The following is a 57,671-nucleotide window of genomic DNA, read 5'->3' as shown; positions in this document are numbered from 1 at the left end:
GTCGGGAGCTACGGCCATAACTGCTGCCAGAACCGTATCTGGATGCACCACCGTAACTTCCACCCTCATAGGCATTGATGTGCTTCCGAGACTGTTCCAGTCGTTGTTGCAAGGCTTCCATGTCCTTCTGCCGCTGCGCATTGATAGCATTCTGCCGGTCTATTTCATCCAGCTCATGCTCTTGATAACTGTTGCTGAGTGAGTCCTGCTGTGGCTGGTCCTCACCGATGCCGTTCACTGCCGATGCCGCTTCTTCCTCGTTATAGCGTTTGTTCATCTCCGCCATCTTGTCCCCCATTTCATCATTGGCTGCTGTGGGCAGCGAAGCGTTGATACTGTCGGTGGCAACGCCCTTCTTGGCATCGTCCTGACCTCCGAACACACCTATCAGCTCATAGCCTAAGAACAAGATGGGCAGGAGGATGGCCAATGGAAAGATATACTTGGGCTGCTTTAAATCGATGCGCCACCAACTCTTGCCCTGTGACAAGGGCTTCACCACTGGAGGCTCTTTCGGACTTGTCTTTTCCCTTTCGTCGGACTCTTCCTTATTTTCGCCCTGCGCTTCTGCATTAGCCTCCGTCCGTGCAGCGTCCGACGGATCATCCTCCTTTCTCAGTCCAGCTTTAAGCAAGAATTTCTTAATCAGTTCTTTCATATCATTAATGTTTTAAGTTTGTCACTATCATTTCGAGCTGCCTATATTTATAGATGATAAGTGTGGAATCCTGATGCGTCTTGATAGGAATACGCACCAAGGAATCCAGTTCCCATTTCAGCCGCTGTCCTCGCAGAGCCAGTTGTCCGACCTCTCGAACCTGTACGTTCTTGCCGTTCTGTATGCTCTGCAGTCCGGCGAACATAGGCTGCACATTCTCTATCTCCCCCACAATATCCTTGCTGGGTTGCGGAGTATAGAGTGACACGACTATCCCCAGGCAGAGCGAACAGAGCAGTGCACCGATGGTCATGGCCGCCGTATGCTTCGGGTGTTTCACAGCCCATGCGTTGGCAGCATCTATCCGTTCCCGTATCTTCCATTGCAAAGAGAGCTTCCTTACAAAGGACTCCAGCTTCCCCTTGGTTTCCTGTTCCCATCTAGCTTTGGCTTCTTTCGCACGTTTCATTTTCTTCCTCATACCCTTAGTAGTCTAAATCCTTGTTCTCCAATGTTCTCCAGTTGGTAATAAGCAGACCGTGCGGATTGTTCCTTGTACGGGGCACATTCTCAATGCCGCCCACCGTAATAAGAGAGCGTTTCATGTCGCGTGAACGACGTTTAATAATCTGCGTACCGTAGTATTTGAACTTTCGAGTGTGTTCGTCCAGCTTGATGGAGTCACAGATGGTCATGCACACGGCCGAAGAAGAGACGATGTCCGAGTAAAAACCGTTTTCCTCCATCGCCTGTTTCTGTTTGAGAGCCGTACCGTCCGCCATATAAATGGCTTTGGACAGTGTCCATTTGATATAGTCGTCATCGGGCGGCAGATTGAAGAAATACTGATGGAAGAGCTGGATGTGTGCTTTTGCCTCCATGACAAAATTCGCCTCTTGCTTACTCCTTTCAGCGAGGAAAGGAATGTCGCCATCGAGGACATAAATCTGATTACGCTCTTCCGTTACCAACTTGGCACAGTAGAAGATGCAGCAGGCACAGACCACCGTACTGCCGATGATGGTCAGCAGTACAGTTGTCAGCGCGAGCCTTGTTTTCTGTTCCAAACTTTGTATTAACATATCCTGTCGTTTTTAGTTTATTTTCCTCTGTTATAAGAATCTCTCATGGAGTTGCCCATCTTCGATGCCGCCTTGCCAGCAGAGCTTTCTGTGAACATGTGTTTGGCCTCTTTCGCTATACCTGAGGCAGCGCCTCCCATGACTCCAGCCATAGTAGCCATTCCGCCATCGGAATAGCCACTTGCGCCGCTCACAGCTCCTGCCATACCAGCTGCGCCAAGATGCGCCGCACCAGAGACTGCCGCGCCCGCCATTGGTGTAGCCACTGAAGCGATACCCACTCCAGTAGAAGCGGCACTGCCCACAGCTCCGCCCACGGCTCCTGCCACGACACCTCCAGCTGCACTGCCAGCACTTGAACTCACACCCCCTGGAATTAGCCATGATGCCACTTCAGGGACGAAACGGATGATATAGGCACCCACCAGCATACCCATAGCATACATGCAGTTGGAGCCGATGCCCTGAATGCCCAAAGCGCCTATCTGTCCCCAAGAGTTCACCTGCCCCTGCAGAAGCCTGCCATAGGCATTGAGGTCCTCGCCGAGGTTATACATCAGGATGAAGTCGATATAGTACAGGCACATATAGGTGACAAATCCCCATAGCGACAAGGACAGATATTTGCTGATCCATTGCGACCATGCACTGCTCCATGGAGGTACTATCGAGAGGGCGAACATGATGGGGGCAAATGTGGCCAGTATAGCCATGAAAATACGCTGGGCTACCAAGATGCCATAATACGACATCTGGAATATCAGTTCACCGATGAAACGTATCACGTCGTTTATCCATTCCGACACCTTTGTCTCAGCGGCTACGGTGGCTCGCTGCGCATAGTTGTTGATGGTCGTGCCCAGGTTTTCCATGTTGTAGATGAGCTTATCCCACCAATGGGCATCCTCCCCGATGGTCTGTACCTGCTTCGCTGTCTCAATACTGTCCTGCACCTGGCGGAGTCGTTTGAGATAGTCCGACTGCTTCTGCGCGACTTTGAGTTCCAGCGCAGCCACTTCCTTGTTCTTGCTGCTCGCCATCTGTTTGGTGGTCGCCTCCAACGCTTTGCCCGGTCGGGCCAGTTCCTGACAGATCCAAGAACTGTAAGTGATGCAGATGGACAGTCCCACGATGCGGAGAAGTTTCATTACGTCCATCGCCCTACGTCCAAGCATCATCATCCAGCACTCGTAGGAACCCACACAAAGGGCGAGGCACAAGCCTATGACACGGGCGTAGCCCACGGTGTTGCCCAGCACCGCCGACTTCGGAAAAGTCTCCATCGCCACCAGCAACTTCTCAAGGCTTTGGTCAATAGAGGGCAGTCCCATGGTGAGTAGCTGACTTGCAATATTCATCAAAATATCTGTAACCATAATTTTATCGTTTGTAATAGTTTTGCGCCATACCTACAAGATGCGCCACGCGGCTGACAATTTCCTCCATCTGTTTCTTATATTGTTGGTAGGCTTTCTGCCGTTTGGCGTTTTCAAGTTCATATCCCACACCCGTCCGATGGATATAGACTATATCCTGGCAAATCATCTCGTTCTGCCGGGTCAGCTCATCGACCTGAAATTTCAGTTTGCCGCTGCTCCTCTGCATACAGAAGAGCAGTCCGTCGGAAATAGATTTCTGCATGCGTTCGAAGTCGGCTTTGAAGGAGGAATAAACCAGATCGACATTCCTGTCAGCGGCACGCGCCACTTCCTCCTTGTAGAGTTCTTCTATCTTCGCACGTTCCTGCTCGGTTTCCTTCATCTTCTGTCGTTGCGTCTCTTCGGCGGTGATACGAGTGGGCATGATGCGTTTCACGCTGGACTTACTTTCCTTAAACCTAACTCTCCAGCCAGATTTGAGAAATCTCCATTGCCAGTAAGCCTCACCGCCGCTATATTTCTTGTGTAATAAGTAATAATACCATGCAGGAGCAAAGTCCCATGGTCCGTTCTCCATTGACTTCCACTGCTTTTCCTTCTGGTCATCGTAGGTCGGATGCTGTGCAAATGTGGACAGGGAAAGATAAAGTAACCCAGCCGTGATGAATAGAAATTTTCTCAAATACTGTTCCATTTGTTAATTACTCCTTCTGCTATTTTGTCCGTCACCTCACTGTTGAGGATGTCCCAAATATAATCGTATCTGACCCCGCCGACGGTAATGATGCTACACCAGACGTTGGCACCATCGATGATACCTCTCATGTTCTCTATGGAAGTCTTCAACTCCATGATAAGGTGAAGTTTCTCGTCCATCGAGGCCTTCATTACATTGACACCGCTGGCGGCAAGCGATGCATAAAGGGCTTTGATGTTTTTGATTTCTCTTGCACAAGCCATATTTGCTTCTGTATAGTACCATGCCACCATCGGCTTCTTGGAGGTATATTGAAAAGTTGAGCGTGTAAACTGGGAGTACTCCTGTATCAAGCGATACATGCTGTTGACTGTCGAACCCAATGCGCTGGCTAAGATGACGTAGGAATAGCCATTATTCAATTTGCTGTCCAAGGTCGTTCTGACATCATTGAACTTGGTAGCACCCTTTGTGATGATGCTCTGTTCACCAAAACTCGTTGCCACCTTTGCCAAGGCCTTGTCCTCTTCACCCTTGATGAGTTTATGCAGACTGATAAGGGCTTCAATGGTTAGCGGATCCCTCGGCGTCGGTATAACATCGGCAAAGATGGGAGCTGTTACCATGAAGCACCATAACAACAGCCCATATCTTTTTATTTTCCATGCCTTTTTCATAAGCCAAACTTCTTTAGACATCCAAGCCGTTCCAATTATCAATCAATCCGTCAACGGAGTTTTGAGCCGTGATATAGGCAGCCCACGACTCCACGTCAATGGCCATGAGTACATCCCCCCAGGTGTTACCGAACTGGCACATCATCACCATAACCTCCAGCTTATAGTGGATTTCAAGCAGACGACTGTAAATCTTGTTGGCCATCGTCAGCCGTTCATAGCGGTTGAGCAGGTTATATCCGTCGTCCTTGCCGTCATCTTTGGCCGTGTCCAAAGGATTGCGTACCTTGTCGTTGTTTACAATATCCACAAAGTCGTGTACCAGTCCTTGCGTCTCGGACACGAGATTGGTCATCTCATTGAGGCATACCACATAGTTCTTGCCCGGTGACTTGCCGAGCTGTTTCAGCACGATGGGCACATCCTTGAAGATGCTGGCTGTGAGCGAGACGATTTCACCGTAGTATCTACTTTCTTCCCCAAAACCAGTGATGTTCTGCATGGAGAGTTGGTAAAGTTCCTTGATGCTTGCCATCGTAGCGGTATACTTCATCAGCTTCTCTTGCTTGGTATTGATGGAATCCAGACGCCCGTTGTGCCTGTCCTCTATGAGTTTCTGCGACGCAGCATTGGACATAACGGCGGCCGTGGTTTTCTTGTCTATCACCACACGCCAGCCAGCCCGAATGTTCAGCGAGGCAAGGAGCATCGCTAGAACGAAAATTAACCTTAACTTTTCCATAAGCTCATAATGTTTTGATGTTCGTTGACATGCCGCGCGAAATCGAGATATTTGCTTATTCCTGCCTTTCTGCGGTCTTTCTCTATCTCTGTGATGGCACGTTGGATGTTACCACCATAATGCTTCGTGTAAATTTTGAGGGCTTCCTTTTCCGCCCGTTCCGTGGTGTAGGCCCAGTAACATTCAGGCGGTTCTTCCACACCATACACATCCGATACCTGTCCACGGCATATCCATACCTCCTTGAAGTAATTCCGGCCCTCGTGGTTGTTAAGGCTGTTGATGGTGAAGATCTGCTGTCGTTGAACCGCTGTCAGTCCGAGGATAGCCGCAATGTCATCGTACCGATCCTTGAATTTGGCCTGGTCAAGCAGAATTTTCACGTCGCTGTTGTTGATGATAGCCTCCTTGACAATGGGAGAATCAATCACGTCGTTCAGTTCCTGTGTCACTACTCCGGCGATGCCGTGGAACTTACGCACCGTCTTGTAGAGATACTTGATATATTCTGCCATCGTAGGCGAGGCGATAGCTTTCCATGCCTCTTCGATGATGAGCGCCTTTCGGCCTTTCTTGATACGCATCTTCTGGAGAAATACATCCATGATGATGAGCACCACGATAGGGAACAGCACAGGGTCATCTTTGATTTTGTCAATCTCGAAGACGATGAACCGCTCATCAAAGAGCGACTGTTCCAGGTCGTTGTTCAGCGTACACTCCAGCTCGCCACCACGGTAGAACTGTTCGAGAATGGCGGCGAAGTTATCAATGTCGAAGGCTATCTTCTTTTCGGTCATCAGCTGCGGAATACGTTCCAGCGCATATTCATAGAAAGTGTTGAAGGACAGTTTCCTGACGGTCATCTTCCGTCTGCGCTGTTCCATCTTCTCTATCTTCTGTTCGATGCGCATGAGATAGCTGCCCTCGATCACCTCCGCCATGATACGCATGAGCTGACGATTAGCCGCCACTTTCTCACCCTCCGTCGCTGCCTTGTCATTGACCAGGGCGTGCAGCTTTTCCACCTGACGTTTTGCCTTGATTTGATGCTCAACCTCTGCTTCTGAAAAGATGTCGTCTTTTCCCTCAGAATTTACCTTTGTGGGTGCGTTCCCCTGTTGCTCATCAAAATCTTGATAGTAGCTATGCTCCACCTTCTCACCATACTTCTCATACTCACCGTTCTTTTTATCCTCCAGCAAGAGCCGGTGGCGCAACCTATCTTTTTCTTCTGCGGAAAAACCACGGAAGGGGTGGAAGAAAGCATCATAATACTCCACGATAACCTGATTGATGATGGCATCCTCAATCTTTGAAGGCAGCTCGCTGCCCTTGAAGATGAGGAAGATGAGTGATTTCAGGAAGTTCTTCTTCTCCCCGAAGTTCTGTCGGTATTCCGTCTTGGTAATCTTAAACGGATTCATGGAGATGGGATGTTCCTTGGAATAGGTGATATACGTGCCACCGAAGTAGCTGCATATACCCTCATAGCTATCTCCGGTATCTACCATCACCACATCCGTATTCTGCTCCAGAAGCTGGCGTACCACACTGTTCATGTGGAAGCTCTTACCGCTGCCACTGGGTCCGATACAGAAGAAATTAGCATTGTCAGTGTACTTGTGTACTCCCTCCTTGCCGGTAATGTCTATCGCCACAGGAAGTCCCTGCCTGTCTGTATAGTAGGTTTTGAGCGGCGTCTCCTCAGAGTGTTTCAGATGCTCCTTAAAGCATAGGCAGAGCGCTGCGTCCGACAGCGTAAGAAAAAGGTCGTAATCAGGATTGAAGGCATAGCCATTGCCAGGAAAGCTGCACGTGAAGAGCTCCAGCTGGTTATAAGCCGAGCGAGAGGGCATGATGGCACAGTCGTAGAGCTTTGTCTCGATGTACGATGTAACCGGTGTTATCTTGTCATGCGGACAACTGACGAGGATATTGAAATTGGTATAAACCATCAGTTTGCTATCCACAGCCAGCGTGTCCAACAGCCGTTCTATATCTTCTTTGGCGATGCGGTTGGATGGATCGGGCATGGATCCGTGGCGCTTCGCCTTGCTTTGCAGCTTGCGCATAAGTCTGCGCTGGGCAGGTATTTGTATGACCTGATTGTAGATGACGCAGTCAGTATAAGGTATCTCCGTTAGGAATGAAAAGAGGTCAGTGGCAATGTAGGTGCCGTTGATGTTGACCGAAAGGAACGGCCTCACGAAGTTGGGCATATTGATTTCATCTATATCCACCAAGGGAAAAGACTTTACCGTCCGGTCGCCTATCTTCAGGTTCTCGTCAGAACACTTGAAGTTGGTCATGGAGAATGGACCCTGCTTGAACTGGAATGCCATAAAGCGGTGAAGATACTCGTCTATTTCCGACTTGCTCAGCTTGCGGTGGGCGATACCTTTCTCTTGCAGAATGTCAGCTACCTTGGTTACTTTGACGTGGAAGTCCTCCCATCGTTTGGCGTCGTATTTCACAAAGGCATTGTGCGCACACTCCTGCGTAACGATGAGGAAGGTGCGTATGTCGGTATATTCCCGTCCCTCGAAGTAGTTGAAGTAGCTTTCGGTCAGGAACTCCTGTTCTCCCTCCGGCTCATGGTGATACTTCTGCTTGCAGAAGATGTCCTGTTTTTGTAGGGCATACCCCTCACCGAGTGTCTTTATAATGTTGGCCAGTACGTCTTGGAAGAGGCAATATAGGTCAGCATCGGTACAATATTGCTGCACGGGATTCTCAATCTCGAAGAGTACGGACGGATTTCCCTTCTTGGACCAGAGTACCGTATTGAGCACTTTCCCGTCCTTCTCCCTGATGTCCTGCAACTGGGCAAAGAGTTTATTGAATGGTCTTCTTTTCTGTGCCATAACCGTTAGTGTTTGAAAATCCCATGATAGATGTAAATACCCTTATTCCGATGCTTGGCGTGAAGCCCATTTCGCTGCCGTATGTAGATGGTGGCCAGTCCGACAAGGGCAAGGACAATCATGGCAATAAAGCCAGCCAGCTTGCCCAGGATGATGGAAAAAAGGATGAAACCGAGAAAGGATACACCGATGGCAATGGCGGCAAAGGTTAGGAAACGCCCTCTGATGCCCATGAACTCCAACGGTTTCTGTATGCCTTTGTATATAGGAAAGAAATCTTCCATAAAACTTTGAAATTTGGTAGGAGCCAGACGCTTGGTTGCAGGTCCGGCTCCCACCGATTGATTACTTGAAGAAGAGCGGAAGAGCTTCCGACATGGCGATGAAAGCCACACAGCCACCGATGGTGAGCATGATAGTCTTTTTCACGTCCTGGTCGCCGTTCTGCATCTTGAAATACACATTGAACGCTCCTACTAACACGATGACGGCTGCGATGGCCTTCATCAGGTTGGAAACAGGGGTCTGGTACGAAGAGATCTCCGTGGTAGCTTTGGAAAATCCGCCAGCACCCTTGCTGTTGGCCAGCATTGTTCCAGTACTCATGGCGAACATTCCCACGCTTACTGCTAATTTCAAAGACTGACACTTCGCAAAGCTCCAAGCACGTCCCACGCATTTTACTGTTTGTTTTCTCAATTGCGACATAATCGAATGGATTAAATTTGAAATTCAATTCCATGTTAAAGCCGAAAGTCAAACAAGTTAAAGTGCTAGGTCTAAATATTAAAGATAAAAAGTTGGTATGTTTTATGGAGAAAGGTCTCCTCTTTCTGGATCAAACTCCTTCCATTTGGCAAGCAAGCTGCCCAGTTCGCTGTTCTCACCGTCTTTCGACAGGTCTTCCACCTTGACCAGCAGGTTGTTTACTTCAATACCGCCGGTCATCAAGAGTTTTGCTGTTTGCTTTCGTTTCAGGGCAGCTGTCTTCTGTTTATTGATGATGGGGCGAGTGATAAGGATAGGCGTAAATTCCCTTACTTCATCGGAGATGTCAATGGCTTCCTCCTGTACCTTATCGTCTTCGCTGGCAGCAAGCTTTCTGCCTGCCAGCAGGTCGTAGGCCACCGTACCCAAGTAATAGCAGAGGTAGCAAGCCACAATAAAACCGAGGAATATTTGAAAACTCATACGCAATAGGCATTATGTGAACGATGGGCATTGAACCGGCATGGCAAGATAGACACTCATTGGCTGAAACTGCAATCCCAGCTTCAGCCCATTGCTCTCACGGATTGGTCTGCGCTTCAGCTGATCATCATAATATAAGGTGTTATGGCCAGGAATGACTAAATAGCCATACGATTTCAGGATGCTCTTCAAGACTACACGTTTCTTGTTGCCTACCACCTTGATGTTTGTTTTTTGTGGTAGTCCGAACAACACGCGGGCCTTCTCCCGTTTGATGATGCTCTTCCTGCTGCGCGACCGTATCTGTCGGGTTTCGTCTGCCGTTCTTTCAAGGTGGTACTTTTTAACGATTCGTGAAACCGACCTAGTAGATATACCTGTAAGCTTGGCTATCTCACTATAAGAGTGATTGTAATATAACTTCCTGACCGTATTTGCCTCCGCCATCGCCTTGGTGACAGGACGTTTACGCAAGCCCAACTCATGCAACTTCCGCCGTAGGCAGCTCAGAGAAATACCCAAATGTCCAGCTAAAGCGGTATTGTTCATCTCCTTGTGGTGGTCGATAAGGAAATCCACCATAGATGCGGTCCAGATAATATTTTGCCTATACATGATTTTGAAGGTTATTGACAATATAATCGTTACGGCGTAGAAACTCTTTGAGGTAGCCACTGTTGGTGCCGATAAAGGCACGGAGGGCGGCATTGATGATGTCGGTAACCGACATATTGTTGATATTGCAGAGCTTCAACAGCTCCACCACCTCGTTGTCTATCTCGTAGTTCTTGCGATCGTACTTCTTGACACGGTAGCCGTATTGTTTTGCATACTGCTGGAAGAGCTGCCAACTGTCATCAGACTTGTGGATGTTGGGCTGCACTGTCTTGGGCGCAGTTTGCGAAGGTTGTGGAACAGATGGTTCTTTCACCTCATTAAACACCCCGTCTATATCGGGTAGGTTAAGCAGGTCGTTGGTAGGCAGCGTCTGCGAATGGAGAATGTCTACTTTCATTTTGTCTGTTCTTTAGGTTTGAATATCTGTTGATACATAAAGTCGAAGGTAGGTGATACGATGTCCTTTTGTGGTCCCATCAGTTCGATGGTGTTGTATCGTTGCATGTCCGCCTTGACTTCTATGCGTGGCGTAACCAGACCGAAGTGGCGTAGCTTTTCCTCCGTTTTATCCCACAACTCCAGTTCCGCTTTCTTGCCATACCGTTTGTCCCATTTATTAACCACGAAGACGAACTGGCACTTCATGATGGGCAGCATACGTTGGAGCTTGGCGATGAAGCCGATGAAAGTAGCGGTGGAATTGATGGAAGTTGCCTCGAACTGATAGGGGCATACGATGTAATGACTGAGGGCAAAGATAGGCACTAGTCCCTGTTGCGACAGGTTGCCGGGTGTGTCCATCAGTACGATGCCTTTGTAACCCTCGCGCAGACTGGTAAGAAACTCCCTGACGTTATTGGTGTCTTTGATGTCGAAAGGCTGTACGGTATAAGGCAAACGTACCCCTCTATATTTCTCTACATCCTCCTTTCGTTTGGAGTAAATGGTCTGCTGTCGGTCAAAATCCACAACGAGTACGCTCTCTCCCTTTGCCGCCAGGTAATCGGCGAACATGGTGCAGAGCGTAGTCTTACCGACACCGCCCTTCTGATTGGCAAAGGTGATCATGATATTGTCTCTCATTGTCGAATTTGTTATTAGTTGTGTGATAATAACAAACTCCTTTTTGGTAGGCCGGTTATCAAATGGAGTTGGGCCCCAGTAGCATTATTTCGAGAAATAGGTATCTTGCGAATTAAGTAAATGAGGAAGATGCTAAATCGTGAAATCATTGGCAAAGATAAAAAATGGAAATGAAATTTGCAAGAGGTTATTAACTCGTCAGCAAGCACGATAATGCCGATATTCTGGTGATGGTTTCAAGCCATAATAATATTTATAGAAAGGTAGTGATAGTACGCACAACTTATTGGGAATATGGATTATAGGTTGCAATCCTTTTTCTTTAACGTAGTTTAACTACAGGAGATGAAAATATCCGTGAAGCCCTGCTATGATTCTAGTTGTTAACGATATCATGGGATAATACCAAAAACATTCTTCTTGTAGTTTATAAAAAGATGTAGAAAAGTTAAATATGTATATAGTGAACAATAACAGTATTAAAAAATTACCATATTTGGGAATTTTATCTTATCTTTGCAGCATAAAGGCTAAGATACATTTCACCGTATGAATATAATCTTCAAGGAAGAAGCCTTATCTGAGCTGTATGAAACAGGCAAAACCAAAGACAAGAAATACAAGCAGATATGTAAGAATAAACGTTTGGTAGATGGCTACATCCGGGCAGTAGGAATCATTTATGATGTAGAGTGTACAGACGAACTAAAGAATTTCAGCTTCTTACACTATGAGAAATTGAGATATCAGCAGAAAGAGCCTCTAAGTTCTGTTCGACTTGTAAACGGTTTGGTAGAACGCCTGTTGTTCAAGGAGATAAAGGATGGCATCGAAGTAGAACTAATTGAAATTGATAGTACACATTATGGCAACAAGAAGTAACAGATTGGTTCCTGTTAGGGCAATCCACCCAGGAGAAATCTTGCGTGAAGAGTTGCGGGAACGTGGTATCAAGCAAAAGGACTTTGCAAAGCAGATAGGTATGCAAGCTACCCATCTGAGTGAGTTTATTCGTGGCAAACGCAATCTGAACGACGATCTGGCCATGAAGCTGGAAAACCATTTAGGGATTCCCTATAAAACCTGGATGAGCTTGCACAATGGTTATATGTATGACAGCAAAGCTGTCAGTATGAAACAATCGGAAGAACAAAATGCACGTTCGTTTGAGGACGCATGTGCTCGTATGTTCAATCTTAAACTTCTTTATAAGAAATTGAATTTAGCTGTTCTTCCCCTCCTTGAACGGGTGAAAGAAATAAAATCGCTTTTCTCCTTTGACCTGCTGTCATCTGCAGAGATGAGTAAGCAAGTAGCTGGATTATATAAGCACAGCGACAAGGTTCAGATTGACGAAAAGAATATGCAGACTTGGCTTCTGCTGAGCTGGTTGGCAACTTCACGTGAAAAAGTAGAAAGGACTTATGTACATGGCAATGGAATAAAGGCCGCCGATGCAATCGCAAAATTGGCTAATGAGCGGAAACTTACAGCCAAGGCCATCAAGGATAGTCTTTATCAAAACGGTATAGGTTATGTTGTAGTGGAAAAGTTGGATAAAACCCCTGTTGATGCTTTCTCTACTTATGTAAACCAACATCCTATAGTGACGGTTACCTATCGGTATAATGATATTGATAAATTAGCATTTGATGTTCTTCATGAATTGTGTCATATCGAAAAGCATTTCTCAGAAGAGCACACATCGTTTATCTCTATCGAAGGAACTATCTACTCAAAAGATCCAAGGGAAAAAGAGGCTAACAACTTTGCTAAAGAGCATTTAATTCCATGTGAAGTTTGGAATAAAATACTTTCAGGTAAAAGCAGTAGCCTATCGCCGCACATTGTAGTGAAGGCTATTGCAAAAGAAGCTGAAAAGTATGGAATCAGTCCGACTATAGCAGTTTCAAGGTATAAACATGATACCAACTGGTATCAGACCTCGGCTTACAAGTCATCTAAAATTTATTGATAGAACATGAGTTGGACGACTTGACCGGCTCTTCTTGGTCTATGGGCTTACAAGTCTATCGTTTCAGGCTTCGTTCGTCATCAACCTCATAGCTATTTTTACTACCCACTTCCCATTCTGCATTTCTTTCGGAAGCCGATGTCTGGTATGAAAGAATATTTTTCAGGATGCTATTAGAAAGATGAGTGTCGTGGATAGGAATAGGTTGGAGCACTTGCAGAACTGGGAGCAAGGCTTTGAAGTTAATACCTTCTGAAGCCAAGTTAAAAATGCACTTGTGCGAGAAATCGACACAATAGTATTCGTCACCTTGTCTGAAAATGGCAAGATGATTTTCTTTTAATGCTGCCCACAAGTCTTGCTTCTCGGTTGATGCAGCCAGATTGTTCAGCACTTCTACGGCAAAGCCATTGTTGGGTTTGCTGTGAGGATCTATATAAATAAGGTAGGGATTTTCAATCTTCCAGATACGACAGAGTATATCACGCTCCACCTCGTTGGTGGGGCAAAAGGCCTGGACACAGTGCAACATAAAGTTGAATTTTAACACCTTTTGCACACTATCGCTCAGGGCGACCTCCCTGCCATTGAGCAGCCTGAAACGTCCTTTGGAAATGCGAGTACCATACTGTCGCCATAACATTCTGTTGAGTTCATAAGCAATCATCCGGGGATTATCCTCCAGCATGGCATCCACGTAGAGCTCTACCTTATTGATTCGTTCCTTTTCGCTCATGAAGTGTTGCAGTTGTTTGATAGAGAGCACGCTGCCTCCTTTATACACCGCTTGTTTGTAGTGATCCACAATCATGTAACCGTATGGTTTGTCCTTTGAACCAAAGAAGACGAGCGATACACCAAACTTCTTTTGCAAGATGTCTGACAGTTCACTGCGGCTGGCAACCATGTTGCGATACTTTTTCATAACAGCCCCCAGTTGCCTACGACGTTTGTAGGTTTTCTTTTCATCAATAACAGAGAATTTTGAGGTCAAATCTTCCATTTCGATTTTTGTTCGTACCCGTCCGCCACGTGCAATTTCGAGGTTGCCGTCACGCTCGAAACATTCATAGCCAGATGCTTCCATGATGGCTTTGAATTGTGTAAGCGAATTGAACTTGTAACTAAGGGCCTCCTTCAAAAACAAATCAGCACGCAATTCCTCATCTTCGCCAACAATTTTGTTGATGGCCTCCTGCGAGCGGATGTGCTCGTGGTTGTGGTCTATTTTCTGGCCATTGGGATTCACCCGGCTGGTGATGATGTGCAGGTGATTGTTGTCGGTGTCATTGTGCGCATAGATAAGAAGCGGCTGCCCCTCATCATCATAGTCCATTTCGTGAAGATACTGGTGAGCAATATCCAAAAGTTGCTCTTGAGAATATTCATGTCCCCGGCAGGAGATAGCCACATGGAACTGCGCCTTGCGGATATGCTCGTTTCTTGCCGAGTAGTCCATCAGGTACTGTTGCAGCTGTTCGGGCGTGTAGCCATTGACGACTCCCATATAACCGAAGTTCTGCATTTCAAGGAGCACGGCCTGACCTTTGGCCACTTTTCGCTCGTTGTACTCGACGGCATGGAATGTTGTGCTGGAGGGTAGTATGGTTGCTATCATATTGCTTTCTTGTGATTTTACGTTATCGTGAGACGATGGAAACGGTAAATCGGTATTTACCGATGACGGTTTTTCACTTTATCGTGTTAATCGTTTGACTATTTGATGCTGTTCCTGTTTTACCGCTGTTAAGAGCTTTTGCAGCTCCATGATTTGAGGGTAAAGCACTTTCTCAAAATAGGGTAGTGCCAGCTCATTGGCTATCGCCAGTTCGTTGGCACGCTTGACCACCTGATTGAAGTTGCCGCCCATCCATGCCAAGTCCTGCTGATACTTCTTGTAAAGGGCTGTCATCTCGTTGAGCGCAGCTATCTTCCGCTTTGTTCCCGTGTCGTCAAATTGTTTGATGGCATCCCATATCATACTGCTTACCGTCTTGTAGTTGGCCGCTTTCTGCTTAATCAGTTCGGCATCCTGTGCTGAAATCCTTATCCAGAGTCTTTTCGTTTTCCGTTCCATATTCTTCTGATTATATTCTGAGTTGCGAAGAATAATCCCCAACTTGACAGAGTTGGCAAGTCACTTTTGTCCGCACAAAAGTACAACTTGCTACCCAAACTCCGTAAGGGAAATGTAGTCCCGCCACTTGCTTGTCTGTAATAAAGTTAGCAAGAAATGATGAGTTGCAATGTCCCTCGCCCTTTTTTCAATAAAAGAGTTTTCGTGAAATTGGAATATCGAAATCCCGATTTGTTGATATTGGGATAAAACGAAGTCACGAGTCCGTTGCTTCGAGAAAAACCGAAGCCGTGAAATAGTGACATTACGAGAATAAATAACTATAAAAAAACTACTGATTATCAATGTTTTAGATGTCGTTTTTCTTGCTTTTCTCAGTTATTTTTTGTACCTTTAGTTGGACTAATAATGTTTTAAGATGCAAGTGTTTCTCTTAGTATATATCATGTTCAGGGCCATCTTCCAGCTGATAGGTTGGGTGATTAAAGGCTTTTTGTATGTCTTGTGGATGATTTTTGGTGGCATTGCCTACTTGGTGAATTATCTGATGGAGCGTAAAACATAAAGCCATACCTCGAAGTGGGAGATATGGCTCTATGCGGTGTGTCAATAAATCATCTGATTGCTCGCTGAAGATTCTCAGCGTGCCGTTCTATCGTGGTCTTTAGTACTTTAGCGTAGATTTGTGTAGTCCGGATGTTCTTGTGTCCGAGCATACGCGATACATTCTCGATAGGTATGTCATGTGCGAGAGCCAATGTTGCGAAAGAATGCCTGGCGACGTGAAAAGTCAACGGCTTGTTCAACTTCAGGGCAGTCTCGATGAGGTGAAGAAAGTCATTTGCCTTCTGATTTGAAATCTTAGGAAGGACAAACTTGTATTTCTTTAGCACTTCCATGGCTGGTCCCAGGATTGGGGTGAAAAACTTCGATGCAGTCTTGATACGGCTTCCATCTATGTAATACAATTTTCCCTGCTGTTCTGTCATTTTTTCAAAATCAAAGGCCTGCACATCACAAAAGGCCAGTCCAGTGTATGCAGAAAAGACGAACAGGTCTCGAACCTTATCTAATTTTTCGTCCAACTTAATCTTTCTCAACTTTTGTAGCTCAGCCTCTGTCAGAGGCTCTCTTTCCTTGCACTCTCCACGTTTGAATTTGACCTGGGTATATGGATCTACTTCAATCTTACCCTCAATATATAATAAGTGAGAATACTTTTTCAGATGTTTGTGATAGGTATGTATTCCGACATCTGATCGCGTACCGTCGTGTAGCCATTCATCAAAAGCCACCAGATTGTTGCTTGTCAGGTCTGTCAGTTTCTGAATCTTGCCAAATCTCTTCAATGCGTCCAGCGTGCATTGCTTGTGTTTTCGAGTACCCTCACTAATATCTTCAGCCTCGATATGCTCTTTCATGTATTCTATGAGGTTGATCGAAGGTTGAACTTTCACCTTGTACTTTGTGGGGGCTATCTTCTTAGGAGAGGAAATGAAGGTAGGCCGTTGTTCTGCACCATAATAATAAGCATCGAAAGTGGCAATTGTCATTTCATTGCCCAGTAGCTCCATAGCTCCGACAATCTGTTCACACTTTCTTCGCTCGGCTTTCACCTGTGGTGAGGAAGCAAATTTTTCCCACTTTTCAGCAGGGAAGTCACCTAAAGAAATGTACTTGCGTTCAGTTCTGCCAAGATAGATGCGTAATTCTACCTTGCCAGAGCCACGTTTCTCTACTTGTTTCTTTCGGTCAAAAATAACCGTTACATTCTCTTTTAGCATAATTTAACTAATTAAATCGGCTAAAGGAGTAATTTTGGGGTCATCATGTACAAGTGGTAACACATTTTTGGGGGGTGGTAACACATATTGGTAACACATTTTGTTCCCGATAGGGCTTTTTAATTCCCGTTACGTCCTGTTAGCCGCAGGTTCAACATTTAGCATAACTTCCTCTAAATGTGCTATTTAGCTAACAAGTGGCTTGTATAAACGGAAAAGAGGACTTCATAGCTGAAATCCTCTTTTTTAGTACTTTGTGACCCGCATGGGGCTCGAACCCATGACCCCAACATTAAAAGTGTTGTGCTCTACCAACTGAGCTAGCGAGTCTAACCATATAGCTTATTTTCTTTAAGCGAGTGCAAATGTACGAATAAATCTTGGAAGACTGTTGTACAAGTGCAACAAATATTGCTATTTTGTCTTTTTTTAACAATCATTGATCGGTTCTGCGCTGTGATGAAACGACAGTAAGTGGAGCCGTATTTCTTGTTTTAATTAGCAGTATCACGGAAGGAAAACACGTGCAATTGGACAGAATCCATATAAATAAGGATTGAATAAATGCTAAAATTAAGATAATTTTGCAACGTTTTATTGACAAAATTAAATCAAAGAATATGAGATTCTACACAAATTTTACAAGTATGTTATTTGCTATTTTAATAGCAATGCCGATGATGGCAGAAGAGAAAGATACCATTAAAGTTGGAGATGACTTAGGAGAGGTGTCTGTTATTGGGTTCAAACAAGAGAGAGCGGCTCTGTCGCCTGTGTCACAATCTTCTGTGGGCAATCTCTACATCCAAAACAATCAATTGGATGGACTACGAGAACTGAGTGGACGAATGGCGAATTTTTACATGCCCGACTATGGTTCACGCCAATATTCTCCCATTTACATTCGGGGTATAGGTTCTAAAACCAGCACGCCGTCGGTAGGTGTGTACGTCGACGGAATGCCATACTTTGACCGGTCTGTGTTAGATATGGACTTATTTGGAATTAGCAAGGTGGAGATTTTGCGTGGTCCTCAAGGTACACTCTTTGGCAGAAACTCTACTGCGGGTCTCATCAACATTTATACTCATTCGCCTTTGGAGTATCAAAACACCATGGCGAAAATAAGTTATGGCTCCTATAACGACATTCAAGCCATGGCGTCTACGTATCAGAAGCTCTCCAATTCTTTCGGTTTTTCAGTGGCAGGCAACTATCATCATAATGACGGTTACTTTATGAACACCTATTTAAATAAAAAAGCGGACCCTATGGATAATGGGACGATAAGAATAGGATTGGCTTGGAAACCTGCGCAGCGTTGGTTGATGCGATATTCTCTCAACTTAGATGTTATCGACCAAGGCGGCTTCCCTTATGCAATCTATGATGCCAAAAAAGATGCACTCAATGAGATTAGTTATGACGAGGCATCAGGTTATCATCGATTTGTGCTTTCAACAGGCATGAATTGGAGATACGAAGGAGATAAATTTAGTTTCAATAGTCAATCTTCCTTTCAGTACAGTAAAGACAAAGTGTCGATGGATCAAGACTTTACCAAGAACCATAGTCTCTTTGTGAGGATGCCGCAACATCAAAACATGTTCAGTCAGGAGTTTACTTTTCGCTCAAAGAACGACCATTGGTACCATTGGATGACGGGCGTTTTTGCCTTTACACAGACTAAAAACTTCGCGACAGCCATCAACTATTTTACGCCTAAACACGCCCTCCGTGCCAAAGGAACGAAAGATAATGAAAACGAAATCCCCGTTAGTGGACTTGCTGCCTATCATGTATCGAGCTTTGATTTATACAAAGGTTTATCGGCATCCTTAGGCATTCGCTATGATTATGAAACTTCTAAGGTTGATAATCAAACTTACTGGACTCCAGAAAACAATCCTTCAGGCAAATCAAAGTTATTGGTTCAGTACAATGAAAAGATGTATTCCAATCAAATTACACCACGATTTACGCTTAAACAACAATTTACACCCAATAGAATGGTTTATCTCACAGTTGCCCGAGGATACAAACCGGGAGGATTTAATGCAGCGAAAGAGAGTGAAGCTGATCGCTCGTATGCGGCTGAATACACTTGGAACTATGAAATTGGCACGAAACTCAATTTCTTAGAAAACCGCCTTTCCTTAGAAGCAAGTGCGTTTTACGTAGACTGGAAAGACCAACAACTCTCTGTCATTGTCCCTACAGTAGGGGCTGTGATACGCAACATAGGACACTCGGACAGCAAAGGATTTGAAGTTTCCCTGTCAGGTCAACCCTTAAAAAATCTCCTTCTTTATGCCAATTATGGATATACTTATGTTCGATTTCTTGCTGCCAATACAGGAAAGAAGCGAGATTACACGGGGAACATCTTGCCTATGGTGCCTCGACACACCGTTTCGCTCAATGCTAATTACTCCTTATACCAGCTTGGCATGTTAGACAGATTGATGTTCAACGCTAATCTCACAGGCATGGGAAAAATCTATTGGCATGAAAACAACGAGAAATATCAACCCTTCTACGCCCTCCTTAATTTGAAGGTAGCCGCCACCAAAGGACATTTTACATGGGAGTTGTGGACAAAAAACACGACTGCCACCAAACACATGGCATACTATTTCGTGTCTTCCCAAAAGATGGGACAGCCCGGAAAGCCTTTCTGTATCGGTACTTCATTGGTGTACACACTCAAATAAATGCAAGCAAAGGTGTTGAAATCAATTTAGAAACGAACAATTCTACGTGTCACCTTGTCTGACACTTTACATCCTGCATCACATTTATGTCAACTCAACACAAGTCACATCTATTAGGAACATTTTTTAGTTTATACATTGCCCAAGCCGTTCCCATGAGTTTTTTCTCAACGGCATTGCAGGTGTTGATGCGCGAACAGGCATTTTCATTGACAACCATCAGTTTGCTGCAGTTGATTAAGGTGCCATGGATTCTCAAATTCCTTTGGTCTCCTTTGGTAGATAGAAAATGTATGAGTGTAAAAGACTACAAGCGGTGGATTATTTCCTCCGAAGTTGTTTACGCTGTCCTGATACTTGGTGCAGGATTATTAAACTTAGAAACCAACATCCAACTGATTATCGTCTTGGTATTCCTTTCACTCATAGCCTCTGCCACACAAGACATTGCGACCGATGCACTGGCTATATTGTGTACGCACAAGGAACAAAAGAGCTTTGTGAACGGCATGCAATCCATGGGAAGCTTTGGCGGTAGTTTGTTGGGCAGTGGGGTGTTGTTAATCGTTTTGCATCATTATGGCTGGAACTTGGTCACCCAATGTCTCAGTGTCTTTGTGCTTTTGGCAATCCTTCCGTTAATCATGAACAAAAAGATTGCGCTTATTCGTCCTAAAGAGAAAAGCCAAAGAGCGAAATGGATTGATTTTATTTGGTTTTTCAACCAGCGTGAAGTTTATCCACAGATTATCTTTTTACTCCTTTATTATGCCAGCATCATGGGACTGCTGTCTGTGGTCCGACCGTATATGGTAGATCTTGGTTACAACATGAAAGAGATTGGTGTCCTCAATGGCATTGTCGGCATCTCGGCAGCCATGGTGGTATCTTATCCTGCCAGTATGCTCATCCGGCGTTTCGGCATCGAGCGCGTGAAGATTCTCTTTGCGGTATTCATCCTCATCGCTACGGTCTATTTCACGATGATTTCATTTTCTTCGCCCACGAAGCCATGGCTCATTGGTGGCATCATGTTCCTTTGGATGTGCTATGGCATGGGAACTGTAGTGGTGTACACTTCTTCCATGTTTATTGTTCGCCAAGGACGTGAAGGAACCGATTTTACCATCCAAATCGTTATTACTCATATCAGTGGTTTGTTAATGGCGCTTATCAGTGGCAATATTGCCGACCGCTTAGGATATCATGGTTTGTTCTGTGTAGAGGCGGTCATTGCTGCCGTGTCTCTGCTCTATGTGATTGTTTTGTTCAAACGTTCAAAAAGGAGTTCACTTCCTCTCAAAAATGAAGATACGCTATGAAACCAACCATTCTCATTACTGCCCCTCAACATTATTCTTCTCGCTTAGAGGCTTCGTTCAAGCGGTATCAAGACCAGGTGAGCGTCGTTCACATCCCGATGGTTCAATCAACTTTCGCTACGAACAACAGGCAGATGCAGGAGTTGTGCACTCATCTTCATGAGTATGATTTTGTGGTTTGCTTGAGTCGAAAAGCCATTGATGCCATGCATTATTATGGACACAATCACGATGACCTCACCCAAACTCAATTCTTGGCTATTGGAAAAGACAACGACTATCTTCAAGATAAATTAGGAGTCACTCCTCCTTTCATTGCCGAGGAGTCCAGTCCGCTCGGCATAGCCCAAGCGTTAGAGGCTCGTGGCTTCACTAAGGGATGCCGCATTGCCGCTCTCTCGCCTGCCTTCGTGGATTTGGAAGAACCTCAAACGGTTCCTGGCTTCATCAAACGACTCAAGGAGTTGAATATTGATGTGCAGCGCATCGATGCTTACGTCAATATGGCTTCCGAACTTTCGGAGCGTAAAAAAGCGTATGATTTGATCATCGACCAACAAATTTCCACCGTGGTATTTACCAGTGGTAGTGAGGTGGTGGCATTCAAAGAAGGTCTCGAAGAAGTGTATGGCACCGATGCCGATAGTGTTCTCGAGTTGATTGATGTTGCCTGCATGGGTCCTTATACTGCAGCGCAAGCAAGGCTGATAGGCTTGAAGGTGGATAAGATTCCCACCAAGTTTCATTCCTTTGACGATTTAACCGCCTATCTCATTGCCTCGAAACCTTAATGCGCAGGCTGCCTTCTCACTTGGTATAGGTGGTCACTAACTTTACACTCTCTTCATTTGTGCGCTTCTGAATCCATTCACGCATTTGATTATTTTGGTCGTTTGTCAGTGGTTTCTTCAATTTGAATTCAGCAATGGCTAAAATGTAAGGTTTGTTTGCTGTGCTATCCAAATTTGCTTCAACAACTGGCGTCAATACAAAAGACTGCACTCCGGGATATAACACCAACATCTCGTTAAACATTTCTGTGCTCAACTTTGAATAAGAGTTCACTTTCTCCAACCTTTGCTGTAAGTCTGTGATTTCAGCAGCTTGCTGTTGCAGTACCTTGATGCTTTGTTCCTGATTTTTCGAAATTGTTAAAAGAGAACCTTCTTCTGGAGCAAATTCGGAGGATTCTGTACCTTGTATGATGGCAAGCTTGAGATGTTTTAGCCGCGAATGTTCGTTCAGCTCCTTTTGTGCTTTCTTCTTTTGCTCAGGCGTAATCTCCTTCCCTAATGCCACTATTTGCAATACGCTGTCGCCATAGAGATGTTGTGAGACCACTTGCGTTCCCTTCCAGTTTAAGCTCTGTCGAACAAAGATATTCAACTGTCTATCAAACAAGCTCGATCGCATCATTCGAACAGTCATATAAGCTGCCGGAATCATTGTTAACACGGCAATGGCGATAATCATACGATGTACAAACTTACACCGTTGAGGGTCCACAAAGTGTTTGCGTCTGAAACGCAATAAGAAGACACCAAAGGTGGTTGCCACAGCAATGAAGACGGTATTGATGAAGTACAATAAAGAAGCGCCCGCAAAAAAGGCTAAGTTCCCCGTAGCAATACCATATCCTGCCGTACATAGCGGTGGCATCAATGCCGTAGCAATCGCCACACCGGGAATCACATTGCCCTTGTCTTTGACAGAGGCAGCCACAATGCCTGCTGCACCACCAAAGAAGGCGATGAGAACATCGTATATGGTAGGCTCCGTACGCGCCAACAACTCTGATTGTACACCTTGGTAAGGTGATAAGAAAAAGTAAATGGTTGCGGTGATAATACCAATAATGGTCGCCACCATATAGTTTTTTACGGCTCGTCTCAACAGCGGTAAGTCATCAATGCCTACCGCTAATCCCATACCCAAGATGGGTCCCATGAGTGGTGAAATGAGCATTGCTCCGATAATAACCGCTGTAGAATTGATATTGAGTCCTAAAGAAGCAATAAACACGGCACATATTAGAATCCAGAGGTTAGCTCCCTTAAAGGTTACTCCTGATGTTATATCTTTAACAACATCCTCTTCCTTCTCACGATTCTCCGACATATCGAAATACTGTCTCAAATATGCCTTCAACGAAACCTTTTCCATTTTGTATAATATCTCGCAGCTATTAGATGGTTCTATTTTGCAAAGATAACAAAATTCAACGAAACTCACCAACAAACTGTCTCATTAACTCCTCTTCTGTCCACCGTTCTTTTTATCGAAGAGTAATGCAATTAAAACAAAGGCTACTGGTTGTTTGTTGTTTTTTGCATCGGAGTTTCACGGATTCTCACGGACGTTGTCCGTGTCATTCCGTGTTCTTCCGTTGCTTTAATAATTTTATTTACTGTCCGTTGCATCGGAGTTTCACGGATATTCACGGACGTTGTCCGTGTCATTCTGTGTTAATCCGTTGCTCTCATCATTTTGTTTGCTGTCCGTTGCATCGGAGCATCACAGATTCTCACGGACGTTGTCCGTGTTGTTCCGTGTTCTTCCGTTGCTTTAATAATTTTATTTATTGTCCGTTGCATCGGAGTATCACGGATATTCACGGACGTTGTCCGTGCTGTTCCGTGTTAATCCGTTTCTCTAATAATTTTATTTGCTGTCCGTTGCAATAACACAATAGGAGTGGATTACAGCCTTGCCACCTCAAAAGCCTGTCGTATTCGATGCGCCATGCCGATGCCGTCTCTGATGTTTCCAGCCAAAATCAAGCCCGGATATTGCTGCTGTATTTGTTCAATGGCAGCGTAGCGTTCGCCACTCGATGCCACGTACTGCGGAATGGCACGCTCGTGCCTGAAGATACGAATGGCATCTGGCTGCACAGACGCAGGCAACTTCAACATACGGTGTAAGGCATCTTCTACTATGGCTGTCAATTCTTCATCTGTCTTCGATAGGAAATCGGGATGTCGCACCCCTCCCAAGAAGAACGAGAGAGTAGCACCACCGAGCGGAGCACGATTTTCGAAGCAACTGGAGGGGAACAGTATGCCCAACACTTGTTGCTTCTCGCACGAGGGTACCAACCCACCAAAAGCGTTAAGGGATACCCCTTGCGTGTCTTTGATGCCTACCCCCACTTGTACGATGGGCGCATAAAACAAATTCGATATCTTGGACATCAACGATTGTTGGATGAAAGGTAGCAGAGCGGGCAGCGCATACGCCCCACAAGTAGTAACCACTTGATGACAGTAAACGGTTTGCGCTTGTCCTAAACCAGTGGTGTACTTCACCACATAACCACCGTCCGTAGGATTGATTTCCACCCCGTCAGCACCAGTGATGAGATGCGTTACACCAATAGCATCGCCCAAGGCATTGACCAAATGACTCAAACCGCCACGTGCAGAAAACACTTTCTTCGTTGCCCGTCGGTCTCTTTCTGTTTTCGGCGCTTTGGCTTTGGCAATGGCTCCACGGATAAAACTACCGTGTTCTTGTTCTAATAGATATAATTTGGGTAACGCAAATCGGGTAACCAATGTCATCGGATTACCAGCATACACGCCCGATACAAAGGGATCTACCGCATAATCGAGATACGATTTCCCCAATCTGCGCGCTGCCAATGCGCCAACGGTCTCATCAGGATTGGTTCCTTTGGCACGAAAAGGCTCTCCCAAGATGCGGAATTTGTCGTACCACGTAAACAATGGTGTGCGCAATCCTCCTATCGGTCCTGCTGGTAAATCGTGAAAACGTCCTCCTTTCCATATCCAACGCCTTTTCGACGATTCGCATGCGGTCTCCATGCTACACTCTTGGTTTAATGCCTCAAACAGTTCTGCCACCTCTGGAAAGGATACCGAACCCGTGTTAGGACCGCTCTCCATGATAAAGTCGCCCACCTGTTGAGTGTGTATCTGTCCGCCTATTCGGGGTTGTTTCTCTATCACTACCACTTCTTTGCCTTTCCGCTTCAACAGAAAGGCGGTGGTGAGTCCTGTTAACCCTGCACCTATCACACACACATCGACGTGTCGTGTGGCTTCTTGGGCAGGCTGATGCTCATGAGTGGGTTTGCTCTCTACGGAGAAGTTGTCTTTATTTTCTGCCATTCTTTTTATCATTATAGGGCGGTTCTATAAATTACCGCCGTAAAGTTTTAGTATATCAGTCAGTTTACGTTTTTGTCATCTTGCGGTCTCTTTTTATATAAAACAGGCTGCGCCTCAACAATTCAAACAAGTTTGATTGTATTCGGCTTGTACTGTTTTTGGTTCAATTTGCTTGCTCGTTCAGTCGTATAGCCCGCTATACTCCTTCACTTACAAACAAATTGACCACAAAAACAGCCTCGCAATCTGACAAAGCTAATTTATAGAACCGCCCTAAATTGCGCTGCTGCGCTCCTCTAAAGTTACTTTTCTTGTGGGTCAGCGATCGTAAAATTCAAATCTCACCACCGCTCACCAATTCATCTTTATATAGGTTTGGAAAATTTTTTATCGGTGTGCGCCATGAGTGGGTCGAGGGTGGCAACCACATTGCGTACAAAGGGCGACCCTGTCTGAGTCATACTGATGCTGTCCTCTCTGAGCTGTATCAAGCCGTCTGCCTCCATCTCTTTCAATTTCTGCTCATCATAGTTTGTGGCTGCCTTCACCTCGGCAGGTGTACACCCAAGGCGCGCCGCAATTTCCGACCAAGAGAAGTGGTAGTTACACATCATTTGCTCTATCACTTCACGCACCATTTGCTCTTGCGTTGTAAGCTCGTAGCCACGATAGGTGTAAGGCTTTCCTGCTTCTATGCAACGGATATACTCCTGAATGTCACGCCCATTTTGTGCGTATGCCGTTTGTAGCTGACTGATAGCTGTCACGCCAAAGGCATACACCTGCCCTGTGGTGCGGCGTGTACAATAGCCTTGAAAATTACGATGCAGCTGTTTTGTTTCCAATGCCACACTCAGTTCGTCGGTAGGTAACACAAAGTGGTCCATGCCAATGCTGCGATAACCTGCCGTATGTAACACTTCTGCTGCCCGTCGATACATCTCTTGTTTGTCATCGTCTTGTGGCAATCCCAATTTTTCGAGTATCAGCTGGCGTTTGTGCACCCATGGCACGTGGCCATAACTGAAAGTCACTATCCTGTCTGGGTGTAAGTTTGCTGCCTGTTCAGCGGCTCGAGCAAACGAGTCGGGGATTTGATAGGGCAAGCCAAACAGCAAATCCATATTCACCGTTGCACCCTGCTGCCGCAGGAGGTGCATAATCTCTTCCACTGGAAGGAGTGACGGACGGCGGTTGACTGCCTTCAACACATGCTCGTCAAAATCTTGAATACCCAAGCTATATCTGTTAAAACCACATTGTGCCAATGCCTCCCAATCTCCTTCTGCCAAGTAGCCGGGATGACACTCTATGGCAATTTCTGGATGTGCTATGGTGGGCATCAACGAGCGCAAGTGTTCGTTGAGCGACTTTAAGTCTGCTATGGGCAATGCCGTAGGACTTCCTCCGCCATAATGTATCTGCGAGATTTGGCGGTTTTGGGTGTCTAAATGACTGGCAATGAGGTCTATTTCTTGGTGCAAGGCATCAACATATCTTCTCCTCATGTCTGGGTTCGCCATGGGGTAGGAGTTACAACCGCAGTAATGGCATAAATGTCTACAAAACGGTATATGCAGATAAAAGGACACCAACGGCTGGTGCGCATGGTGGTTGGAGGCTTCTATGGCAGAGAGATACTGGTCTGTGGTCAGTTCGTGAAAATAGTTGGAGGGGGGATAACTGGTGTACCGAGGCACCGGGACGTTATATTTATCGAGCAATTGCTGATTCATCTTTTTAATTCTCTTGTTTTCTTTGCGGTGTGAGTGCTGCTCTCCCCATGCTCCACGACAATGCGCGGAAGCGTAAGGGCGTTGTGTTCAACACGTTGTCTCGCTCATGGCAACAGGGTGTTTCCCAACAGCAACGGAATGGCGTACTCAACGTAATCGTTTGTATAATGTTTGGTTGCAAATTTACAATAATGTCATTACATGTAAAATCCTATATTATGAGGATATTTCCCCATCGCCTTGCCACGAATACTCGTGCACCTCCGTGCGTCATCTGCGATTGTTAAAAGTGTTAATTGCGTTTTGAAAAAATTGGACAATAGCACTTCCATAATTTGAATATTTGCGAGCAAGGGGAGCATCGGTTGAAAATACGCGAGTTTTGAGCAAGTTTGCAATTCGTTGAAAGCCAACTCTTTGCCAAAAATAAGATTTCATAACGTTGAAAATCGTCTCGTAACCCACTCTTATAAGCGCAAAATAACGCCCTTACTCCATGTGATCAAGGGGCTTGAAAGCATGCTTTAGTCGTGCAAAGTCATTGAGATAGACGCCTTAAAGACATGGAACAACCAAATTGTGACTTTCTAACACGCTAATTCACCCATGTTCACGAGCTATTTTACCCACTTCTGAAGTGTTAAATTTCGGCAATTTATTTTGACAAAACTGTAGAAAATCGTTTGCTTCATTCGCTGTTCAACAACAATCATTTTCTTTTGTTTTAACAACAATCATTTATTTTAACAACGAATTGAACAAAAAAAACAAATCCGATTGCTGCAATCAATGAACGCCAGCGTTCACCAAATGAAACGAATTTAGCACAGATATGCGATAAGTTGATGTCGTCAGATTTGTTCCATTCGTAGAACGCTTGCGTTCATTGTCTTGTTGAGTTGATTCGTGTAATTTGTTAAATTTGTTGTTCAACAACAATTATGTTTATTTGTTCCATTCGCAGAACGCTTGCGTTCATTGTCTTGCTGAGTTGATTTGTGTAATTTGTTAAATTCGTTGTTAACACCCTTCAGTGAAAGAACCGTGTTATTCCGTGTCATTCCGTTGCCACTATGACATTTTCGTTAAATGTGTGTAAAAAATACTCGTTGTACTTGTTACAACCAATATCTTTATGTATCTTTGCAACGAATTGTGGAGTTTCATAAAATCTGGTATTCATCAATTCTTTTCAGGAGTAACGGTTCAACGACATAAAACAACAATTAAATATTATTTAGAATTTATGAAAGAAAATTACAACAACAAGACAAAGCTTCGCAGCGCATGGTTTGCGCTTGTGCTGCTGATGATAACGGCTCAGCCTATCACTGCGCAGAACGCAGCCAAAAGGTTCCAAGTCGGACAACTGTGGTATGAGGTGGTAGATGCCACGGCCAAAACCGTGAAAGTATCATACGCAAACACAGATGTGACAAAGCCAGAGGCAACACGGCAGGTGTTAGCTGATGCAACGGCTGACCTCCCTGACGAGTGGAAAGGCTACAATGGTACGCTGAAGATAAATGCAGTGGACAAGAATGGCAAAAAAGTTGAAACCATAGCAGACGAACTTGCTTATGAAAAGGCTACCGGACAGATTTACACTATTACTATTCCAGATAAGGTCAACTATAATGACAAGGAGTGGACAGTCACAGCCATCGGCTCCTATGCATTCATCAATGAAAGAAGAATCACAAAAATGGTACTTCCTGAAACGATAGAAGCCATTGAAGATGCTGCCTTTTATCAATGCAGTGTCAAGTTGTTGAATTTCCCGACAAGTCTGAAGTACATCGGTTGGCGCGCCTTCTACAAGAGCAGTTTGGAAACTTTCTACCTTAAACCATATAAAGGTAGAAACCCCGCCAAAAAAGGGACATGGGATAGAGTGTCTGGTACAGCGGTTGATATTCCAGGCTCAACTGCCATAGGTCCCCAAGCCTTTGAAGGAATCTTTTCAACGTCAGAGTTTAAGTGCCCGAATATAACATTCGTGGGGTATCAGGCTTTCAAGGGTGCCAAAATTGAGATAACAACAGCCATCCCCGCAACAGCGAAAATTGGCGAACTGCCCGAAGATAACAAAATTAAGGCGATGTATAAGAACCTGCCTGCAGGCACTGACCAACGTTCAGGTGTGGAATCCTTTGCGGAATTCGGTGGCAGTGTAAGTTTGGCTGAAGGTCCAACAACCATCCCTACAGGCATGTTTGAAAAAGCCTTTACCAACTTATCTCATTTTGTCATTCCCTATTCTGTGGTGAATTCCATAGACGAAAGAGCTTTCTCAAATGCTGGTATTCTTAGTTTCAACCCCTTGTCTGAAGTAAAGAAGATTGGTGCAAGGGCTTTCGAAAATGGCATTATGTCAGGTGACTTTGTGATTGGAGACCAAGTTGAGGAAGTAGGCGATGGTGCCTTTGCGGGAAATATTAAATTGGAAGCATTTATCTTGAAGGGTAGTGCTAACTGCAAGATTGGTGCAGAAATTCTTGAAGGTTGCCCCAACTTGGAATATGTAGACTTGCGCAATGTAAAAAATGAAGATTTCAAAAAGAACCTGAAGAATTTGTCACGCGAATTTAATTCAGGTACTATTACAGCAGGTCTGCCAACCCATACCGTCGTTTATCTTCCCGAAGCGCAGGACATCTCCTTTGCGGCAGGTCAGGACGTGAACTTTGTTAAGAGCAACGGCGAATGCACCAAATTGAGCTTGCAGGATGGCATGGAGTATGAGTTTCCTTATGCCTTTACTGCAAAAGAAGCGGTTTATAACCGATGCAACATGACCATTAACAACAAAATGATAGATCGTGGTTACAACACCGCATTAACAGTTGCTCATTATGAAGGAGACAATTCCTTAACCTCCTATCGCGACTTCTCTAAGTTTGCTGATGGCAAGCACTGCTTCACCATCTTCCTGCCATATGCCGTGACACTGCCGGAAGGAATACGCGCATACAAGTTGGACTATAAGTACTCGAAAAAATATTTCACAAATGGTGAGTATTGGGATGAGCAACCTGAGTACCCTTACGGTTATCCAATAGATACACAATTCTATGTTTTCCTACCAATAGAAGACGGCAGCACGCTCGATGCAAACAGGCCTTATCTTCTGCGCATCACCAAAGCAAACGATAAAAACAAAAACTCTAATGCATTTACGGCAAACAACGTGGAGATAGCTAAGTCGCCAACTGATAAGTTTGAAATAAGTAGAGGAGGACGCTTAAAGCCTGTTGGCTTTGCCGCCACGAAGCCTGGGCAGTCTTACAGCTTCCAAGGCAGCACCGAAAAGATTCCTGCTGAGGCTTATGGTAATGATTCAAATAGACCCTGGGTGTTGAACATAGCAACGAAGAATACCATAAATGGATTTAATCAAGAAATTGATGTATGGAAGCAAATGCTATATGTGGATAAGTCACCTGGTGTCATATGTCCCAGCATACCGCCATTCCGTGGTTTTGTTAATCTTTTGCCGGGTGCATCAGGTGCCAAGAAGTTCATGGTGCTCGATGAAAGCAAGACTACAGGTATCAGCGATGTGACAAATGATGCCGATGCACAGCAAGGCGCACAGCGCATATACACCATGGACGGGCGCTATGTAGGTACCAACTTCGACAGTCTGCCATCGGGCATGTATATCATGAAGGGTAAGAAAACATTAAAGACGAAATAAAGATGAACACCATAGATATAAATACAAACAGCACAGCTGGCGTCAGACGCACCTACCTGTCGCCACGCACCGAAATCATCAAAATGAATACAAGCAACCTTGTAATGGGAAGTCCCCTCGAAATACCAATAGACGATCCTGGTGCCACTGATGCCAATGGAAAGCAGTGGCAGGGCGACGACTTGGACTCATGGGACGAAGAGGATGGTAGCAACGATAAGAACTGGGGAAGTGGGTGGTAACCCTCGGCATGCGTGCCGAGAATAGTCCTGCAACTACTCATGACATGAAATAGAGTGGGAGGGAACCATTGGTTTCCCTCCCACTTCGTGTATAATAACCGTTCACCTATTACCGCCTTAGCGCTGTGGAGAACGAATAAGGAGCATCGGCATCTTGAATGCCACGCTGCTTGTTAGGCGCGTTGCCCATGTCATAAACAATAGTACTGCCTTGCATGAGCTCCTGATGAGTGAAGTAGTTTCGGGTAGAAGGCACGCCATTGATGCGCAACGACTGGATATACTTATTCGCGGTGCTGCAATTATTGGCTTGGAGCGTCAACGTCTTTCCGTTCTCTAAGTGCAAGGTCATCTTTTGAAAGTAGGGGGTGCCTATTACATATTGGTTGCTACCAGGGCATACAGGATAGAATCCCATGGCGGAGAATACATACCATGCCGAGGTCTGTCCGTTGTCCTCATCACCACAATAGCCATCGGGATTGGCATTGTAGAGCTTGTCCATCACCTCTCTTATCCAGTATTGTGTTTTCCAGGGTTGCCCTGAATAGCCGTACAGATAAATCATGTGCTGTATGGGTTGGTTGCCATGAGCGTAGTTGCCCATATTCATAATTTGCATTTCACGTATTTCGTGGATAACACTTCCGTAATAACTATCGTCGAAGAGAGGTGGAACATTGAACACAGAATCGAGCATGAGATTAAAAGTTTGTTTCCCTCCCATGAGGTTGATGAGTCCTTGTGGGTCGTGAAATACCGACCAAGTGTAATGCCAAGCGTTGCCTTCGGTAAAGGCGTCACCCCACTTCAGCGGACTAAATGGCGACTGGAACTTGCCGTCCTTGTTACGACCACGCATGAGATTGGTTTCACGATCAAAGACATTCTTATAGTTCATGGCATGTTTGAGATAGGGAGCCAACTCTTTTTTAGACTTACCTAAGGCTTTACCAAACTGATAGATGCACCAGTCGTCATACGCATACTCCAACGTGCGAGCCACATTTTCGTCGATATCCACATCGTAGGGCACATATCCCATTTTGTTATACTCATCAAAACCCAAACGACCCGTAGAGCTAACGGTAGGATGAACGGCATTTGCTCCATGCGTAACAGCCTTCCATAGCGTTTCCGCATCATATCCACGTAAGCCCTTGAGGTATGCATCTGCTACCACAGAGGCAGAATTGTTGCCCACCATACAGTCTCGATGTCCCGGACTTGCCCACTCAGGAAGGAACCCACTTTCGAGATAGGCGTTCACCAAGCCTTCTTGCATCTTTACATTCATGGAAGGATACATCAGGTTGAGCAAGGGGAACAAGCAACGGAACGTGTCCCAGAAGCCTGTGTCGGTGAACATATAGCCTGACAATACCTGCCCATTATACGGACTGTAGTGCACAATTTTTCCCGTAGCATCTTTCTCAAAGAAACTTCGTGGGAACAACACTGAGCGATACAAACAAGAATAGAACGTGCGAAGATGGTCGATGTTGTTGTCTTCTACTTCGATACGTCCCAACATTTTGTTCCATATCTGTCGACCTTGTTGCTTGATTTCCTCAAAGCTTCGTGCGCCTAACTCCTGCAAATTTAGTTCGGCTTGTTGCGGACTGATAAACGAGGAAGCAATTCGCGCATGCACTTTCTCGCCACGCTGTGTCTTAAAACCAATGATAGCCCCTGCATGATTTACCGTTGCAGCGGTCTTGCTTTCATCAATTTTACCGTCTGCCACAGCTGCACGATACGTAAAAGGCTTGTCGAATTGGATAACAAAGTAATTCTTAAAGTTGTCAGGAACGCCACCACTGTTGCGCGTAGTGTAGCCAACAATCTTGTTTTCAGCAGGGATAATTTGTATCGACGAGCCTTTATCCAACGCATCTACCACGACATACGAATGACTGTTTTCGGGAAACGTGAACCTAAACATCACGGCTCGCTCGGTAGGAGTGAACTCGGTAACGATGTCATGATCGGCTAAGTAGACACGATAATAATAAGGTTTTGCCACCTCTGCCTTATGAGAAAACCAACTGGCACGCTCGTCTTCGTTAAAAACAGGCTTGCCCGTGATGGGCATAATGGCAAACTGTCCATAGTCGTTAATCCAAGGACTGGGCTGATGTGTTTGCTTGAAGCCACGCAATTTGTCCTCAGTATAGACGTAAGCCCAACCATCTCCCATTTTTCCTGTTTGTGGCATCCAAAAATTCATTCCCCATGGAAGCGCAATAGCAGGATAAGTATTTCCTGTGGATAAGGCATGTTTGGACAATGTTCCTACCAAAGGGCTCACATAGTCAACGGGTTCTAATTTGTCGGCTGCGCTAACATTCCATGCCAAAGTGAATGCTAAGACAGATAGACAGGTTTTCAGCATCTTCATATCATTTAATGGTTTATTTGGTTAGTCTTGCAAATTTACAATAAAAAAGAATATTACGAAACCCTAATCATTGATTTAGAAGCAATAGATGTGGCTAATACTGAAATTATTTGATAGGTTATTTTACCTTTTTACGCGTAAGATAAAATGTCAAGCGATTGCTGTATAAGACCATAAACAATAAGCCCCTCCGAAGAGGGGCTGTAGGACTTGCATCCTTCGGCATATAGCCTTATTGTGATAAGATGTAGAATATCTTATGTGGCAAATGTAAACAAAATATTTGTTACTAACAAATATATTTTCTAATTTTACAGAAATAAATTCATTTATCATGAACAAACGCATATTAGGATTGGATACTGGCACCAACAGTTTGGGGTGGGCAGTAGTTGATTGGGATGAGCATGCCCAGAGTTACGAGCTTATTAAATATGGTGATGTTATCTTTCAAGAAGGTGTAAAAATTGAAAAGGGGATAGAATCTTCTAAGGCTGCCGAGCGTTCGGGGAATAAAGCTATACGGAAACAATATTTTCGACGCCGCTTACGCAAAATACAAGTGTTGAAGGTGTTGGTTAAATATCATCTTTGTCCTTATTTGAGTGATGATGATTTACGGCAGTGGCATTTACAGAAGCAATATCCTAAAAGCGATGAGTTGATGTTATGGCAACGCACAAGCGATAAAGAGGGGAAAAATCCTTATTATGATAGACATAGATGTCTGCACGAGAAATTAGATTTAACGATTGAGACTGATAGATATACCTTAGGTCGTGCTTTATATCATTTAACGCAACGCCGTGGTTTTTTGAGTAATCGACTGGACACCTGTGCAGATAATAAAGAAGACGGAGTGGTGAAATCGGGAATTTCACAGCTATCGTCAGAAATGGAAGAGGCGGGATGCGAATATCTTGGAGATTATTTTTATAAACTCTATCATGAACAAGGTAATAAGGTACGCATCAGGCAAAGGTACACAGACCGTAAAAAACATTACCAACATGAGTTTGATGCTATTTGTGAAAAACAAGAACTAAGCAGCGAGTTAATAGAAGATTTGCAACGAGCCATCTTCTTTCAACTTCCGCTTAAATCGCAAAGGCACGGTGTTGGTAGGTGTACCTTTGAAAGAGATAAACCGCGTTGTGCCGATTCGCATCCTGATTATGAAGAATTTAGAATGCTTTGTTTTGTCAACAACATTCAGGTAAAAGGACCTCACGATTTAGAACTACGTCCATTAACTTATGAGGAGCGAGAGAAAATTGAACCTTTGTTTTTCCGTAAATCAAAACCTAATTTCGACTTTGAAGACATAGCCAAGGCTTTGGCAGGCAAGAAAAACTATTCCTGGATACACGACAAAGACGAACGAGCTTACAAGTTTAATTATAGAATGACACAGGGCGTGCCAGGATGTCCAACTACAGCACAGTTGAAAAGCATATTTGGCGATGATTGGAAGACGGGTATAGCCGAGACATACACACTTGTTCAAAAGAAGAATGGGAGTAAGAGTTTGCAAGAAATGGTGGACGATGTTTGGAATGTGTTGTATTCTTTTTCATCGGTTGAAAAGCTAAAAGAGTTTGCTCATCACAAGTTGCAGTTGGATGAGGAGAGTGCAGAGAAGTTTGCAAAGATAAAACTAAGTCACAGTTTTGCAGCGCTAAGCCTGAAAGCTATACGCAAATTCTTGCCGTTCTTGCGCAAGGGAATGTATTATACGCATGCTTCGTTCTTTGCGAACATTCCTGCCATAGTAGGTAAAGAAATATGGAACAACGAGCAGAACAGAAAGTACATCATGGAGAATGTTGGTGAACTGGTGTTCAATTATCAACCTAAACATCGCGATGTACAAGGAACTATTGAAATGTTGATTAAAGATTTTCTTGAAAATAATTTTGAGTTACCAGCAGGAGCAACTGACAAACTGTACCATCCTTCTATGATAGAAACCTATCCTAATGCGCTACGCAACAAATTTGGCATATTGCAGTTGGGCTCGCCACGAACCAATGCCATCAGAAATCCTATGGCTATGCGCTCTCTACATATCTTGAGACGAGTGGTAAACCAGTTGTTGAAAGAAAGTATCATTGACGAAAATACGGAAGTACATGTTGAATACGCCCGAGAATTGAATGATGCCAATAAGCGAAAAGCAATTGCAGATAGGCAAAAAGAGCAAGACAAACAACACAAAAAATATGGCGATGAAATAAGGAAGTTATACAAAGAAGAAACAGGAAAAGACATTGAACCAACTCTAACAGATGTGTTAAAGTTTCAACTTTGGGAGGAACAAAACCACTATTGCTTATATACGGGTGAACAAATAGGTATCACCGACTTTATAGGGAGTAATCCCAAATTTGATATAGAGCACACTATTCCACAGTGTGTTGGTGGAGACAGCACACAGATGAACCTTACATTGTGTAACAATCGGTTTAACAGAGAGATAAAAAAAGCCAAACTACCAACAGAATTGTCAAATCATGAAGAGATATTGACAAGAATTGAACCGTGGAAGAACAAATATGAACAGCTGGTAAAAGAACGTGACAAGCAACGCACATTTGCTGGAATGGATAAAGCTGTGAAAGATAAAAGGATACAAAAACGCCATAAGTTACAAATGGAGATAGATTATTGGCGAGGAAAGTATGAACGATTTACTATGACCGAAGTGCCCGAAGGGTTCAGCAGGAGACAGGGAACTGGCATCGGACTTATTTCTCGTTATGCGGGGTTGTACCTAAAGTCGTTATTCCATCAAGCAGACAGTCGCAATAAGTCGAATGTTTATGTGGTAAAAGGCGTGGCAACAGCCGAGTTTCGTAAAATGTGGGGGCTGCAAAGTGAATATGAAAAGAAATGTAGAGATAATCATTCGCATCATTGTATGGATGCTATCACCATTGCATGCATCGGAAAGAGAGAGTACGATCTCATGGCTGAATATTACCGCACGGAAGAAACATTTAAGCAGGGCAGAGGTTCCAAACCTAAATTCTCAAAACCTTGGGCTACATTTACAGAGGATGTTCTCAACATATATAAAAATTTATTGGTAGTACACGATACTCCGAACAACATGCCGAAGCATACAAAAAAGTATGTGCAGACATCTAAAGGAAAGGTGTTAGCTCAAGGGGACACGGCAAGAGGTAGCTTACATCTTGATACATATTATGGTGCAATAGAGCGAGATGGAGAAATAAAATATGTTGTTCGGCGACCACTCAGTTCGTTTACAAAACCAGAAGAGCTTGAAAATATTGTCGATGAAACCGTGAAGCGAACCATTAAAGAAGCAATAGCGGACAAAAATTTCAAGCAGGCTATTGTAGAACCAATCTATATGAATGACGATAAAGGCATACTTATAAAAAAGGTAAGATGCTTTGCTAAATCCGTGAAGCAACCCATCAATATCAGGCAACATCGAGATTTGTCCAAAAAAGAATATAAACAGCAATATCATGTAATGAATGAAAATAATTACTTGTTGGCTATTTATGAGGGTTTGGTGAAAAATAAAGTGGTTAGAGAATTTGAAATAGTAAGCTATATCGAGGCAGCTAAATATTATAAACGAAGTCAAGACCGAAATATATTCTCGTCAATAGTGCCTACTCACAGCGCCAAATATGGATTGCCACTTAAAACAAAACTTTTAATGGGGCAGCTGGTGTTAATGTTTGAAGAAAATCCTGACGAAATACAAGTGGATAATACCAAAGACTTAGTTAAAAGACTCTACAAGGTGGTTGGCATTGAAAAAGATGGACGTATAAAATTTAAATATCATCAAGAAGCTCGTAAAGAAGGGTTACCTATTTATAGCACTCCTTATAAAAATAATAATGAGTATGTTCCAATTTTCAGACAGAGTATAAACAATATCAACATATTAGTAGATGGTATAGATTTTACTATCGACATTCTTGGTAAAGTAACGCTTAAAGAGTAAGCCGATATGTTGAAACGAAGCGTTGTCTTTTCTCATCCAGCAAGTCTTTCATTAAGGTATAACCAACTGGTTATTACCATGAAAGACTTGCCTGATGAGCGACGAACCATTCCTATTGAAGATATAGGTTTCTTAATGGTTGACAATCCTATGGTCTCAATAAGTGTACCACTTCTAAATGCATTGACAGAAAATAACGTGTCGGTAGTATTTTGCAATCAAAAAGGTATGCCAACATCCATGTTGTTTAATTTAGATAATAACAACACACAAGGTGAAACTTTACGCAATCAACTTTCTGCAAGTCCGTCTTTCAATAAACAGCTTTGGAAACAAATAATAGAATGTAAGATAAAAAATCAAGCACAACTTCTTGAGAAATTGGGTAAAGAAGGAAAATGTTTGTTCCCTTATTATAATAATGTAAAGAGTGGGGATAGTACCAACCGAGAAGGGGCCGCCGCTAAACTATATTGGACACAACTATTTGGAAAAGATTTCATAAGAGATAGAAATCAGTCTGGTACAAATGCGCTGCTCAACTATGGTTATACCATTTTACGTGCGGCAGTAACACGCTCAATGATGTCTGCAGGTCTATTTCCTGCATTGGGCATCTTTCATCATAACCGCAGTAACGCTTTTCCTTTAGCAGACGATATGATGGAGCCTTACCGCCCGTTTGTTGATGAAATAGCATACCATCTTACCCAAAATGGACAAACGACACTTACCACTGAAGTGAAAGGAATATTGATAAAATTACTTTATTGTGATACATATTTTATAAACGTAACTCGTCCTTTAAGCGTGGGGCTAACCATGACAATGGCTTCGCTTGTGAAATATTATGCCAAAGAAGTAAAGAAAATCAGTTTGCCTCTTTTGAAATGAGTGAGAATCGGCTAAATGCTTATCATGTTATGTGGTTGTTTGTAATGTTCGATTTACCCACTGTTACAAAGAAAGATAAGAAGGAGACTGCACGTTTTCGTAAAGAATTAGAGAAAGATGGATTTACGATGTATCAATATAGCATCTATATTAGATATTGCGGTTCGCAGGAAAGCGCAAACGTTCATATCAAAAGGGTTAAATCAATCTTAACACCAAGTGGTAAAGTTAGTATTTTAACAGTTACAGACAAACAGTATTCAAAGATTATCAATATGTGGGGTGAAATTAAACAAAAAGCTCCAGAAACACCTATTCAGTTAGAATTTTTTTAGTATATTTGCAATAATGCTGATATATTCGAACCACTTCTTGTATGAAAATATTTATATAATGTGTTTATATTCAACATTTTAAATAGTACAGGTTGTGGTTTGATGTAGAATCAAAATATGAAGCAACAAAAAGGAAAGGAGTAACACCATGAAGACGTTGTGGTTTGATGTAGAATCAAAATATGAAGCAACTCTTTATTTCTACTCCATAAGTAGTACCAGTTGTGGTTTGATGTAGAATCAAAATATGAAGCAACAGTGTCTCGTCTTTGTTGCGTCCGTCCATGGTTGTGGTTTGATGTAGAATCAAAATATGAAGCAACGCAAAGAACAGACTACTTAACCTCTGGCTGTTGTGGTTTGATGTAGAATCAAAATATGAAGCAACCATAGTTGTCGAACCCTGCCTGTTCGAGGAGTTGTGGTTTGATGTAGAATCAAAATATGAAGCAACCATTGCAGCCAAAAGTTGATGTCGTTGTTCGTTGTGGTTTGATGTAGAATCAAAATATGAAGCAACAATGGTTCCGCAAAGGTAAATCTTTTTTTGGTTGTGGTTTGATGTAGAATCAAAATATGAAGCAACAAACTATGACAATCATCGGAAACGTTCACGGTTGTGGTTTGATGTAGAATCAGATATGAAGCAACCGTCTCGTTTGCCAGCGCCAGCACGATGTCGTTGTGGTTTGATGTAGAATCAAGATATGAAGCAACCCTGCCACCCATATTGAGCACATAATACTTGTTGTGGTTTGATGTAGAGTTAAGATATGAAGCAACGGAGAAATTTCCTACGATATATCGCAGTATGTTGTGGTTTGATGTAGAATTAAGATATGAAGCAACTTAAAAGGTACGGGTACCCTAAAGTTAGGGTTGTGGTTTGATGTAGAATCAAGATATGAAGCAACCGGTCTATCTTTTTGATTTCTCTATGTAAGTTGTGGTTTGATGTAGAATCAAGATATGAAGCAACGAAACAAAGCTGTTCCACCTTCAAAGTAAGTTGTGGTTTGATGTAGAATCAAAATATGAAACGTGTTGGATTAAAATTAAAAGAAACAACGGCACCTGTCACTTGGTGGGTACCATTAAAAAAGTAATGATGACAAAGACCGAAGAAAACGTTATTGAACTTTACCGTAAGAAAACACCCATTACTAAGATTGTCGCTGCAACTGGTGTATCATCTGCTGGTGTGTATCGAATTTTGTCAAATTTCGACATACCTTTACACAGTGGGCAAAAGACATTTCAACACTCTGTGATGTTTGATGCAGAAACAGAAAAGCTGTTACAACAGGCAAACCCCTCAAATATCTCTGCATGGGTGTGTGACCAAATCAAAGAGAATAACAGGTAACGACTGTTGATTTTGCTTGTTGGTATTCATTGAAAGAAAATCTCATTTTTTGCGTTTTCTTCCTTCCGTCTTGTTTCATACTTTTTACTTTGCTCATCTGCATCTTGTATGCATTATCGCATGGAGTTGTAGTTTGATGTAGAATCAAAGTATGAAGCAACATAGGAGTCGTGAGCGCTGTCACCAGTTTCTATTTCAATGAATTACCTTATGGAAAGTTATGTTAGGAATGCGCATACTTTGACAATTTTCCGTATTTGTTCTCTTCGGTAAGCATCTCTCCACTACCCATAAATGTTGTCTGTATATCTTCCTTTTTTACACGGCTCATTCATTTTAGAATGATATTGTAACAACCAAAAACACCAACAAAAATGCAAATGTAAAATTGATGGTACGCTTCATAGGAGGACAATAAATGCTGAATTTTCTTTACAAAGTGCCTCTCATAATTCGCGTGAAAACAACCAACGACAAAGTTGGTCGCAAATACGCCAATTTTGAGCGATGTTCATAACCTTTTGTTATTGAGGTTGTTACGCTTAATCTTTCTCTTTTCATTCGTAGTTTTCCCATTTTTTTTCGATTGAAGCATTGAGATAAGCTTACTATTTACATGCTTTAATGCTGCTATTGCATGTAAATAGAGGCACTAATACATGTTTTCAAGACCGTTAAGTCAATGTTCGGGCTTGAAAAGACATCTTTTTTGGTAAAATCAGCCCATTTTTGTATATCGTTTGCCTATTATTTTTTTCTATTTTGAAGATTTTCAATGGTCGATTTTTGGTAAAATGATAGGACAAATACTACAAATTGTTTCACCTAAAAAGATAAGATAAAAAATACAGTTCTCTGATTGAAGCGTTCGTGTTTTTACAACAAATGAAACAACAGAAAGCAAATGAATGTAAACGAAGAGCACAATACAATGAGCGCAAGCGTTCCGGCAGATGAATCAAATCAACAGATTCACTTTGAAGGAACGTAGAGTCCTGACCCGCAGCTGCGATGATACGGAAGTGAGATGTGTCGTCATTGCAATGGAATCACAAGGAACGATAAAAACAAGCCGTGAAACTTTGTGAAATTCCATTGTGACAGGAGTTTCAGCCAATGTATGAGGCAAGGAATGCGATTAGATTTAATTTGGTAGATTTGTTGTTGAAGTAAGAGCACAAAAATGGTTGTTCAGCATAAACAATCCTTCTTGAAACAAAGAGCCGTTTACTTTTTCAAAGAAATATCAGATATAATATTGATTTTTCAGAAAATATTTTTATCTTTGCTTATATATCATGAAAGAAGCGCAAGAAGGATAAAATATGTTTACTTGTCATGGTATGTTGGAGCATCGTTGGCATGGATAGAACTACGTGGCACAATTTTCCAAAAGTGAGACAATCAATCATATAACTAAAAATTGTAAAGAAAAGCATATGAACATCGTTGAAAGATTTATTAATTACACGAAATTTGATACACAGTCGGCTGAAGATTCGCAAACTGTGCCGAGTACCTCAAAGCAATTGATATTTGCCAAATATCTGAAAGAAGAGTTGGAGCATGAGGGACTTGAAGACGTAGAAATGGATGAGAAGGGGTATATTTATGCCACTCTCAAGGCTAACGTGAAGAAGGAGATACCTACCATTGGCTTCATTTCGCATTATGATACCAGTCCTGATGCAAGCGGAGCTAATATCAAGGCTCGAATAGTAAAGAATTATGATGGTAAGGATATCGTACTTTCCGAAGGAATCATCTCTTCTCCGTCTAAGTTTCCTGAACTGAAGGCACACATTGGAGAGGATTTAATAGTGACAGACGGTCATACTCTTTTGGGAGCAGACGACAAGGCTGGTATTGCAGAGATAGTTCAAGCCATGTGCTATTTGCGTGACCATGATGAGATTAAGCATGGCGATATTCGCATTGCATTCAATCCTGATGAGGAAATTGGTATGGGTGCTCATCACTTTGATGTCGAAAAATTCGGTTGTGAATGGGCTTATACCATGGATGGAGGCGATTTAGGAGACTTGGAATATGAAAATTTTAACGCCGCAAGTGCTAAAATTCACATTAAGGGAGTGAGTGTACATACAGGTTATGCAAAAGGCAAGATGTTGAATGCAAGCAGATTGGCGTGTGAATTTAATGCCATGATTCCTGATACAGAACTGCCCGAAACAACAGAAGGCTATCAAGGATTTTATCATCTTTTGGGCATGGAGACACGCACAGAAGAGGCAAAGATGAGTTATCTGATTCGTGATCACGACCGTGAAATCTTTGAAAAGCGCAAGGATTTTATGGAAGCTTGTGCAGCAAAGATGAACGAAAAATATGGTGAGGACACGGTGAAGATTACCATTAAGGATCAATATTACAATATGAAGGAGAAAATTGATCCAAACATGCACGTGATAGATATTGTTCTACAGGCGATGCAAGAGACGGGTGTGCCTCCAAAGGTAGAGCCTATTCGCGGCGGAACGGATGGTGCACAGCTGAGTTTCAAAGGACTTCCATGTCCGAACATCTTCGCAGGAGGCGTCAATTTTCATGGACCTTATGAATTTGTCTCCATTCAAGTTATGGAAAAGGCAGTAGATGTGATTGTAAAAATATGTGAGATAACCGCTGGATACAATGATTGATTTCCCCTGTATATCAGTTTTTTGAATTATAAGAGAGCGATGTCCATCAAAACAATGACATCATCCATCAAACGCCCTCAATACAAATGGTTGTATTGAGGGCGTTTAGCATCTACAGTCTTTAGTCTAATTTTGCCAAAGATTGGATGCTTATTTGTTAATTTCAGTAAGGTAACGCTCTGCTTCAAGTGCGGCTTTGCAGCCAGAACCAGCGGCAACCACTGCTTGTCGGTACACAGGATCGGCTACATCTCCTGCCGCATAAACCCCGGGAATATTGGTCTTTGGAGTGCCAGCAATTGTCTTTATATAGCCAATTTTGTCTGTTTCTAAAAACTCTTTGAATATATCAGAGTTAGGCTTGTGTCCAATTCCCAAGAAGAAGCCATCAATGGGGAGGTCGTATCGTTCTTCATCAGACTGTCCCAAGCGTTTTACCAAATGAACTCCCTCAACGCCGTCTTTACCATACAAGCCCACTGCGTTGTGCTCGTAGAGTATTTCAATCTTTTCGTTTTCTTCTACACGTTGCTTCATTACCTCAGAGGCACGTAAGTAATCTTTGCGTACAATCATGTACACCTTACTGCAAAGTCCTGCTAAATAAGTGGCTTCTTCACAGGCGGTATCACCACCTCCAACCACTGCAACAACCTTTTTGCGGTAGAAGAATCCGTCGCAGGTAGCGCAGGCACTAACACCTTTGCCTTTATATTTCTCCTCATCATCGAGTCCGAGATATTTGGCAGAGGCTCCAGTTGCGATAATCACGGTTTCTGCCTCAATCTGCTGCCCCTTTTCGGTGGTTAGCAAATAGGGTGCTTTGCTAAGATCTGCTTTGACAATCTCACCGTCTCTCACCTCTGTGCCATAACGTTCTGCCTGCTCACGTAGGTCAACCATCATTTGATTGCCATCCACACCAGTAGGGTAGCCAGGGAAGTTTTCAACTTCGGTCGTTTGCGTAAGCTGCCCACCCGTCTGTAGACCGCAGTACAAAATGGGACTCATGTCGGCACGCGCAGCATAGATAGCCGCAGTGTAACCAGCAGGTCCGCTACCTATGATAAGACAACGGGTATATTCTTTTGATTCCATATTGAATTGATGTAAAATAAAAAAAGTGTCATATGAATTGTGAAACCAGTCGGCAAACAAAGTGAAAGAAGTGAAGAAAAGCCCTAAGTTTTACAGATATTCTGTGAACGATTACCTTCTCTATTCTACTTTGCTTTTATGGCAGGTATTTGCAATTCATATCACACTTTACAATGGAGTTAGTATTCTATAAATTTATAATAGCTCTTCAATTTTTTTAGCTACGTTGTCAAGATTTTCTGTTGGCTCAAAGCGTGCTACAACTTGTCCCTGTTTGTTGATAAGGAATTTGGTGAAGTTCCATTTGATGTCTGGATTCTTGTCGTAGTTTTCGTCTTCCTTTGATAATATGTCAACCAAGACTGGTGCAATAGGATGACTCATGTCAAAGCCAGCAAACCCCTTTTGCTCTTTCAGATATTTGTAAAGAGGTTCAGCATCTTCGCCATTTACTTTTATCTTCTTGAAGCGTGGGAATTCTGTACCATAGTTCAGTTTGCAAAACTCATGGATGCTCTCATCGGTTCCAGGGGCTTGTTGCCCAAACTGATTGCAAGGAAAATCAAGAATCTCGAAGCCTTTGGCATGATATTTTTTATATATTTTCTCCAGTTCTTCGTATTGAGGCGTAAATCCGCACTTGGTAGCTGTATTTACAATGAGGAGTACTTCGTTAGCGTATTCTTTTAAACATACGTCATTACCTTTTCTGTCTTTGACTGTAAAATCGTAAATTGTTTTCATTTTATTTAAGATATATAATGTGATTTATAAATGATCGTTTTAGTTTGGCTCAATCAAGATGATTTTCCTTTAATTTTAGGAATCATTGTTGAGCCAGATAGATACGTCCTATCCTATTTACAAAGATATGGATTTTATTTGAATTTATAAAATGTGTACGTGCCAATAAATATTAATTTAGGTTTTTCCTCCTTAACAGTAGGAGAATCCCTACCTAAGAATAGTGAAATTATGCGTACCGAGTTTCAGAGAATGCTTATATTTGCAGTGTAACAATGAATGAATAACAAAAATATAAAAACATGAAAAAGATTACGCAACTATTACCGATAGCCTTGATGGCTCTATTCTCCTTCGGGTTTGTATCATGTAGTGACGACGACGATTACTATTATGATGATGACTATGATTCTGAGTATGTAAATTTAACTCTCATGGCACAAACCTTGCGAGGACATTGGACAGGAAAGACAGCTGCAAGATTTTACAACGCACAACAGCAGCTTGTGGAAGAAGTGTACGATACAGATATTGAGTTTGACCAATATGATTCGAACAGTCTTTCAGGTCGTGGACGACAGTTGGATTATATTAGAGGTGAATTGGTTTACGATAGAGTCTTTTCGTGGCGTATCGATCGCAGTACTGGAGATATCATTATGATATACAATGGTGAGAATGGACAGAATTTCCAAATGGTGATTGATTACGATGACTTAAATCTAACCGACCGCTCTTTCTCTGGTGTTCAGAGGGGAAATGGTGAGACTGATGAGTTTGCCTACAATCGTTATACTTATGCAAAGAAAGTATCATTCAGCATGGACTGATAGGTTCTCAAGCCAAACAAAGGAGTTTTGTCCGATTGCGATAGCTTGATATCTCATCATTAAAGTACAAAATGTCCTTTCGTGGGCATCTATGTGCAGTGAACGTTGAAACGTATTCAGCGTTCACTTTGATGTTCTAAGAGGTTGGGCATATACCCATGATGAACGTTTATCGTAGTCCCCATGCTAATTTTATCTTTTCTTTAGGTAACGATTCTACACGTCTTTCGATGTTATCAGGCAAGTTGCAGAAGAAATCAATGCCTGTTTTCCGTTCCAAGTCTTGTATAGAAACAACGTATTTACCTAAGTCCGTGTCATCATTTGCTTCGTGTTCTATCCAAAAGCCAAGCGCTTTATAGCCTGATTTGTTTTTACAAAGAATCGCCATATAAAAGTATTTCGGTACAATCAAGCCTTTGGATGTTACTGTGAGTATTTGGTTTTGTTTGTCTATGGTACCCCCTTTGCAAACGTATAAAGTGTCTCTGAAATCGTCTCTATCCCAAGTACGTAATTGTTTTTCCATATTTGCCCAAACTTGAGCGTTGAATCCATTTACTTGTGGTTGCATGTTGGTCAGGAAAAACGTTTGGTAGTTAGCGTCTGACGAACCCAATCGATCGGCTGAAGGGCAGATATGCCCGTGGTCATAGCCCGTTCGCCAATACGGATCTGATGCAAACTGAAAAGCTTCTGGCAGCTTTGAGTCTTGTGGATATTGGTTTGTTTTGGAACGATAGCGTTTGGTATGTGCTTCGGCAATGCTTCTGTACATCTGATAACAACTCCATCTTTGAGACTTTTTCTGCGTGTCCCACTCTACAGAGTAATTCACTCCGTATTCATGGGTTCGTGCGTTGAGTTCGGCTTTGTGTACTATAATCATGCTGTTACCACCTTTTATCTTCGGAAATTCCAAACGACAAATCTCGGGTGGCATGGTTGGATTGCCAATGGTAGATACGCCCACTAACCGATTTGCGTTGGTATTCGCTTCTGTTTTTTCGCTGTTTGAATTGTTATCAGAATCACATCCAAAGAGAAATAGGGAGCAGCATGCGACGAAAAATAGTGAATGGAGTTGTTTCATGAGATTAGCTTCAATGAAAAAAAGTGCGACCGACCGTATATGCAACTACGCCCGAACGCACTTTCTTTATAAGAAAAATAGGGTTGTATGTTATTTTTGAATCTTACCGTAACGGTTCATGAAGCGGTCTACGCGACCTGCTGTGTCGACAAGTTTGCTCTTACCCGTATAGAATGGATGTGAGCTACTTGAAATTTCTACTTTTACCACTGGGTAAGTTTCGCCTTCAAACTCTACTGTCTCATTACTCTTGCAGGTAGATTTTGTAAGGAACATATCACCGTTGGACATATCTTTGAATACGACGGGGCGATAGTTTTCTGGATGAATACCTTTTTTCATTTTTATAATCTATTGAATGTTATTTATTTTCTTTGCTGTATGGGCTGCAAAAGTACGAATAATTTTGCAAACAGCCAAACGTATCACTGCTTTTTTGTTATTTTACGACTAAGTTCTTCAGTTCCCATGTGCCAGCCGATTGTGATGAGCTTTTGTACTGAAAGGCGATTCTTACGTCTTTCTTGCCTGCGTAGGCGCTGAGGTCAATAGTGGAGTTGACGAAAATCCAGTTACTGTTCGATGGCCATTTGCTGGGCGTAAGAACCTCCCATGTGGCTGTTGAGGGCTTGCCGCTCTTGTAGTTCGTAGATATCTTGATGAAGATACCGTCTTTCAGGGGCTTGAAGAAGTTTGCGGCTTGTTCAAAAGACAACGTAACTGTTGTCTTTCTAGTCAGGTTGAGGGCAGGTGAGATGAGCCAACTTTCCGTCTCGAATTTCTTGTTTTGGAAAAAGGCGCTGGCTTTCACCTGTTGGTGTTTCTTGTCCACAAACCATACGTATTTAAGACCTTGTGGCATGTCTTTCTCGTTGGCAATGGTGAAGGAGCCTATGCTCTCGGCGAACGTTTCGTTCAAGATGTCGGTTGAAGGCATTACTGGCTGACCAGGTTTTGTCCCGAAACTCTTTGTGCCGACCAAGGCATACGACACGTTTTTCAGTCCCGTGATACCAAAGTACTTTTCTATGTCTCCATAGAGCGTAATCTCTTTCTTGTGTAAGTCCTTGTTTTGCTTCAGGTTGAGTCCAGCCCTGATGCTGCCAGGGGGCAGTTGTATGGGCATGCAGTTGGCGATGTTTGTTTCATCAGCCTTGTCGGCAACAAGGAAGTTGGTCTCTGTTTCGCACCCCTCAGCAGTGAACTTGGCCTCGTTTTTGTCCTTTCCGGGAATGAATCCCACGATGTATCCCTTGACAAAAACCTTGGCAACCTTGTCCTTTTTCATGGCTGCTGCTACGTTGAAGGGTGACGCCTCTGTGCCCTCACCAGTTGGATTCACATTGGTTCCAGGTTCCTGTGGTTGCGAGTTGTCGCTCGTCTTGCCATTGACAGAGTAGAGATAGCTCTTGTTGGTAACGGTTTCTGGTGTTTTCCCCAAGTAGTTTGTGAACTGTCCGCAAACTACAACCTCGTCACCCACCTTGATATTCTCCGAGGTGAACTTCTTGTTTTCCAGTCCTAAGCTGCGGAAGATGTAGAGCTGTCCTTTGCTTGTGCCATCGTCAGATATATAATAAGTGGCATTGCCGAAGTTGGTTGTGTTGATTTCTTTGATAGAGACAATCTTTCCCTTGACGTAGACCTCTGCCGAGTTGGCGCCGCTTTCCAGACCTTTGATCATTTTGATAGCACCGGCTACATTGTATGGGTCTTCCTGTGTTCCTGTTCCCTTGGGGTCGGTTGGGGCGACAATCTCTCCACCGCCATTGTCCTCTGGGTATTCGTAGGGTGCGGGAACGTCTTCACAACTGGTAAGGCTCAGTGCCGCGATGGCCAGCGATAGGAATGAATAAAATAGCTTTTTCATCATTATTTCTTTTATTGATAATTGTTCTGTTTAGTTTTGGTTTCAGACCTTCATTTAGGAATGTCATTGAGTTTCCGTATCTTGTAGTAGCGTTGTCCTATTTTGCGGGCTTGATGTCGTCAGCCGAGCGCAATAAGATTTGCCATGTATTGCGGAATCTTGTAAAGACGCCTGTAATGTCTACCGCTCCTGTGGGCATGGGTTGATTTGCAAAATCTGCAAAGGTGCTGGTACGCACCACCATTGTTTTGCTATTGATACCCTTCAGTGTGCGGTTGGCAGCATTAGCAATAAGGTCGATGCTCTTATCTTTTGGGGCAAATACGGCTTTGCCGTCGGCTCCTTCTAACTGCACATTCTTCAGCGTCATCAGCATGCCACTATTGTTTGTTAGATATTGCTGATTGCTCATTTTACTTTGGTCAAAAACAGTAGGCTTCACTTTTTCAGGTTGAGGTGTGCCCAATAATTTGAAATGCCTCATCCACACAAACCTATTCATGCGTCCCACTTGTGGTGAACCGTCACGCTTATTGATGTATATACCTCCTACTTGTGCCTGACTGCCATATCCTCCTATGATGAGTCCTTTGAGTGATATCAGCACCTCTTGACCAACAGGAAGGTAACGGTAGAGACCACCTTGTGCTACAGAGATCAGTATAGCACCCGTTTCGTCTTGCATTGCAAACTGATTGTAGATGTTGCCTTCCACATCATTTCCAGTTATCCAACCCTTGATTTGGATGTCTTCTGTAATTTCTTCTATGCCACTTGCGGCAATTACTCCTTGGTATTGCTGTTTCAATTGGGCAATGCTTAGCACCTTCGTTTCTGTGAGTTCATTGTTGCCGTAGGGCGACTGGTTCAACTGCGGTGCATCGTAATCGTCAGCCATGCAACCGCTCAGGCATACACAAACAAGTGCAATGACTATATATTTTATTTTCTTCATGTCGTTGAGATTTATTAGAATCTGTAAGATACTTGGAACATTCCGTTGATGCCGTAAGCGTAATATTTCTTTGCATTGCGTGAAAACTTGTACGTACGCGTATTACTCAACGCACCATCCTTCACAGTGTAGTCGGTTCGGCTTTGCTCATAGCCTCCCGTTACGATACGTTGATTGTTGAGAAGGTTGGTTACCATGAGGTTCAAGTTCAGCTGTCCTTTCTTCAATCGGATGCTCTTGCCAATGCTACCGTCCAACATGAAACCGCCTTTTCCTTTGGCTTGTTCGGGTATGATGTAATTTCCTTCATTATCAATACTATTCCTTACACGTAGCGTACTTTCATACCGATAGCATGGAGTATAGAATAAGTAGATGCGATCGTAATAGTTTCCGTTCAAATCTACAAACCATCCGCTTTGATGGAAACTCAATCCAAGACTTGCAGCGGTAAGCGGTGTTCCTCCTTCGCGCATACCTTTGTTGTACACAGTCTCGTCCACGTATTGTGCTTTGGTTGAGTTAAGGTAGCGCACCTTGGCATTGTTGATGTTTTTAGCTTCACTCCAAGTGCCGAGTGTGGTAAGATCTAAATAGGATGCGAGCTTAAAGCGTGCCCCCAATTCTACACCGTACGCCTCTTTTTCAATGCCAGTCATCGAAACATAAGAGAAAGAATTGAGGTTATCGAAATAGAAGTTTTGCCATTCGGTAACATGATTCATTCTATTGTAGTAGGCGTTGATGTTGGCATGTACCCATGCATTTTGGTATTGATAACCCAACTCACTACTGAAAACTTGTTGGTTCTTGAGATTCAACACAAAGTCGTTGTTCATTTCGGGCGATACAAAGGCTGTACGTGCCGTTGGAGCGCGCCACTCATATCCTGCTCCTAAGGATACAATGTTACCCAGCCCAGCATCCCATGTGATACTGGCTTTACCACCACCGTCTAAGAATTTGGCGTGTCCACTCTTGCCATACGAATTTTCTGGGAACATTCCGTTGCGCATATAGCCTTGGCGTTGCATGTCTGTGCCGCCTACTTTTCCTGCTACCATGAGATGAAAGCGACCCATATTGGCTAAGTAATTGGTCCAAACGAGTGCTTTGTGAATCAGGATATCGTAATCGTAGCCAAACTTGTCGCCTTTGCCTACCAAACGTCCTGTCCTATCTGCTCCCATTGTGTTAAGGTCGTATTGCACGGCATCGCTACTTTTGGGATAATTGCCTACGGCATAAGTGTTGATGTTGTGAAAACTGTTGGCACCCAACAAATCTTCCACTGTCTGATAATGCCCACCTTGGTTTCGACCTAATACAGCCCCAATGTTCCATGTCTGGTTCTTGCTTAATTTTGTGGTAAGCGTTGACGCTAAATTCATCACAAAGTTGTCATTGTGCTTGGCTTGCACATAATATAACGCATCACTGCCTGTCTTGGCTGCTTGTTGGTTCGCCCAGTACAGTTGATCCCATTTCACTTGACGGTTTTCTTTTGCGGCTATCCAGTAGTTGTATGCCTCATTCCATTCTAAGAAAGCAGCATGACTTCTATTAGTGCTGTTGGCTTCATCGTCCCAAACATCGTAATACATACTGGGAAGATTTTTCCAATAGTCGGGTTGTGGGTTCTCTGCGTTGTTATAGTTCAGTTTTGTACTCTTATATTTGCTATATTTACCAAAGAGTGATGTGGTGAGTTTCGTGTCTTTAGCAATATCCCAGTCCCACGTGAGAAGGACAGACGGAGCAAAATCGTTCACTACTCGTGAGTTTCTTATCTTTCCATTTTGATAACCCCAATAGGGATTGTAGAGGTAATTGTTAGCCAACCAGTAGGCTTCGTCTGTGGATGCGCCCTGCGATGCACGCTCAGTAGGGTTGCCCCATGTAGAGAGCGACAGCGAATGTCCATTCGTCCACCGTTTTTGTATCGCGAAGAAATAGGAAAGCGAGTTATAAAAAGTTCCCTCGACATATCCTTTGTCCGCCCAGCGATAAGTAAGGTTGGCAGCTATTGCCCACCCATTGGCATTGAATCCAGAGGCATAAGTGTACATGCCACGTGCCGAGTAACTACGGTTGGCTGCTCCTAACGACAGTCTATTTCCTGCTGCCATGCTCCCTGCACGGAAGTCATAATTGTTGCTGCCAGCCAATCCATTCATGGCAAAGCTGTTGCTTTCAAAAGGCAGTGCAAAGTCAACGTTGCGGGTTTGCTGGTTCAGTCCGCCTATCATGGAATATCTAAACTGCCCACTCTCCATGTCGTTCATCGGTACACCGTTGATATATACGTCGTTATACTCTTGTGGCAAGGCACGATAGCGGAAGCGTACGGGTGAGAATCGATAGCCTACTCCCGAAGCATAAGCATTGGTGCTTGAGTTGAGGATAATGACATTTTGGGTCATGTTTTCATCTTCGCCCAATTGTGCTTCCGTAAAAGTAAATGCCGACTCATCCATCATAGGATTCTTGTTAGTCTTTGTCTTGTCGTTTTGAGCAAAGGTCAACGACGCATAACAAAGGGCAAGAAGTGCTAATTTGAGCTTTTGTTGCATCATAGAAGATTTTTCGTAAGTATGATAATATTTATTGCAAAGTAACAAAATAAATTTCAATGTTGGAAGAGAATAAAAGTATTTTTTGCCCGCCACGTTATTTAATTAGCAGAAAACAATTATCTTTGCATCACATAGCAGGAGAGTTGAAGCTGTCGGTTCATATCAATTGAACAGGTGCGCTATCAAAGGAATGATTGAAGGACTCCTCTTTACCAAATTAATAGCTCGACAATGAAAAAACAAATCATGCTTTCACTCCTCTTGGTCTTAGGACTTTTGAGGCTCAATGCACAAACAAATTATTCTGTTTATGGCGTAGGTTTTTACAATCAAGAGAATCTTTTTGACACCTGTCACGATGAAGGAAAGAAAGATTATGACTTCCTACCCACGGGCTCGTATAAGTGGGACAAACTCAAATATACCAACAAGTTGCGCAATATGGCACGTGCATTGGCAGATATGGGTACAGATGTGTTGCCAAAGGTGGGTTGTGCCATGATAGGACTCAGCGAAGTAGAGAATGCGCGCGTTCTTGATGCGTTGGTTGCCCAGCCACCGCTTGCCGCACGAGGTTATCGATACATTCATGTGGAAGGACCAGACAGGCGAGGTATTGATTGTGCTTTGTTGTACAATCCTCAGCTTTTCACACCTCAAACGGTGAAATTGGTGCCGTATGTTCCGCAACTTCCCAAAGATAGCGCTTTCCATACCCGTGGCTACCTCACTGTGACAGGGACGTTAGGTGGCGAGCATGTAGCGGTCATTGTGTGTCACTGGCCGAGCCGTTACAGTGGGTCTTTTTATAGAGAGGTGGCAGCTGCGCAGGTGAAAGCAGTAAAGGATTCGCTTTTACGTCAACATCCTGCTATCAAAGTGATGGTGATGGGCGACATGAACGACGACCCTACGAGTCGCAGTATGGCAAAGGTACTGTCCGCAAAAGCAGAGGTGGATGAAGTTGGGAAGGACGATATGTACAATCCATGGTATAACATTTTGGCAAAACAGGGTAGAGGAACATTAATGTACCAAGGAGGATGGAATCTCTTCGACCAAATAGTACTCTCGCCCAACATGCTCAATCAAAATGGAAAACGCGACTTTTCCTCGTTGAAATATTGGAAATGTCAGATTGTACGTTACGATTATCTCATCCAGTCTACAGGCAAATATAAGGGCGCACCTAAGCGAACCACAGCAGGAGGCGTGTGGCTCAATGGATACAGCGACCACTTGCCCGTGGTTGTCTACTTAGTGAAAAAACAGTCGTAGTGGTAGATAAGCCGCTTAGACATGGACAGTAATCCACCAAAATAGACTGTATTGCTCACCAAAACAGTCTATTTTCCTTCCGAAAACAATCTGTTTTGCCAGTTTGTAATATTGAAACAAGCGGATGATTGCATCGGAGCGATACGCTGAACAGGCACATAGACAATGAGCATGGAATGAGGGCGGTTGCAGTCTGACATTGAAGAGCGCCTAACCCACCATGTGATCGTACGAAGAAACAACGAGATATGAACAATGATTTGCCCACCATAGAGACGCATCCTTTCGAGCCTTTCTTGCCCAAGCATGCAAGGCTGTTGATGTTGGGAACGTTTCCTCCAGCTCCTAAACGTTGGAGTATGCCGTTCTTTTATCCCAACTTCCAAAATGATATGTGGCGTATCTTTGGTTATTTGTTTTTTAATGATAAGAATCATTTTGTCGATGAGGGAGAGAAATGTTTTAAGCTGGACGAGTTGAAAGCGTTTTTACAAGAGAAGGGGGTGGCACTGTATGACACAGCCTTGCGTGTGCGACGAACCAAGAATACGGCATCGGACAAAGATTTGGAGATTGTAGAGCCCGTCAACTTGGATGCCTTGTTGCGAAGTTTACCCCAATGTAGGGGAGTACTCACGGCAGGTAGGTTGGCTACTAAGGTATTTACGCAGCATTATGGTGTTTCTGCACCTCAAATGGGGCAATACCATACGTTTCAATTTGAAGGTAGAACCTTGCGCTTGTATCGCATGCCGAGTAGTTCGCGTGCTTATCCTATGAAGATAGAGGCGAAGGCGAAATATTATCAAGTGATGTTCCAAGATATTTTAGCATAAGTAATTTTATCATGTTTCCTTTAGAATTTAACCATAAAATCACTGTTATTGGTATTGCTGGTGGTACGGGTTCGGGTAAGACCACCGTGGTGAGAAAGTTAGTGGAGGCACTTCCTCCTGCGTATGTGGCTGTGGTTCCGCTCGATTCTTATTACAATGACACCTCTGAGATGACCGAAGAAGAACGGCATGCCATAAACTTTGATCACCCCGATGCTTTCGATTGGAAATTGCTCATCAAGCAGGTCAACCTCTTACGTAGTGGAGAATCGATAGAGCAGCCTACCTATTCATATATCCAGTGTAACCGATTGCCAGAGACCATACATGTAGACCCTAAGCCTGTTATCATTATCGAAGGAATTATGACGCTGCTCAATAAGCGGTTGCGTGAGATGATGGACTTGAAAGTGTTTGTGGATTGCGATTCTGACGAACGACTGATTCGCAACATTCAGCGAGACATCGTTGAGCGAGGGCGTGATGTCAGTATGGTGGTGAACCGCTATTTAGAGGTACTGAAGCCTATGCACGAGCAATTTATCGAGCCTACCAAGCGTTTTGCTGATGTCATCATACCGCAAGGAGGCGACAACATCAAAGGAATAGATATTCTCTCGAAATATGTAGAGAGATTGGTGTTGATGGGGTAAAGCTGTGCATGGCTACGCACAGCTTTGCCTGATGTGAGTTGTGAGAGATAGAAAGTGTTATTTGTATCTTTATTTATAAGTCTGCATATATTGTTAAAATAAGCCAACAATGAAGAAATCAGTCAATTATTTGCACATACTATTCGTAGAGGTATGTATGTTTCTACTACCGCTATCCGCATGGGGACAACAACGTGTCGTCATCTCTCCTTTTTACTCAGACTATGCATTGTTGACCGATTCTCTTCCCAGCGGTTGGTCTTTGTCACCTTATATTCAATTGGGAGTAAAGGTGGAGTTTCCGCAACAAACGACTCTATCTTCACTGCAACAATATCAATTTGAGAACAGTTCATACTTCACTGCCGTTTTACGACCATTTATTCCTGTCACGCTACAATACGGAAAATTGAGGTGGAACAATCTGAATCTAACGAACTGGAACACCCCTGAGATAGAGAAGCAGGAACTTCAATACATGAAAACAGAGCGAGGGCGATTCTCATTATCATATAACGACTGTTCGTTTATAGCTGGCACTCTGGTTAATAACTGTGGTATCCCCTCATTTTCATATATTCACTATGAAGGATGGGGAACTTTATTCCCTACAAATACACAAAGGACGGACACCACCACTTACATTTTACACGTAAATCCTTCTCTCTTTTATCTACTTACAGACAAAGGATTGATAGATTTATATACCACCGAAAGCATTACAGTGCCACCACATGAAAAGTTTCCCTCATTGTTCTTGTTCTATCGTCCCATATATGAACATAAAACCATTGAATACAAGGGGTTTGATATCACATTGGTTGCCGAAAACGAAAAGTTGGCGACACAGTTGTATCATAAGCTATCACCTGACACTGTTAACAAATCCTTTGACAAAAGCTCTTTGTCCACAACTGAGTCAGTTCCTGATGACAGCGTCATATATCGTGCATTCAAAGCAATTGATTGTCTTGCAAATCTTTCTAATGATATTCGACAACACATCGCAATTGTGAAAACAGGTCTCAACTTTGAAGTGAAGATGGGGGAAGCAGAGAATTTAGACAACCTTTCTAGTCATTTTTCTTTGACATTGGACAGCGTGTTGCTGATGGATCAAAAAATGTATTATCAGCATACATTATTGCATGAAATGCTACATTTTGTGATTGGTAAACAACAAATACGCCCAAAAAACTTGTCTGCTCAAGAAACAAACTTTTTTGCGGAATCAACCACAGAGTATTTAGCCAAATATCTCTTTGGTAAGTATATCACGCATGAGAAGATGTTTGCAGATTCAATAGAACATAGTCCCGTTAATCTGGCGATGATAAAGAAAGCAAAACGTAGCATACAATCCAACCATAGTATCAGCGTTGGAACAGAAGGTAGCAATGAGTCAGCCAACACAGCATGGGTGTATTATGACCTCTTGCCTATTCTGCTACATCAATTAGCAGTGAATAGTCAGGTGGATGAAGAGGCTTTTGCCAAGGCTGTTTTTCGCTATGCGAGAGGTATTGAAAAGCAACCACAAAGTCTGCAACACTTCTTTTCCTATCTGAAGAAGCAGGGTTTTCATTTGAAGGGCAAGCAGAAAAAATATATTTATTTCGTATTGAATAAATCCTTTGCGTAAGTTTGCTTATGGTGTCTTTGTCTCTATTTAATAATCAGATAGATAGTAATTGACGTTTTGTGAACTCTAACGTTTTGGGTATTTCCAAAATCTAAGCCCTACAATCTGCTCCATTGTTATTTCCTCATCAATTGTTTGGTATGCTGTCCTTGCTCTTGATGATAGGCTTAATATTGTGTCTCTGTGTTGATAGAGACTTTTCTTTCATAGAAATTCAGGGGGCATGAGGACATTTCCCAAAAACGTCTGTGTGCAGTGGTGGCGATGGTGGGTAGCTTTGATTGGTTGGAAATGCGTGATACTTTGAGAAGATGGTTGCCATTAGTGGCGTGTCAGGATAATTTTGACGCATCGTTGTTCTCCCGTTGCCAAATTGTACAACTTCACGAAGTAAAGTCCATTGGGTGCTTGAAGGGTTAGACTGAACGTATTGTTGCCGATGACATTTTGTATCTGCTTGCCCATGGTGTTGTACACCTCCACGCGTGTGGCGTTTTGTCCTTCGATGTAAATAGTACCTTTTGATAGAGTTGGGTGTACATTCAGCGATTGCTTGTGTGACAAGGTCTCGATGCCTGATGGAAGTACCATGATAAACGAAGCACCTGTGTTCTTGTCGGGATATACGTACGCATTTATTCTTTTCTCGTCAAAGTTGAGGTAGCGGTGTATTTGCCACATTCCCCTCAGCTTATATTCGTTTTCGCCTACCCATTCGGCTTGAATGAGTTGCTGGTTAGAAAATGGATATTGCATTGCTGAGCATTGCCAGTTACCTGTTACACCAGCCATGTAAAGACTGCTATTGCTTACCGAGTAGATGTTGGTGAAGCCTTCACTTCTTGAGAAGGTGAACTTGTATGCTTCGTCTTTTATGTCGAGCTTTCCTAAACAATAATCTCCTTGATAACTACTGCTTTGGTCTTGTTGGTAATGCAAGTATAGTCCCGACTCTTTTTCTCGGAGGTAGAATGTGCGGCCGTTCAGCTCGTCCTTGACAGTTACTTGTCCGTCGCCAATCTCCTCGTCTGCGTTGATTCCTATTTCAGCGGCAGAGGCAAAGTCGGTTTTATCAACAGCGTTGTAGGCTATCAGCTTCATGTAACGGGCAATAGGCTTGCTAATAATAGGTACGGTTTGTTGTGCCGAGGTGTTTTCCCACCTGCCCACTGCTGCTGGTGCTCCCCATTTGTATAAGTCGTTGCTAAAGAATATTTCATAATCGCCAATCCTACCATTGACAAGGTCTTTCCTTCCCTGATAGTAGAAAGCGGAAATACGGTAGCTTTTCCCCATGTCTACCACGATTTCGTGAGGGAATGTGGGCTTTGACGGTTGATATTGGGTGTGCCAAATGGTGTTCTCGTTATCGTCAATGGCATAGGCAGCTTGTTCTGTACCGCCTTGCTCACTGTCGTAACTGACCACTCTCCATGCGCTTTTGTCTATCATGATGCCAAACTCCACGGTTGTCACCATGCTGTTTTCATGGTCGGGTGACGATGCGTAAGCCTTGATGACACCGCGTGACTTCAGGTAGAAGGGTTTTGAGTAAACTTGTTCGGGCTTGCCGTCAATACTATAATCCCAAATCGGTCATTAGAAAAAGCTTCTTGTCATTTTCTAATGACCGCCATTAGAAAAACAGCATTGTATATACTTGATCCATAAATATTTACTAACTTTACCACGAAAAAAAGTATATACTCCTATGCGCGACTGTGACATAAAGTTCGTAAATAAGGAAATAACACCTTTTGGTGGTCTTT

General features: G+C 43.3%; 47 protein-coding genes, 1 tRNA gene and 2 CRISPR repeat arrays (1 of these 50 running past the window's edge). Of the genes, 18 read left to right on the top strand and 30 right to left on the bottom strand.

Going from position 1 to position 57,671, the window contains the following annotated elements; translation table 11 throughout:
* From DEM91_RS03795 to DEM91_RS03730, 14 genes are all read right to left on the bottom strand, one after another.
* Positions 1-658: the 5' end (the start) of a conjugative transposon protein TraM gene (locus DEM91_RS03795; protein ID WP_249858051.1), read on the bottom strand. It extends 731 nt beyond the left edge of the window; 658 of the gene's 1,389 nt are visible here — the first part of the coding sequence; its start codon is at positions 656-658; the stop codon falls past the left edge of the window.
* Positions 659-662: 4 nt separating this feature from the next.
* The gene (locus tag DEM91_RS03790) at positions 663-1,139 is read right to left on the bottom strand and encodes a hypothetical protein (protein WP_249858050.1); all 477 of its coding nucleotides are present in this window, start codon (positions 1,137-1,139) and stop codon (positions 663-665) included.
* Positions 1,140-1,143: 4 nt separating this feature from the next.
* Positions 1,144-1,740: a conjugative transposon protein TraK gene (traK, locus tag DEM91_RS03785; protein ID WP_249858049.1), complete on the bottom strand. Its 597-nt coding sequence runs from the start codon at positions 1,738-1,740 to the stop codon at positions 1,144-1,146.
* Between the two features lie 17 nt (positions 1,741-1,757).
* Positions 1,758-3,116 (bottom strand): hypothetical protein, encoded by a 1,359-nt coding sequence (locus DEM91_RS03780; protein WP_249858048.1) that lies wholly within the window; start codon positions 3,114-3,116, stop codon positions 1,758-1,760.
* A gap of 4 nt (positions 3,117-3,120) precedes the next feature.
* On the bottom strand, positions 3,121-3,801 hold the full coding sequence (locus DEM91_RS03775) for a DUF5045 domain-containing protein (RefSeq protein ID WP_249858047.1): 681 nt from the start codon (positions 3,799-3,801) through the stop codon (positions 3,121-3,123).
* A complete protein-coding gene (locus DEM91_RS03770; protein ID WP_249858046.1) occupies positions 3,798-4,493 on the bottom strand; it encodes a hypothetical protein in 696 nt (231 codons plus the stop codon). Before DEM91_RS03770 ends, DEM91_RS03775 begins: the two co-directional genes overlap by 4 nt.
* Before the next feature lie 13 nt (positions 4,494-4,506).
* Positions 4,507-5,235: a hypothetical protein gene (locus tag DEM91_RS03765; RefSeq protein WP_249858045.1), complete on the bottom strand. Its 729-nt coding sequence runs from the start codon at positions 5,233-5,235 to the stop codon at positions 4,507-4,509.
* Positions 5,223-8,102 (bottom strand): TraG family conjugative transposon ATPase, encoded by a 2,880-nt coding sequence (locus tag DEM91_RS03760; RefSeq protein ID WP_249858044.1) that lies wholly within the window; start codon positions 8,100-8,102, stop codon positions 5,223-5,225. The genes DEM91_RS03765 and DEM91_RS03760 overlap by 13 nt, the downstream gene beginning before the upstream one ends.
* A 5-nt stretch (positions 8,103-8,107) precedes the next feature.
* Positions 8,108-8,386 carry a DUF4133 domain-containing protein gene (locus tag DEM91_RS03755; protein ID WP_004342148.1) on the bottom strand — a complete coding sequence of 93 codons (279 nt, stop codon included), beginning with the start codon at positions 8,384-8,386 and terminating at the stop codon, positions 8,108-8,110.
* 61 nt (positions 8,387-8,447) lie between these two features.
* Positions 8,448-8,810 (bottom strand): DUF4134 domain-containing protein, encoded by a 363-nt coding sequence (locus DEM91_RS03750; protein ID WP_036896711.1) that lies wholly within the window; start codon positions 8,808-8,810, stop codon positions 8,448-8,450.
* A gap of 102 nt (positions 8,811-8,912) precedes the next feature.
* The gene (locus DEM91_RS03745) at positions 8,913-9,293 is read right to left on the bottom strand and encodes a hypothetical protein (RefSeq protein ID WP_036896710.1); all 381 of its coding nucleotides are present in this window, start codon (positions 9,291-9,293) and stop codon (positions 8,913-8,915) included.
* Positions 9,294-9,305: 12 nt separating this feature from the next.
* On the bottom strand, positions 9,306-9,908 hold the full coding sequence (locus DEM91_RS03740; RefSeq protein ID WP_249858043.1) for a DNA-binding protein: 603 nt from the start codon (positions 9,906-9,908) through the stop codon (positions 9,306-9,308).
* Positions 9,901-10,308 (bottom strand): hypothetical protein, encoded by a 408-nt coding sequence (locus DEM91_RS03735; protein WP_036896708.1) that lies wholly within the window; start codon positions 10,306-10,308, stop codon positions 9,901-9,903. Before DEM91_RS03735 ends, DEM91_RS03740 begins: the two co-directional genes overlap by 8 nt.
* Positions 10,305-10,994 carry a ParA family protein gene (locus DEM91_RS03730; RefSeq protein WP_036896707.1) on the bottom strand — a complete coding sequence of 230 codons (690 nt, stop codon included), beginning with the start codon at positions 10,992-10,994 and terminating at the stop codon, positions 10,305-10,307. Before DEM91_RS03730 ends, DEM91_RS03735 begins: the two co-directional genes overlap by 4 nt.
* A 549-nt stretch (positions 10,995-11,543) precedes the next feature.
* On the opposite strand from DEM91_RS03730, the gene DEM91_RS03725 reads away from it, so the two are divergent.
* Entirely contained in the window at positions 11,544-11,876 is a 333-nt protein-coding gene (locus DEM91_RS03725) for a hypothetical protein (protein WP_036896706.1), read from the top strand.
* On the top strand, positions 11,860-12,969 hold the full coding sequence (locus DEM91_RS03720; protein WP_036896705.1) for a HigA family addiction module antitoxin: 1,110 nt from the start codon (positions 11,860-11,862) through the stop codon (positions 12,967-12,969). Before DEM91_RS03725 ends, DEM91_RS03720 begins: the two co-directional genes overlap by 17 nt.
* Before the next feature lie 55 nt (positions 12,970-13,024).
* Here the strand turns inward: DEM91_RS03720 and DEM91_RS03715 are convergent, their stop codons facing one another.
* Together DEM91_RS03715 and DEM91_RS03710 are read right to left on the bottom strand one after the other, a co-directional pair.
* On the bottom strand, positions 13,025-14,587 hold the full coding sequence (locus tag DEM91_RS03715) for a relaxase/mobilization nuclease domain-containing protein (RefSeq protein WP_249858042.1): 1,563 nt from the start codon (positions 14,585-14,587) through the stop codon (positions 13,025-13,027).
* Positions 14,588-14,665: 78 nt separating this feature from the next.
* A complete protein-coding gene (locus DEM91_RS03710) occupies positions 14,666-15,046 on the bottom strand; it encodes a hypothetical protein (protein WP_249858041.1) in 381 nt (126 codons plus the stop codon).
* 418 nt (positions 15,047-15,464) lie between these two features.
* Here DEM91_RS03710 and DEM91_RS03705 point away from each other — a divergent pair, with 418 nt between their 5' ends.
* Positions 15,465-15,611 carry a hypothetical protein gene (locus DEM91_RS03705; protein ID WP_249858040.1) on the top strand — a complete coding sequence of 49 codons (147 nt, stop codon included), beginning with the start codon at positions 15,465-15,467 and terminating at the stop codon, positions 15,609-15,611.
* A 49-nt stretch (positions 15,612-15,660) separates the two neighbouring features.
* Here the strand turns inward: DEM91_RS03705 and DEM91_RS03700 are convergent, their stop codons facing one another.
* Positions 15,661-16,830 carry a site-specific integrase gene (locus tag DEM91_RS03700; RefSeq protein WP_249858039.1) on the bottom strand — a complete coding sequence of 390 codons (1,170 nt, stop codon included), beginning with the start codon at positions 16,828-16,830 and terminating at the stop codon, positions 15,661-15,663.
* A 257-nt stretch (positions 16,831-17,087) separates the two neighbouring features.
* A tRNA-Lys gene (locus DEM91_RS03695) sits at positions 17,088-17,160 on the bottom strand.
* A 290-nt stretch (positions 17,161-17,450) separates the two neighbouring features.
* Here DEM91_RS03695 and DEM91_RS03690 point away from each other — a divergent pair.
* The 3 genes from DEM91_RS03690 to DEM91_RS03680 all read left to right on the top strand — a co-directional run bounded on the left by DEM91_RS03690 (position 17,451) and on the right by DEM91_RS03680 (position 21,657).
* Complete coding sequence (locus DEM91_RS03690; RefSeq protein ID WP_249858038.1) at positions 17,451-19,544, top strand: TonB-dependent receptor; 2,094 nt, start codon at positions 17,451-17,453, stop codon at positions 19,542-19,544.
* 86 nt (positions 19,545-19,630) lie between these two features.
* On the top strand, positions 19,631-20,866 hold the full coding sequence (locus DEM91_RS03685; RefSeq protein WP_249858037.1) for an MFS transporter: 1,236 nt from the start codon (positions 19,631-19,633) through the stop codon (positions 20,864-20,866).
* Positions 20,863-21,657: a uroporphyrinogen-III synthase gene (locus DEM91_RS03680; RefSeq protein WP_249858036.1), complete on the top strand. Its 795-nt coding sequence runs from the start codon at positions 20,863-20,865 to the stop codon at positions 21,655-21,657. The genes DEM91_RS03685 and DEM91_RS03680 overlap by 4 nt, the downstream gene beginning before the upstream one ends.
* 16 nt (positions 21,658-21,673) lie before the next feature.
* Here the strand turns inward: DEM91_RS03680 and DEM91_RS03675 are convergent, their stop codons facing one another.
* The 3 genes from DEM91_RS03675 to hemN form a co-directional block, all read right to left on the bottom strand.
* On the bottom strand, positions 21,674-23,029 hold the full coding sequence (locus DEM91_RS03675) for a DUF389 domain-containing protein (RefSeq protein ID WP_249858035.1): 1,356 nt from the start codon (positions 23,027-23,029) through the stop codon (positions 21,674-21,676).
* Positions 23,030-23,565: 536 nt separating this feature from the next.
* The gene (gene hemG / locus DEM91_RS03670) at positions 23,566-24,999 is read right to left on the bottom strand and encodes a protoporphyrinogen oxidase (protein WP_249858034.1); all 1,434 of its coding nucleotides are present in this window, start codon (positions 24,997-24,999) and stop codon (positions 23,566-23,568) included.
* A 365-nt stretch (positions 25,000-25,364) separates the two neighbouring features.
* Positions 25,365-26,735, bottom strand: a complete 1,371-nt coding sequence (gene hemN, locus DEM91_RS03665; RefSeq protein WP_249858033.1) for an oxygen-independent coproporphyrinogen III oxidase — start codon at positions 26,733-26,735, stop codon at positions 25,365-25,367.
* A 1,246-nt stretch (positions 26,736-27,981) separates the two neighbouring features.
* Here hemN and DEM91_RS03660 point away from each other — a divergent pair.
* Both DEM91_RS03660 and DEM91_RS03655 read left to right on the top strand, forming a co-directional pair.
* Positions 27,982-30,435 carry a leucine-rich repeat domain-containing protein gene (locus DEM91_RS03660; RefSeq protein ID WP_249858032.1) on the top strand — a complete coding sequence of 818 codons (2,454 nt, stop codon included), beginning with the start codon at positions 27,982-27,984 and terminating at the stop codon, positions 30,433-30,435.
* Positions 30,436-30,437: 2 nt separating this feature from the next.
* Entirely contained in the window at positions 30,438-30,677 is a 240-nt protein-coding gene (locus DEM91_RS03655) for a hypothetical protein (protein ID WP_249858031.1), read from the top strand.
* A 109-nt stretch (positions 30,678-30,786) separates the two neighbouring features.
* Here the strand turns inward: DEM91_RS03655 and DEM91_RS03650 are convergent, their stop codons facing one another.
* Entirely contained in the window at positions 30,787-33,078 is a 2,292-nt protein-coding gene (locus DEM91_RS03650; protein ID WP_410525619.1) for a GH92 family glycosyl hydrolase, read from the bottom strand.
* 334 nt (positions 33,079-33,412) lie between these two features.
* Between DEM91_RS03650 and cas9 the strand changes: the two genes are divergently transcribed.
* From cas9 to pepT, 5 genes are all read left to right on the top strand, one after another.
* Positions 33,413-37,069, top strand: coding sequence for a type II CRISPR RNA-guided endonuclease Cas9 (cas9, locus tag DEM91_RS03645; RefSeq protein WP_249858030.1), 3,657 nt, complete (start codon positions 33,413-33,415; stop codon positions 37,067-37,069).
* 6 nt (positions 37,070-37,075) lie between these two features.
* The gene (gene cas1, locus DEM91_RS03640; protein WP_249858029.1) at positions 37,076-37,963 is read left to right on the top strand and encodes a type II CRISPR-associated endonuclease Cas1; all 888 of its coding nucleotides are present in this window, start codon (positions 37,076-37,078) and stop codon (positions 37,961-37,963) included.
* Positions 37,960-38,298 carry a CRISPR-associated endonuclease Cas2 gene (cas2, locus tag DEM91_RS03635; protein WP_249858028.1) on the top strand — a complete coding sequence of 113 codons (339 nt, stop codon included), beginning with the start codon at positions 37,960-37,962 and terminating at the stop codon, positions 38,296-38,298. Before cas1 ends, cas2 begins: the two co-directional genes overlap by 4 nt.
* Before the next feature lie 91 nt (positions 38,299-38,389).
* A CRISPR array of direct repeats spans positions 38,390-38,884; the repeat unit is 36 nt; unit sequence GTTGTGGTTTGATGTAGAATCAAAATATGAAGCAAC.
* A gap of 94 nt (positions 38,885-38,978) precedes the next feature.
* A CRISPR array of direct repeats spans positions 38,979-39,342; the repeat unit is 36 nt.
* Between the two features lie 61 nt (positions 39,343-39,403).
* The gene (locus DEM91_RS03630; protein ID WP_249858027.1) at positions 39,404-39,664 is read left to right on the top strand and encodes a helix-turn-helix domain-containing protein; all 261 of its coding nucleotides are present in this window, start codon (positions 39,404-39,406) and stop codon (positions 39,662-39,664) included.
* A 1,439-nt stretch (positions 39,665-41,103) separates the two neighbouring features.
* The gene (gene pepT, locus DEM91_RS03625; protein ID WP_249858026.1) at positions 41,104-42,327 is read left to right on the top strand and encodes a peptidase T; all 1,224 of its coding nucleotides are present in this window, start codon (positions 41,104-41,106) and stop codon (positions 42,325-42,327) included.
* 150 nt (positions 42,328-42,477) lie between these two features.
* Here pepT and trxB read toward each other — a convergent pair whose 3' ends face one another.
* Both trxB and DEM91_RS03615 read right to left on the bottom strand, forming a co-directional pair.
* Complete coding sequence (trxB, locus tag DEM91_RS03620) at positions 42,478-43,425, bottom strand: thioredoxin-disulfide reductase (protein WP_249858025.1); 948 nt, start codon at positions 43,423-43,425, stop codon at positions 42,478-42,480.
* 195 nt (positions 43,426-43,620) lie between these two features.
* Positions 43,621-44,169, bottom strand: coding sequence for a glutathione peroxidase (locus tag DEM91_RS03615; RefSeq protein WP_103003199.1), 549 nt, complete (start codon positions 44,167-44,169; stop codon positions 43,621-43,623).
* A gap of 302 nt (positions 44,170-44,471) precedes the next feature.
* On the opposite strand from DEM91_RS03615, the gene DEM91_RS03610 reads away from it, so the two are divergent.
* Positions 44,472-44,999 (top strand): hypothetical protein, encoded by a 528-nt coding sequence (locus DEM91_RS03610; protein ID WP_195252739.1) that lies wholly within the window; start codon positions 44,472-44,474, stop codon positions 44,997-44,999.
* A 169-nt stretch (positions 45,000-45,168) separates the two neighbouring features.
* On the opposite strand, the gene DEM91_RS03605 is transcribed toward DEM91_RS03610, so the two are convergent.
* The 5 genes from DEM91_RS03605 to DEM91_RS03585 all read right to left on the bottom strand — a co-directional run bounded on the left by DEM91_RS03605 (position 45,169) and on the right by DEM91_RS03585 (position 51,490).
* Positions 45,169-46,092, bottom strand: coding sequence for a DNA/RNA non-specific endonuclease (locus DEM91_RS03605; RefSeq protein ID WP_195252740.1), 924 nt, complete (start codon positions 46,090-46,092; stop codon positions 45,169-45,171).
* Positions 46,093-46,182: 90 nt separating this feature from the next.
* The gene (locus tag DEM91_RS03600) at positions 46,183-46,434 is read right to left on the bottom strand and encodes a type B 50S ribosomal protein L31 (protein ID WP_004349399.1); all 252 of its coding nucleotides are present in this window, start codon (positions 46,432-46,434) and stop codon (positions 46,183-46,185) included.
* 97 nt (positions 46,435-46,531) lie between these two features.
* Complete coding sequence (locus DEM91_RS03595; RefSeq protein WP_249858024.1) at positions 46,532-47,962, bottom strand: DUF6359 domain-containing protein; 1,431 nt, start codon at positions 47,960-47,962, stop codon at positions 46,532-46,534.
* A 97-nt stretch (positions 47,963-48,059) separates the two neighbouring features.
* Positions 48,060-48,917 carry a DUF5689 domain-containing protein gene (locus tag DEM91_RS03590; protein ID WP_249858023.1) on the bottom strand — a complete coding sequence of 286 codons (858 nt, stop codon included), beginning with the start codon at positions 48,915-48,917 and terminating at the stop codon, positions 48,060-48,062.
* 14 nt (positions 48,918-48,931) lie between these two features.
* Positions 48,932-51,490 carry a TonB-dependent receptor gene (locus tag DEM91_RS03585; protein WP_249858057.1) on the bottom strand — a complete coding sequence of 853 codons (2,559 nt, stop codon included), beginning with the start codon at positions 51,488-51,490 and terminating at the stop codon, positions 48,932-48,934.
* 234 nt (positions 51,491-51,724) lie between these two features.
* Between DEM91_RS03585 and DEM91_RS03580 the strand changes: the two genes are divergently transcribed.
* From DEM91_RS03580 to DEM91_RS03565, 4 genes are all read left to right on the top strand, one after another.
* Positions 51,725-52,771 (top strand): endonuclease/exonuclease/phosphatase family protein, encoded by a 1,047-nt coding sequence (locus tag DEM91_RS03580; protein WP_249858022.1) that lies wholly within the window; start codon positions 51,725-51,727, stop codon positions 52,769-52,771.
* A 248-nt stretch (positions 52,772-53,019) separates the two neighbouring features.
* Positions 53,020-53,607, top strand: a complete 588-nt coding sequence (locus tag DEM91_RS03575; RefSeq protein ID WP_195252744.1) for a uracil-DNA glycosylase family protein — start codon at positions 53,020-53,022, stop codon at positions 53,605-53,607.
* 11 nt (positions 53,608-53,618) lie between these two features.
* Positions 53,619-54,260: a uridine kinase gene (udk, locus tag DEM91_RS03570; protein ID WP_249858021.1), complete on the top strand. Its 642-nt coding sequence runs from the start codon at positions 53,619-53,621 to the stop codon at positions 54,258-54,260.
* A 109-nt stretch (positions 54,261-54,369) separates the two neighbouring features.
* Positions 54,370-55,902: a hypothetical protein gene (locus DEM91_RS03565; protein ID WP_195252745.1), complete on the top strand. Its 1,533-nt coding sequence runs from the start codon at positions 54,370-54,372 to the stop codon at positions 55,900-55,902.
* Positions 55,903-56,223: 321 nt separating this feature from the next.
* On the opposite strand, the gene DEM91_RS03560 is transcribed toward DEM91_RS03565, so the two are convergent.
* Positions 56,224-57,381 carry a discoidin domain-containing protein gene (locus tag DEM91_RS03560; protein ID WP_249858020.1) on the bottom strand — a complete coding sequence of 386 codons (1,158 nt, stop codon included), beginning with the start codon at positions 57,379-57,381 and terminating at the stop codon, positions 56,224-56,226.
* Positions 57,382-57,671: the final 290 nt, after the last annotated feature.

Origin of the sequence: Prevotella sp. TCVGH, from assembly GCF_023522295.1 — a bacterium.
Lineage (GTDB): Bacteria > Bacteroidota > Bacteroidia > Bacteroidales > Bacteroidaceae > Prevotella > Prevotella timonensis.
The sequence above is the reverse complement of the archived record's forward strand: the minus strand, read 5'-3'. Positions and strand labels throughout refer to the sequence as shown.

Coding starts and splice junctions, on each gene's coding strand:
- DEM91_RS03720 (WP_036896705.1), top strand. CDS start 11,860: ATGGCAACAAGAAGTAACAGATTGGTTCCTGTTAGGGCAATCCACCCA.
- DEM91_RS03730 (WP_036896707.1), bottom strand. CDS start 10,994: ATGAGAGACAATATCATGATCACCTTTGCCAATCAGAAGGGCGGTGTC.
- DEM91_RS03760 (WP_249858044.1), bottom strand. CDS start 8,102: ATGGCACAGAAAAGAAGACCATTCAATAAACTCTTTGCCCAGTTGCAG.
- DEM91_RS03705 (WP_249858040.1), top strand. CDS start 15,465: ATGCAAGTGTTTCTCTTAGTATATATCATGTTCAGGGCCATCTTCCAG.
- DEM91_RS03765 (WP_249858045.1), bottom strand. CDS start 5,235: ATGGAAAAGTTAAGGTTAATTTTCGTTCTAGCGATGCTCCTTGCCTCG.
- DEM91_RS03700 (WP_249858039.1), bottom strand. CDS start 16,830: ATGCTAAAAGAGAATGTAACGGTTATTTTTGACCGAAAGAAACAAGTA.
- DEM91_RS03710 (WP_249858041.1), bottom strand. CDS start 15,046: ATGGAACGGAAAACGAAAAGACTCTGGATAAGGATTTCAGCACAGGAT.
- DEM91_RS03650 (WP_410525619.1), bottom strand. CDS start 33,078: ATGAAGATGCTGAAAACCTGTCTATCTGTCTTAGCATTCACTTTGGCA.
- DEM91_RS03565 (WP_195252745.1), top strand. CDS start 54,370: ATGAAGAAATCAGTCAATTATTTGCACATACTATTCGTAGAGGTATGT.
- cas9 (WP_249858030.1), top strand. CDS start 33,413: ATGAACAAACGCATATTAGGATTGGATACTGGCACCAACAGTTTGGGG.
- DEM91_RS03560 (WP_249858020.1), bottom strand. CDS start 57,381: ATGGTGACAACCGTGGAGTTTGGCATCATGATAGACAAAAGCGCATGG.
- DEM91_RS03575 (WP_195252744.1), top strand. CDS start 53,020: ATGAACAATGATTTGCCCACCATAGAGACGCATCCTTTCGAGCCTTTC.
- DEM91_RS03750 (WP_036896711.1), bottom strand. CDS start 8,810: ATGTCGCAATTGAGAAAACAAACAGTAAAATGCGTGGGACGTGCTTGG.
- pepT (WP_249858026.1), top strand. CDS start 41,104: ATGAACATCGTTGAAAGATTTATTAATTACACGAAATTTGATACACAG.
- DEM91_RS03680 (WP_249858036.1), top strand. CDS start 20,863: ATGAAACCAACCATTCTCATTACTGCCCCTCAACATTATTCTTCTCGC.
- DEM91_RS03605 (WP_195252740.1), bottom strand. CDS start 46,092: ATGAAACAACTCCATTCACTATTTTTCGTCGCATGCTGCTCCCTATTT.
- trxB (WP_249858025.1), bottom strand. CDS start 43,425: ATGGAATCAAAAGAATATACCCGTTGTCTTATCATAGGTAGCGGACCT.
- DEM91_RS03675 (WP_249858035.1), bottom strand. CDS start 23,029: ATGGAAAAGGTTTCGTTGAAGGCATATTTGAGACAGTATTTCGATATG.
- DEM91_RS03685 (WP_249858037.1), top strand. CDS start 19,631: ATGTCAACTCAACACAAGTCACATCTATTAGGAACATTTTTTAGTTTA.
- DEM91_RS03585 (WP_249858057.1), bottom strand. CDS start 51,490: ATGCAACAAAAGCTCAAATTAGCACTTCTTGCCCTTTGTTATGCGTCG.
- DEM91_RS03660 (WP_249858032.1), top strand. CDS start 27,982: ATGAAAGAAAATTACAACAACAAGACAAAGCTTCGCAGCGCATGGTTT.
- DEM91_RS03770 (WP_249858046.1), bottom strand. CDS start 4,493: ATGAAAAAGGCATGGAAAATAAAAAGATATGGGCTGTTGTTATGGTGC.
- DEM91_RS03655 (WP_249858031.1), top strand. CDS start 30,438: ATGAACACCATAGATATAAATACAAACAGCACAGCTGGCGTCAGACGC.
- DEM91_RS03595 (WP_249858024.1), bottom strand. CDS start 47,962: ATGAAAAAGCTATTTTATTCATTCCTATCGCTGGCCATCGCGGCACTG.
- DEM91_RS03745 (WP_036896710.1), bottom strand. CDS start 9,293: ATGAGTTTTCAAATATTCCTCGGTTTTATTGTGGCTTGCTACCTCTGC.
- DEM91_RS03615 (WP_103003199.1), bottom strand. CDS start 44,169: ATGAAAACAATTTACGATTTTACAGTCAAAGACAGAAAAGGTAATGAC.
- DEM91_RS03630 (WP_249858027.1), top strand. CDS start 39,404: ATGATGACAAAGACCGAAGAAAACGTTATTGAACTTTACCGTAAGAAA.
- DEM91_RS03590 (WP_249858023.1), bottom strand. CDS start 48,917: ATGAAGAAAATAAAATATATAGTCATTGCACTTGTTTGTGTATGCCTG.
- DEM91_RS03740 (WP_249858043.1), bottom strand. CDS start 9,908: ATGTATAGGCAAAATATTATCTGGACCGCATCTATGGTGGATTTCCTT.
- DEM91_RS03755 (WP_004342148.1), bottom strand. CDS start 8,386: ATGGAAGATTTCTTTCCTATATACAAAGGCATACAGAAACCGTTGGAG.
- cas1 (WP_249858029.1), top strand. CDS start 37,076: ATGTTGAAACGAAGCGTTGTCTTTTCTCATCCAGCAAGTCTTTCATTA.
- traK (WP_249858049.1), bottom strand. CDS start 1,740: ATGTTAATACAAAGTTTGGAACAGAAAACAAGGCTCGCGCTGACAACT.
- DEM91_RS03610 (WP_195252739.1), top strand. CDS start 44,472: ATGAAAAAGATTACGCAACTATTACCGATAGCCTTGATGGCTCTATTC.
- DEM91_RS03580 (WP_249858022.1), top strand. CDS start 51,725: ATGAAAAAACAAATCATGCTTTCACTCCTCTTGGTCTTAGGACTTTTG.
- DEM91_RS03725 (WP_036896706.1), top strand. CDS start 11,544: ATGAATATAATCTTCAAGGAAGAAGCCTTATCTGAGCTGTATGAAACA.
- DEM91_RS03600 (WP_004349399.1), bottom strand. CDS start 46,434: ATGAAAAAAGGTATTCATCCAGAAAACTATCGCCCCGTCGTATTCAAA.
- DEM91_RS03780 (WP_249858048.1), bottom strand. CDS start 3,116: ATGGTTACAGATATTTTGATGAATATTGCAAGTCAGCTACTCACCATG.
- hemG (WP_249858034.1), bottom strand. CDS start 24,999: ATGGCAGAAAATAAAGACAACTTCTCCGTAGAGAGCAAACCCACTCAT.
- DEM91_RS03690 (WP_249858038.1), top strand. CDS start 17,451: ATGAGATTCTACACAAATTTTACAAGTATGTTATTTGCTATTTTAATA.
- DEM91_RS03735 (WP_036896708.1), bottom strand. CDS start 10,308: ATGAAAGTAGACATTCTCCATTCGCAGACGCTGCCTACCAACGACCTG.
- DEM91_RS03715 (WP_249858042.1), bottom strand. CDS start 14,587: ATGATAGCAACCATACTACCCTCCAGCACAACATTCCATGCCGTCGAG.
- DEM91_RS03790 (WP_249858050.1), bottom strand. CDS start 1,139: ATGAGGAAGAAAATGAAACGTGCGAAAGAAGCCAAAGCTAGATGGGAA.
- udk (WP_249858021.1), top strand. CDS start 53,619: ATGTTTCCTTTAGAATTTAACCATAAAATCACTGTTATTGGTATTGCT.
- cas2 (WP_249858028.1), top strand. CDS start 37,960: ATGAGTGAGAATCGGCTAAATGCTTATCATGTTATGTGGTTGTTTGTA.
- hemN (WP_249858033.1), bottom strand. CDS start 26,735: ATGAATCAGCAATTGCTCGATAAATATAACGTCCCGGTGCCTCGGTAC.